We start from the raw sequence: 56,735 nt of genomic DNA, 5'->3' as shown, positions 1-56,735 counted from the left end.
GGCGGCTTCGGACATGTCTGTGATCCCATGGCGCCGGAGCGCGGTTTCCTCATCGCCAAGGTTCAGGCCCCCGAAGGGACCGGCCTTGATCAAGATCAAGATAACTTATCAACGATCACAAATGAAAGCCCGATCGGGTGGGCGGGCCGGTCATCGAGCGGGTCTATGCTGTGGATAGATTAATTCGATTAGGTCTATGTCGGAAAGCGCCCATAGTGGCGATTGAGCAAGGCTGGGCCTCGACGCCCGGACACCCTTCGACTCATAGGGAGATGACCAGATGACGCTTGCCACCAGCAAGACCCTGCAGAACCTGAAGGACGCCTTCGCCGGCGAAAGCCAGGCCAACCGCCGCTACCTCTACTTCGCCCAGAAGGCCGACATCGAAGGCTATAACGACGTGGCCGCGGTGTTCCGCTCCACCGCCGAGGGGGAGACCGGCCACGCCCACGGTCACCTTGAATTCATGGAAGGCGTGGGCGACCCCGCCACCGGCCTGCCCATCGGCGGCACCGAGCTGAACCTCAAGGCCTCCATCGCCGGCGAGACCCACGAGTACACCGACATGTATCCGGGCATGGCGCGGACCGCCCGCGACGAAGGCTTCGACGAGATCGCCGACTGGTTCGAGACCCTGGCCAAGGCCGAGAAGTCCCACGCCGGCCGTTTCCAGCGGGCGCTCGAGACCCTGGGTTAGAGACGTCGGGACTGGGTCGCGGTTTCGCCCATCTTTCCGTAATCCCGGACGGCCGATAGGCCGATCCGGGACCCAGGGCCCCAGCCCGCCGCCCCTGGGTCCCGGCTCTCCGCTACGCTGCGGCCGGGATGACGTGAACGGTTGAGAACGGAGCGTGACCCCCAAGGGGAGAATGACTCCCATGTCTGGAGGTCCCAGGTGGACGAGAGCCCGAAAACCACCGCGCGGGAGGGGAGCCTCGATGCGCCGTTCCGCCATCCCATCGCCTGGCGCGACGAGGCCTATTACGACCTGGCCGCCGTCGAGGCGGAGATGGAGCGGCAGTTCGACGTCTGTCACACCTGCCGACGCTGCTTCAATCTGTGCGACAGCTTCCCACGCCTGTTCGACATGATCGACGAGGCGCCCACCGGCGAACTCGATAGCGTGGCCAAGGCCGACTACGCCAAGGTCGATGAGGCCTGCACGCTTTGCGACATGTGCTTCCTGACCAAGTGCCCCTATGTGCCGCCGCACGAATTCGACATCGATATCCCGCACCTGATCCTGCGCTACCGGGCGGCCAAACGCCGCGCGGGGCAGAAGGACTTCGTCCGCGACCAGCTGGGCCAGACTGATCGCAACGGCAGGCTCGCCAAGCCGCTGGCGGGGCTCGCCAACTGGGCGACGGCGCGAAAGAACACGCCGCTGCGCGGGCTGCTGGACGCCATCGCGCAGATCGACGCCGAGGCCGAACTGCCCAAGTATCACGCCAAGACGGCCACCGACCGGCTGAAGGCGCCCGTGCCGGCCAACCCCCAGGGCCCGGCCTTCGGCCTGCGCAAGGCGGTGATCTACGCCACCTGTTTCGTGGACTACAACCAGCCCGATACGGCGGTGGCCGCGGCCCGCGTGCTGGCGCTGCAGGGGGTGGAAACGAGGCTGATCTATCCCGAATGCTGCGGCATGCCGCAGCTGGAGGCCGGCGACCTGACCGAGGTGGCCGGGCGCGCCCAGCGGATCGCCCTGGCCTTCACCCCCTGGATCGCCGACGGCTACGACGTGGTGGCCCTGACCGCCTCCTGCGGCCTGATGATGAAGTTCGAATGGCCGTTGATGCATCCCGGCGACCACGCGGTGGGGCGGCTGGCGGCGGCCACGCGGGACATCAGCGAATACCTCCTCGACATCGCCCGCACCGAGGGGCTCGCGCCGGGGCTCTCGACCGTCGAGGGCGGGATCACCGTGCACCACGCCTGCCACGCGCGGGCGCAGAACATGGGCCAGAAGTCGGCCGACCTGCTGCGCCTGATCCCGGGCGCCAAGGTCGACGTGGTGGAGCGCTGCTCGGGCCACGGCGGCACCTTCGGGATCATGAAGGCGACGCGGCCCGCGGCCCTGAAGGTGGGCAAGCCCACCACCCGCCAGGTGGCGCAGAAGGCCAACGCCGAGCTCTGTTCCGACTGCCCGCTGGCCTGCAAGCACATCGGCCAGATGCTGATCGCCGAGACCGGCGACGCCGCCCAGCCACGACAGTCGCACCCCATCGAAATCTTCGCCCGCGCCTACGGGCTCTAGGAAACCGCCATGCCGCTGAGTGAGCGCCGGATCGTCAAGGCCGACCTGCTTCCCGACGCCGAATTCGCCAAGGTGCGGGGGGAACGGCGCAAGGCCCTGCTGCCCACCAAGCGCCTGCGCCGCATCGACCTTGGGCCGATCTGCTCGTTCTATTTCGAGAGCTTCGAGACCATGCTGTTCCAGGTCCAGGAGATGCTGCTGATCGAGAAGGGCGGCGAGGCCCAGCTGGCCGACGAGCTGGCGGCCTACAACCCGCTGATCCCACAGGGCTCGGAACTGGTGGCCACGGTGATGTTCGAGATCGAGGACGAGGTCCGCCGCGCCGCGACCTTGGCGAGGCTGGGCGGGGTGGAGGACCACTTCTTTGTCCAGGTCGGCGAGGACCGGATGGCCGGCGTTCCCGAGGGCGATATCGAGCGGACCCGGGAGGACGGCAAGACCTCGTCGGTCCACTTCCTGCGGTTCGCCTTGAAGCCGGAACACCTGGCCCAGTTCCGTGACCCGGCGGTGAGCGTGGCCATCGGCTGCGCCCACGAGAGCTACGGACACCTGGCCCTGCTGAGCCCCGCGACGCGCGCGGAGCTGGCCCGGGACTTTGCTAGCTAGAGTCTTTGCTTGTCGCGTTACGGGCGCCGAAACCGGCGTCCACTTTCGGCTGTCACGCTCCGAGCAGCAGCATCGCCAGGACCCAGCCCAGCACCACGGCAGTCTCGGCGACGATCAGCAGGACCGGCTTCCAGCCGACATAGGCCAGCTCCTTGAGGGAGGTCTTGGCGCCCAGGGCGGCGATGGCGGTGACCAGGCACCAGCGTGACGCCTCGCCGGTCTGGTCCATGAGGCTGGCGGTCGCGACGCCCGAGGAATTGACCGCCACCAGGGCCACGAAGCCCAGCAGGAACATCGGGACCAGCGGCGGGCGCTTGCCCGAGGGGCCGGCGGCCATCTTGGACCGGAACACCAGGGCCACCACCACGATGACCGGCAGCAACAGGGCGACGCGGAACAGCTTGACGATGGTGGCGGTGTCGCCGGTCTCCTTGGAGACGCCGTAGCCGGCCCCCACCACCTGGGCCACGTCGTGGATGGTGGCCCCCAGGAAGACCCCGGCCTGCGTGTGGGTCAGGCCCACGGCCGCGGCGATCAGCGGGTAGAGCACCATGGCCACGGTGGAGAGCGTCGTGACCCCCACCACGGTCAGGGTGGTGTCCCGCTCCCGGGTCGGCGAGGGCGGCAGGACCGACGACAGGGCCAGCGCCGCCGAGGCGCCGCAGATGGCGACAGCGCCGCCGGTGAGGATGCCGAAGTCGGGCTTGAGTTTGAAGGCGCGCGAGAGGCCCCAGCCGGCCAGGATGGTGAGGACCACGCCGCCCGTGGCGATCACCAGCACCTCGCCGCCCAGGGAGTTGATCTGGTCGATGGTGATCCGCGCGCCCAGCAGGGCGACGCCCAGGCGCAGGACCGTGCGGCCCATGAAGTCGATGCCGGGACGGCAGCGAGGGTCCTGGCCGACGAAATTCACCGCCATGCCCAGCAGCAGCGCAAACAGCATGACCGGCGCGCCGTAGTGGTCGGAGAGCCACGAGGCGGCGAGCGCCACCACGACGGCGATCAGGCCGCCGGGCAGTATCCGCTGGCCCGCGCGGTAGAGCCGCAGATAGGCCGGCGTGCCGGCCGGGGCCGGGGCCAGAACCGGGACCCCCTCGAGGGAATCGAAGGACGCGAAGGCGAACTCGTGTTGCTCGGGCTCCCCCACCCGTGGGTCGCCCTGAGGGGTCACGGCAGCAGGGGCCCGTGGTTCAGCCGTGGCAGGACGTGGCGCGCGAAGAGGTCGGCCTCGGCGGCGTGGGGGTAGCCTGAGAGGATGAAGGCGTCGATGCCCATGGCCTGGTAGGCCTGCAGCTTGGCCAGCACCTGGTCGGGATCGCCGACGATGGCCGCGCCGCAGCCCGAGCGAGCCCGGCCGATGCCGGTCCACAGGTTGGCCTCGGCGTAGCCGTCGTCCGAGGCGTTCTCGCGTAGTTCGGCTTGGCGGCGCACGCCCACCGACTGGCTGTCAAGGGACTTGGCGCGGATGGCGTCGCCGACCGGCGCGTCCAGGTGCGACAGCAGGCGGTCGGCGGCGGCGCGGGCCTGCGCTTCGGTCTCGCGGACCACCACGTGGACGCGGTAGCCGAACTTCAGCTTACGGCCGTGTTTGGTGGCGCGCGCGGTCATGTCGGCGAGGATCTCCTTCACCGCCTCCTGCTTGTCGGGCCACATCAGATAGACGTCGCAGCCCTTGGCGGCCGCCTCCCGAGCGTCCTCCGACAGGCCGCCGAAATAGAACTGCGGCGACTTGCCCGAGACCGTGCGGATGCGCGGCGGCTCCACCTTCAGCTTGTAGAACTCGCCATCGAAGTCGAGCGCCTCGCCGTTCAGCAGGGTGCGCAGGATGTGCATGGTCTCGACGGTGCGCTGGTAGCGCGGGGCGCTCGGCAGGGTCTCGCCGGGCATGTCGCTGGAGATGATGTTGACCGTCAGGCGGCCGCTCAGCATCTGGTCGATAGTGGCCAGCTGCCGGGCCAACTGCGGCGGCCACATCTCACCGCAGCGGATGGCGGCCAGCAGGCGCATGCGCTGCAGCAAGGGCGCGATCCCGGCCGCGAAGGCCAGGGTGTCGATCCCCAGGCCGTAGCCGGAGGGCAGCAGGATGTTGTCGAAGCCGCCCTTCTCCGCCGTCAGGGCGATGTTGCGGCAATGCTCCCAGCTGGACGCCAGGGCCGGGTCCGGCACGCCCAGGAATTCGTAGTCGTCATCGCAGAGCGCCGAGAACCAGGAGACTTCGCAAGGGGCCTGGGTCACGGCAGGGGAGCTCCTCTGGCGGCGGTGAGAACGGCGTACCACTCGGGACGGGTCAGCTGGACCGCGAGGGCCTTGGCGGCCTCGGCGATCCGCTCGGGCTGTTGCGAACCGATGATGGGGATGGGTCCCGCAGGGTGAGCCAGCAGCCAGGCATAGGCCGCGACCGTGCGGGAGACGCCGTGGGCCGCCGCCAGCCTGTCCAGCTCGGCGCGGACCGCCAGGACGCGCTCGTCCGTCGACGGACCATCCGCCAGGCGGCCCTGGGCCAGGGGCGACCAGGCCATGACGCCCATGCCGGTTTCCAGCGCCTGATCCAGGGTCCCGTCATAGAGCGGGCCCACCAACAGGGGAGAGAACTCGATCTGCACGCAGGCGATGGGGAAGGCCAGGTGCGCCTGCAGGGCGGAAACCTGGGCGGCGGTGTGGTTGGAGAGGCCGACCTCGCCGATCTTGCCGGCGCTGCGCAGGCGGGTCAGCACCTGGGCGACCTGCGCCGGGTGGGCCAGGTGGTCGGGGCGGTGGATCTGATAGAGGTCGATCTTGTCGATCCCCATCCGCGAGAGCGAGGCCTCGACCGCGCTCTCCAGGTAGGCGGCGCTGGAGTCGTAGGGCGTGCCCATGACGATGCCGCCCTTGCTGGCCAGCACGACCTGGTCGCGGATCTGCGGCGCGTCCTTCAGCACCTGTCCGAACAGGGCCTCGGCGGCGCCGAAGGGCTCGTCATTGTCCGGGCCGTAGATGTCGGCGGTGTCGAGAAAGGTCAGCCCCGCGGCGAGCGCGGCCTCGACCCGGGCGCGGGCGGCCTTCACGTCGGAGCCCTTGAAGCGCCACATCCCCCAGGCCATGGGCGACACCGCGAGCGAGCTCTTGCCGAGGGACAATTTGGTCATGGGTCTGGATGCCGCCTGCGGATAGAAAAATATGCTCAATAGCTGCGAAGTTCAGCAGTGATCGGCGACGGGCGGAACTGCAAGTTCTCCCGCGCCGAAAATCAAACAGCTCGACGCCGCCAGGCCTTCTCCACCAAGATCTTCGCGACCGTCGCGGCCGCCTGTCACCTTAACCGATCAGGCTCTAGGCGCTGAGCTTGAACACCGTCGTCGACTTCCAGATCACGCCCGGACGCAGCAGGGTCGGGACGAAGTTCGGGTGGTTCGGGGCGTCCGGGAAACGCTGGGTCTCGAGCGCGACACCGCCAAAGCCGGTGAAGACCTGCAGGCCAGGTTCGGTCGTGTCGATCTGCAAGGTGCGCCCCACGCCTGGGTGATGCAGTCTCGCGGCCGGCGCCAGGGCTCCGCGCCCCTTCGGACGCAGGACGAAGTTGTGGTCCAGGTCCACGGTCAGCAGCCGCGGCTCGCGGAAATCGAAGTCCGTGCCGGCCACCGGCGCGATTTCCCCGGTGGGGAGCAGGGCCTCGTCGACCGGCGTGTAGGCCTCGGCGAAGACCTGGAATTCGTGGTCCCGCGTATGGCGTCCGTCGAGGCCGCTCAGGTTCCAGTAGCTGTGGTTGGTGAGGTTGATCACCGTCGGGGCGGTGGTGGTGGCCTGGAAGTCCAGGCGCAGCTCATTGCCGCGGGTCAGTTCGTAGGCGACCTGCACCGCCAGCTCGCCGGGAAAGCCCTGGTCGCCGTCGGGGCTGACCAGGTTGAGGGTCAGCCGCGCCCCGACCCGGGTCTCCTGGGCCTTGGCGGTCCACAGCCGCTTGTCGAAGCCTTCGACACCCCCATGCAGGCTGTTCTCCCCCTCGTTGCGGGTGACCTGGTAGTCGCGCCCGTCGATGGAGAACCAGCCCTTGGCGATGCGATTGGCGTAGCGGCCGATCAGGGCGCCGAAGTAGCGGGGGCTGTCGAAGTAGCGCTCCAGCTCGTCATAGCCGAGCACGACGTCGTCCAGCTCTCCGTCGCGGTCCAGGGCGCGAAGCGACTGAACCGTGCCGCCATAGGTGAGGATGCACACCGACATGCCATGCACATTGGTGAGGGTGTAGGCCTCCACCGGCCGTCCGTCCGGCGCCCGCCCGAAGGGCCTCATGGTGATGGGGGCGTTCATGTCAGGTCCCGCAGACGCGCCGCGGCCTCCTCGGGCGTCAGGTCGCGTTGGGGCATGGCCAGCATCTCGTAGCCCACCATGAACTTGCGCACCGAGGCCGACCGCAGCAGCGGCGGATAGAAGTGGGCGTGCAGGGTGACGTGTGGGTGCGCGCCGCCGTCCGTGGGCCGCTGGTGGAACCCCATGGTGTAGGGGAAGGAGACCTCGAACAGCCGGTCATAGGCCCGGGTCAAGCGCGAGAGAATGTCGGCAAGACCGGCGCGCTCAGTGGACGTCAGTTCATCCATGCCGGTGACCGACCGGCGCGGCAGCACCAGGGCCTCGAAGGGCCAGGCCGCCCAGAAAGGGACCAGGGCGACAAAGGTCTCGTTGGCGCAGATGATCCGCTCGGCGGCCGCCAGTTCGCGCCTGAGATAGGACGCCAGCAGGGTTTCACCATGGGCCGCGAACCACTCACGCTGGCGGTCTCCCTCGCGGACCTGCTCATTGGGAACGTGCTGCTGGGCCCAGATCTGGCCATGGGGGTGCGGGTTGCTGGCCCCCATCATCTCGCCCCGGTTCTCGAAAATGGTCACCGCCCCGATGTCGGCCCGCGCGGCCAGTTCGGTGAACTGGGCGGTCCAGGTCTCGACCACGGGTTCGATCTCGCCCGGGCTCATGCCGGCCAGGGTGAGGCTGTGGTCAGGGGTGTAGCAGATGACCCGGCAGAGGCCGGCCTCCGGCTCGCGCACCAGGAGGGGGTCGTCGGACCCGCCTTCCACCTGACCCGGCAGCAGGGCCGGATAGTCGTTGTCGAAGACGTAGACCCCCTCGTAGTCCGGATTGCGAACGCCGCCGGCCCGCATAACCCCGGCGCAGAGGTAACAGGCCGGGTCGTGGACCACGCGCTCGGGGACCGCGGCCTCGCTGGCCGCGCCTTGCCAGGGCCGGCTGACCCGCTGGGGCGAGACCAGGACCCAGTCGCCGGTGAGCAGGTTGAGGCGGCGTTCGGGACGGCTCATGCGAAGACCTCCGACGCACCCGCGACCGCGCGGCAGGCGAAGGCGTCGGGCGTCGCGCTGATCAACGCGCCATAGGCCGCGACGATGCTGGCCTGAACGGCCTCGGCCGCGGCGCTGTCCACCAGGGCGATGACGCAGCCGCCGAAACCGCCACCCATCAGTCGCGCGCCATGCACCCCGGGGGTGGCCTGGGCGATGGCGGCCAGTTGATCGACCACAGGCAGGCTGACCTCCATGTCGTCGCGCAAGGACGCGTGGGACTGGTTCATCAGTGCGCCCAGGGCGGCCAGGTCGCCGGCGGTCATGGCGCTCACCGCCCGACCGACGCGGGCGTTTTCGGTCACCACGTGGCGGCAGCGCTTGGCGGCGGCGCCGCTGAGCCTCTGCAGGGCGGCGGGCAGGTCGGCCTCGGCCACATCCCGCAGGGTCGGAACGCCCAGGGTGCGGGCGGCCGCCTCGCAATCCTCGCGTCGCTGCTTGTACTCGCCGGCCACCAGCTGGTGATCGACCATGGAGTTCACCAGCAGGAAGCTCGCCCCGTCCGGCAGGGGAACCGGCGTGGCCTGCAGGGAGCGGCAGTCCAACATCAGGGCCCCACCCTCGACGCCGTTGGCGCTGGCGAAGCTGTCCATGATCCCGCAAGGCATGCCCACGAACCGGTTCTCCGAGGCCCGGGCCCAAGTGGCCACCTGGGCGCCGTCGGCCTGGATTGCGGAGAGCGCCAACAGGGCGCGGGTGACCGCCACCTGCAGGGCCGCCGACGAACTGACACCGGCGCCGACCGGGACGTCCGAGGCGATCATCATGTCCGCGCCCGCGATCGGCAGGCCCGCCTCCAGCAGAATCTTGGCGGGGCCGGCCACATAGTCGGTCCAGTCGCCGCATGGGGCGAGACGGTCGAGCCTGGCCTCCATCTCCCGCCCCAGGGTCTGGGAGACCACGCGCAACAGCCCGAGGTCGTTGGGCGCGGCCGCCACCACGCACCAGCGGTCGATGGCGGCGGGCAGGACGAAGCCTTCGGAGTAGTCGGTGTGCTCGCCGATGATGTTGATACGGCCGGGCGCGCGAAACAGGCGCGGCTCGGCCCCGAAGCGGACCCGGAAATCGGCGGCGAGGGCGGCGAGGGTCACGGCGCGATCCGCGTCAGGCGGAAGACCGCGATCTCTCCAGCGCGCAGCACCGGCAGGGGTATGCCCGTCCGCGCCAGCATGTCGCCGCTGGCGACGAGGGTGTCACCCTTCACGAGAGGAATGCGCCGCTTCATCACGGCGAAGGGCCGCTCGGGCGGGTTGATCATGACGATCTCGAATTCCGCCTGGGGCTCCAGGCCGATCACGCGGAGGGGCGCCAGAGCCGCGGCCCTGGAGGTCTCCACCTGGGCGGCGGAGACCAGGACACTCCTCGCTCCCAGATTGGCGAAAGCAAGGCAGTCGGGATGCTCCAGGCGCAGGGTGCGCCCGGCGTGCAGGTCGTCGCGCAGGGTCTTGTGCAGGGCGATGGCCGCAGCCAGCTGGTCGCGCTCAACCTGGCTGAAGGCCCGCAGGTCGGCCTCGATCCCCATGTGGCCGCCCAGGGCGGTCATGGCGCGAAGGTCCAGGCTGGCGGTGCGCGCGGTGGTGTGGCTGGCGGCGGCGCCCACGTGAGATCCCATGACCTCGGGCGGGAAGAAGATCGAGAAGCCGCGCTGGATGACCTGGCGCTCGATGGGATCGTTGCAGTCCGAGGTCCAGATGCGGTCGGTGCGCCGCAGGATCTCATAGTCGGCCCGGCCGCCGCCCGATGAGCAGCTCTCGATCTCGACGACCGGGTGGGGGGCGCGCAGACGGTCCATCAGGGCGTAGACGGCCAGGGTCTGATTGTGGACCGCCGCCCGCCCGCCGCTGAGCGCGTGGGTCAGGTCGCGGTTCATGTCCCACTTCAGATAACCGATGGCGTTGCGGCTCAGCAGGGCGTCGAGCTGTCGGTAGATGTTGTCGGCCACCTCGGGCCGGGTGAGGTCCAGTACGTACTGCCCCCGCCCCAGGGGCTGGTCGCGGCCGGGGTCGCCGAGGATCCAGTCGGGATGGGCGCGCAGCAGGTCGGAGTCGGCGTTGGCCATTTCCGGCTCGACCCACAGACCAAACTCCATCCCCAGGCCGCGGACGTGGTCGATGAGCGGCGTCAGGCCGTCGGGATACTTGGCGGGATCGACGGTCCAGTCGCCCAGGCCCGAGCGGTCGTCGGGGCGGCCCTTGAACCAGCCGTCGTCCAGGACATAGCGTTCGGCCCCGGCCTCCGCGGCCAGGTCGGCCAGGCCCTTCAGGGTGGCCAGGTCGTGGTCGAAATAGATCGCCTCCCAGCCATTGTAGTGCACCGGCCTTGTCTTGCCCCTCAGGCGGCCACCGAGGATCACGTCGCGGACGAAGGGATGCAGCCGGTCGGAGATTCCGTTCAGCCCGCTCTCCGAGCGCGCCATGTAGAGGGCCGGGCTCTGGTAGCTCTCGCCCCGCCCCAGGATCACCTCGCCGGGGTGCAGCAGTTCGCCGGCCTGGACCTGGATGCGGCCGTCCCTCAGACGCTCGGCGAAGATGCGGTGGTCACCGCTCCAGGCCAGGTGCAGGGCGAAGGCCTCGCCGCGGGTCTCGCTGAAATGGGGCTCCCCCACCACCGCGAAGGGCGGGGCGTAGTGGGAGGTGCGGCCAGTGCGGTTCTCCTTGGCGATCAGGCCGGTGGAGAGGATCTGGCGAACCGGCGCGAACTCGCGGGTCCAGCGGCCGTCGAACAGCAGCAGGTCGTTGTGGGGACTGTCGAGGGCGCCCGCCGCCAGCCAGTCGAGGGTCAGGGGCTCGGGGCCGGTGTTGCGCAAGGTGGTCCGGCTGGTGAGCACGCCGGTGGCGGCCTCCAGGCTGAGGCTCAGGGTCAGCTCGATCCCGGCGGCCGCGTCCTCCAAGACCAGGGTCGCGGCGCCGGAGGTGAGATCGGCGTCGCGCAGGGTCATCTGGCTGACCACCTGCGCGCCATTGCGGTGCGCCAGCAGGCCGGGGTGACCGGTGAACCCCTGCCCGGCCTCCGGCAGCCAGCTCAGCCGCTCTCCACCGTCCAGCATGCCGTGCGGAATGGCGCGGATGGCGAGCCGGGCCAGCGCCGGGATGGGATCGGCGGGGCCCAGGTCAGGGCCCCAATAGACCAGGCGCGGCGCCCCGGCCTCGGTGGTGAGGAACACCAGGCTCTCAGCCCCGCCGTCCAGCCGGAAACCCTGGGCCATCACGCGGCCGCCTTCGGAGTCATGACCAGCCAGGGGGTCGGGCGGATGCGCCATTCCCACACCGCGATCAGGTGGTCGAGGTGCCCCTGGGCGGCCAGCCAGGCCGGCAGGGGCACGCTCTTGCCCTGCTGGTCCAGGCGCTGGATGTCGTGGGTGGCGGAAAAGCGCGCCTGGATCCGCTGCAGGACGCCCTGCCTGTAGACGTCATGGGTCTCCACGATGAGGCTCATCCTCGCCAGGGCGGGCGAGAGGTCGGGGCGCAGCAGGTCGTCCTCGGCGCCTTCCACGTCCATCATCACCAGGGTTCTGCGGTCGGCGAACTCCTCGAAGCCCTCCGGGGTGAAGGTCTCGCGGACCACCACCCGCTCGGCGACGCCGTTCTTGGCCGCCAGGTCGGCGCAGGCGCGCCGGGCCTTCTCCACGATGTCATAGGCGTAGACGGTGACCCCGGGCATCAAGCGGGCCAGGCCCACGGCGTAGTAGCCCTCCGCGCAGCCCACATCGACGATGCAGTCGAACCCCTCGCCGGCGAACCGGGCGATGGCCGGGTGCAGTTCCGACTCGTAGGAGCCCAGCAGGCGGGGGGCGAGGGCGCCTTCGGTGGCTTCGCCCACATAGTCCATGCCCGCGAAGGGGCCGCTGAGGATCTTGGCGCCTTCCCGCCGAAGCAGGGCGTCGGCGATCAGCCGCGAGCGCCAGATCGCCAGGACCCGCAGCACCGTGCCGAGTTCAGGCTCGGTCGCCAGGGGCGGATCGCGCGTCACCCGCGCCTTGATCCAGGCGGCCACGGTTTCGAGGTTGTTCATCGGCCGACCATAGCCGCCCGCCCGGGGGACAGGCCAGACGCTCAATGCACGCTCAGGGGCGCAGACCTGCGATGGCGGCCAGGGCCTCGATGTCGAAGGCCTGCCCCAGGGCCAGGGCCAGCTCGTCCAGGGCCGCGTCCACCGCCGCGCCGTGGTCGCCGCCCTGGGACGCCGCGCCCAGTTGCGCCAGCAGGGCGGCGCGCGCCTCGCCCGTATTGAACAGGCCGTGGACATAGGCGCCGGCGATGGCCCCGTCGGCGGAGACCGCGCCGCCGGGCGCGCCGTCATCCCCCACCAGGAACGGCCGGGCGAGGCCGGGTCCGGAGGTGCGGCCCAGGTGGATCTCGTAGCCCTCGAACCGCGCGCCGCCGGTGAGGCGGCCGGCCGTGGGCGCCAGCACCTTGTCGCCCGCCAGCACGGTCTCGATGTCCAGCAGGCCAAGGCCCGGGGCGCTGCCCGCGGGGCCCTCCAGCCCGAGGGGATCAGCCACGGCGCGGCCCAGCATCTGGAAGCCGCCGCAGATGCCCAGCACCCGGCCGCCGCGCCGGACGTGGGCGGCGAGGTCGATGTCCCAGCCCTGGGCGCGCAGGAAGGCGAGGTCAGCCAGGGTGGACTTGGTCCCCGGCAGAATCACCAGGTCGGCGTCGCCCGGCAGGGCGGTCCCGGGGGGCACGAACACCAGGTCCACCTGCGGCTCGGCGCGCAGGGGGTCGAGGTCGTCGAAATTGGCGATCCGCGACAGCAGGGGCACGGCGATCTTCGTCTTCGCGCCCGTGCTCGGATCGAAGACCAGGGCGTCCTCGGCGGGCAGGCGGCGGGCGGCCGCCAGCCAGGGCGCCATGCCGTAGTCGCGCCAGCCGGTGCGGGCCACGATCTCCGCGCGGCCTGCGTCGAACAGGGCGGGGTCGCCGCGGAACTTGTTGATCAGAAAGCCTTTGATCATCGCGGCGTCGTCAGGATCGAGCACCGCGTGGGCGCCGACCAGGGCGGCGATCACATGGCCCCGGTCGATGTCGCCCACCAGGACGACGGGCACGCCGGCGGCCCGGGCGAAGCCCATATTGGCGATGTCGCCGGCCCGCAGGTTGGTCTCGGCGGGGCTGCCCGCGCCCTCCACCAGCACCAGGTCGTGGGCGGCCTCCAGGCGGGCGAAGCTGTCCAGCACCACCTCCAGCCACGCCCCCTTCCGGGCCTGGTAGGCGGCGGCTTCGAAGGTCCCGACCGCCTTGCCCCGGACCACCACCTGGGCCCCGGTGTCGCTCTGGGGCTTGAGCAGGACGGGGTTCATGTCGACGGTGGGCGGGACCCGGCAGGCCAGGGCCTGGAGGGCCTGGGCGCGGCCGATCTCGCCGCCGTCGGCGGTGACCGCGGCGTTGTTGGACATGTTCTGCGGCTTGAAGGGGGCGACCCTCAGGCCGCGGTTGGCGAACAGCCGGCAAAGGCCGGCGACCAGCACCGACTTGCCCACATCGGACCCGCAGCCCTGGATCATCAGCGCGGCCATGGGACCCTCCAGAGGAGCCGCGGCGGAGGCCCTCCCCCGCCGCAAACCCTTATGGCGTCAGAACTTGGCGCGCACGCCCACCGTCGCGGCGCGGCCCAGGGTTCCGTAGTTCCGCACCGTCTCGTAGCTGTCGTCGAGGACGTTATCGATCCGGCCATAGACCTCGAAGGTGTCGTTGATCGGGTAGGACGCCCGCAAGTCCAGCAGGGTGTGGGGCTGCAGGACATAGCTGTTGGCCGCGTTGTCGAAGCTGGCCCCGACGTGGCGTATGTCGGCCGTCGCGGAGAGACCAGAGCGCCATCGCCAGGTCGCCGCCAGGTTGGCCTGGTGCTCGGGCCGGCGGGCCAGCTGCTTGCCCCGGTTGGCGCCCGCCGAGCGGTTCTCGGTGTGGGTCCAGCTGTAGTTGGCGTCGAGGCTGAAGGCGCCCCGTTCGACCGCCGCGGTGAGCTCAACCCCTTGCGCAGCCGTCTTTGCGGTGTTGTCGTAATAGCCGAACCGCGCCACCCCGCCCGGGTTGCAGACCGCCGCCAGCGACCCGAAGGCGCAGGAGACGAAGTCGATCTGGTTCTCGGTGTCGCGCCAGAAGCCGGTGGCCGCCACCACCAGCCAACCGTCGCCCACCGCGTGCTCGACGCCCAGGTCCCAGCCGTCCGCCTGCTCGGCCGCCAGCCCCAGGTTCCCGTAGGCGCTGTAGAGCTGATAGAGGGTCGGGGCCTTGAATCCTTGGCCGAAACTGGCGCGCAGAATGGTTGCCTCGCCAATAGACCAGGCGCCGGCCACCTGCCCGAGCGTGTGGTCGCCGAAGGTGTCGTGGCTGTCGCGCCGCAGGCCGACACTGACCGACAGGTGATCGCTGAGGTCCCCACGAACCTGAGCATAGAGGCTGTCGATCCCCACCTCCGCCCGGGCCGCCACCGGCGACGGCGCAAAGGCCGAGGGCGCGCGGCTGCGGAAGCTGGCCTGCTCCCGCTCCGCCCCGAAGGTGGCGATCCAGGCCGGCGTAATCTCCAGGCTCCCCTGGTACTCCCAGCGCCGATTGCGGCCGGTGGAGTCGAAGGTAACCGGTGTCACCGCCTGGGCCGGGTCATAGTTCAGGCTGTCGGAGTTGGTGTAGCCGAAGGCCAGGCGGTTCTTCAGCCGGCCGTCCAGCAGGGCGAGGTTCAGGCCGCCATAGGCCACCAGCTCCTCGATCTGCGCATACTGGCCGGTGTCGGCGAAGGCGTAGGCCGGGGCCGGGAAGCCGTCGAAGTCATTGCGGTTCTTCGTATAGACCGCCCGCAGGTCCAGGGAGAGGTCGTTCGAAACGATCACCCGGGCCCGCCCGCTCACCGCGGCCTGGCGATAGCCGTCGTCCTCCGCCCCCCCGGCATAGGCCGAGACGCCGCCGGTCTCATAGCGGCTAGCCGACAGCCGCCAGACCAGGTGGTCGCTGCGCCCCGCCACCGCGCCGCGCAGATAGCTGGTCTCCTGCGTGCCCGCCTCGGCCTGCAGCCCGCCCTCGAAGGCCCCCGCCGGCTCGGCGGTGACGAGGTTGATCACCCCGCCGATGGCCTGGCCGCCCCACAGGGTCGACTGGGCGCCGCGCAGGATCTCGATGCGCGCCACGTCGCCGGTCAGCAGATTGGCGAAGTTGTAGCCGCCGCCGGGCGCCGACGGGTCGTTGATCTTCACCCCGTCCACCACGGCCACGGTCTGGTCGCCCTCCGCCCCGCGGATGCGCAGGGTGGTGATGCCGCCCGGCCCGCCATTGCGCGACATGGCCACGCCCACGGTGCGCGAGACCAGGTCGGAGACCAGCAACTGCTGGCGCGCGGCGATGTCGGCCGCGGTCAGGACGGTGACCGACTGCCCCACCCTGGCCGGGTCCTGCGGCCCGCGGGCGGCGGTGACGATCAGCTCAGCTAGCGGGTTGGCCGCCTCCGGCCCGGCCGCGTCGGGGGTGGGGGTCACAGAGACACGCGCCGTGTCGTCGGCGAGCGCCGCGCTTGAGCTGAACAGAGCCACGGCAAGCGCGGCGGCGGAGGTCGATTGGAGATAGGTCTTCATGGGTCTTGCCCCTTCATCTGACGACGAACCGCCGCTCAGCGACAGGACGTCAGGACGCCGGGGTGGGCGTCAGGGCGCACGATCGCCGGGCCGCGGCCCAACAAACGTCGCCTCTCGGGACAATCCCCGTTCGCTCGGCGCACCCCGGCCGGTCGAAGGACGACTGCGTCAGGCAGGTCTCCTGGCTCACGGGTCAGCACCCTTTGCGCGCCGCCTTCCCAGACCCCGAAGGACCCAGTGGCTGATGGCGCGCGGGCTCGCCGCTTACAGTTGCGGGGGCAGCCCGGGTTTTCCACCCGAGTTCCCTTTTCATCTCCTCTCGGAGAACCTGTCGCAACGGTGGGTTTAGGGCGAAGCTGGGGGCGGGGTCAATGTGGGGGGTGGGTGCGAAGGCACCCTCGCCACCTGCCACTGCGCCGCCGTCTGACTCACCTGTGAGGCCGCGCCCGTCGAGGTGACCGCGTGCACCTGCACCATCTGCCGGCGGCATGGGGCGCCGTGAGCCTAGCAGGTGCGGGTCGGCCCAGCCCTCTGAGCGCGGACCGTTTTTCAACCTGTGAGATTTCGGCAGGACGCAGCGTCGGGGGTCTTGTACTGATCAGACGTGCGCTTCGCGCTCGAGGAGGGTGGCGATGACAATTCACACAAAGGCGATGGCCGCCCAGCTCCTCAAGGCGCCGAGCGGGGTCGCGGGCTTAGACGAGATCACCTTTGGCGGTTTGCCGGCGGGGCGTCCGACCCTGATCGCCGGGGCGGCTGGGTGCGGCAAGACGCTGTTCGCCCTGACCTTCCTGGTCAAGGGCGCCACCGAGCACGGCGAGCCCGGCGTCCTGATGAGCTTTGAGGAGCGGGCCCAGGACCTGGTGGAGAACGTCAGTTCGCTGGGCTACGACCTGCCGGGGCTGATAGCCGAGAACCGGCTGATCATCGACTATGTGCGGGTCGAGCGCAGCGAGATCGAGCAGAGCGGCGAGTACGACCTGGAAGCCCTGTTCATCCGGCTGGGCCACGCCATCGACAAGATCGGCGCCAAGCGGGTGGTGCTGGACACGCTGGAGGCCCTGTTCTCGGGCCTTGGCGATGGCCCCGTCCTGCGGGCCGAGTTGCGGCGGCTGTTCCAGTGGCTGAAGGATCGCGGCGTGACCGCGATGATCACCGCCGAGCGCGGCGCCGAGGGCCAGTTGACCCGGCACGGCCTGGAGGAGTACGTCTCCGACTGCGTGATCGCCCTGGACAACCGGGTCGAGGAGCAGATCACCACCCGGCGTCTGCGGGTGATGAAATACCGGGGCTCGGCCCACGGCACCAATGAGTACCCGTTCCTGATCGACCAGGGCGGCATCAGTGTCCTGCCGGTGACCTCGGCGGGGCTGTCGCACTCGATCTCCGACGAGGTGGTGTCCAGCGGGATCGGCGGGATCGACGCCATGTTGGGCATCGGCGGCTTCTATCGCGGCTCCAGCGTGCTGCTGTCTGGTCCGTCAGGCACCGGCAAGACCACCTTCGGATCGCAATTCGTCAACGCCGCCTGCGTGGCGGGCCAGAAGGCGATCTACTTCTCCTTCGAGGAGTCCCCCGAGCAGATCGTGCGCAACATGCAGTCGGTCGGCCTGGACCTGGGGGCGCATGTGGCCAGCGGCCTGCTGCGGTTTGAGTCGGCCCGGCCCAGCCTGTTCGGGCTGGAGATGCACCTGGTGCTGATGATCCGCCAGATCGAGGCGTTCAACCCCGCCGTCGTGGTGGTGGACCCGATCTCCGCCTTCCGGGGCTCGGAGAGTGAAATCCACGCCACCCTGTTGCGGCTGGTGGACTACCTGAAGGTCAAGGGGATCACCGGAGTCTTCAACAACCTGATCAGCGCCGACCATCATGACCGCAACGACCAGAGTCTGTCATCCCTGATGGACGTCTGGATCGGCCTGCACGATCTGCAGGCCAACGGCGAACGCAACCGCGGTCTGTTCGTGCTCAAGGCCCGGGGCATGAGCCACTCCAACCAGATCCGCGAATATCTGCTGGGGAGCGGCGGGGTGACCCTGATCGAGCCCTATATCGGGCCGCACGGCGTGATGACCGGCAGCGCCCGCATCGTGCAGGAGGCGCAGGAAGAGGCCGCGGCTCTGGAGCGCCTGGACGAGGTCAACCGCCGTCACCGGGAGTTCGTCCAGAAGCGCAACGCCGCCGAGCGGCAGATCGCCGAGACCCGGGAGGCGCTGGAGCGGGAAGAGGCCGAACTGCTCGCCCTGGAGACCGTCGATGAGCGCAAGGAGGAGGCGCTTACCGCGAGCCGCTTCGCCGCCGCGACCCGCCGGGGGTCATCGCTGTGACCACCTTGCCCGAGCCTCCCCCCGCCGCCGAACCAGAGGCAAGTTCCAAGCACGTCCTGAGGCTCTACGTCACCGGCTCGACGCCGCGCTCGACCCGGGCGATCGACAACCTGCGCCGGGTGCTCGAGAGCGAGCTTCCCGACAGCTACGATCTGGAGGTGATCGACGTCTACGAGCATCCGGAGGCGGCGGCGGAGCACCAGATTCTCGCGGCGCCGACGTTGATTAAGGTGTTTCCTGAGCCGGTGCGGCGGATCATCGGCGACCTCTCCGATACCGAGCGCGTGCTGCGCGGCCTGGACCTGAGGGCACGAGACGGACGCGCCGATGGTGGAAAATAGCCTGACCTCCGAACGCCCGACGCTGTCGCAGGCGCGCGAGATTTCCGAGCTCCGGGACCAGCTGGCCGAGGCCCTGGAGACCCTGGAGGCGATCCGCAATGGGGAGGTGGACGCCGTCGTCGTGGGCGGTCCCGACAATCGCCAAGTCTATACGCTAGAGTCCGCCGATCGCTCCTACCGCCAGCTCATCGAGCAGATGACCGACGGGGCGCTGATGATCAGCCAGGAGGGCGACGTGCTCTATGGCAACCGGGCCCTGGCCGACATGATGGGTGCGCCCGCCAGCCGCCTGACCGGCGCCCAGTTCGCCACCTTCGTGACGCCCGACTCCTCGGCCGATTTCCGGCGCCTGCTGAAAAACGGCGGCAAGGCCGAGCTGGTTCTGACCCGCGCCGACCGGGCGGAGACCTTCGTGGCGCAGCTGTCCCTCACCAGGACCGACTCCGGCGACGGCGCGTTCCTGTGCGGGGTGCTCACCGACCTCACCTCCACCTACAGCCAGGCCCGGGAAATCGCCGAGGCCAAGTCGGCCCTGGCCGTGGAGGCCGCTCACCGGGAGAGCGACGAGCGCTACCGGCTGATCCTGGAGGGCGCCAGCGACTACGCCATCATGGCCACCGACCTGGATGAACGGGTGACGATCTGGAACGCCGGCGCCCGGCAGATCCTGGGATGGGACGCGACAGAGCTCATCGGTCGGCGCTTCCCGGCCATCTGGACCCCAGAGGACAGGGCTGCGGGCGCCGACGATCACGAACGGGCCCATTGCCTGGCGAGCGGGCGGTCGGAGGTGGAGCGTTGGCATCTGCGCAAGGATGGCGCGCCCTTCTGGGCCCACACCCTGATGATGCCGCTCCGCAAGGATGACGGCCGGCTGATCGGCTTCCTCAAAATTCTTCGCGACCGGACCGAGCAGCGCGCGGCGGACGAGAGGCAGAACCTGCTGGTCAACGAACTCAACCACCGGGTCAAGAACACCCTGGCCACGGTCCAGTCCATCGCCACCCAGACGCTGCGCTCCGCACCCTCCGTGGAGCAGGGCCGCGCCGCTTTGGAGGAGCGGTTGCTGGCGCTCTCGAGAGCCCACGATGTTTTGACGCGCGAGAGCTGGGAAGGGGCGGAACTCAGCGAAATCGTGGCCTTGGCGGTCTCCCCCTACCTCGGCGCGGACCCCGCCCGGATCGTCACGGGCGGCCCCAGCATTCGCTTGGCGCCGCGGATGGCCCTGGCGATCGCCATGGCCCTGCAGGAGCTGGCGACCAATGCCGCCAAGTACGGCGCCTTGTCGCTGCAGGCGGGCCGGCTAACCATCCAATGGACTCAGGACGCCGACGTTATCCGGCTGCGGTGGGAAGAGATCGGCGGACCCCTAGTTGTTCCGCCTCTAAGCCGCAGCTTCGGCTCGCGCCTCATTGAACGCAGCCTCTCTGCCGAGCTGGGGGGCGAGGCGGCGATCACCTTCGCACCGACGGGGGTCATTTGCCTGATCACCGCCAGGTTGGCGACGGCGGGCAAGGGCCCAAGCGGGACCTTGGCCTGGTCTCCGAAGGGATATGTTCCGGTGGATCTCGACTGAAGCTCTCCCGGGAAGATTGGGTGACGAAAATTCGGTGACAGTGCATTAAATTGAAATCGGCGGCGGCTCTCTGCCCCTCAGGGCGTTAGCCCAATGAATGCACCTGTCACCGTACTCCTGACTGCATCCCTCAGCCGAGCGGCGCCGTACCGACGGAGGCGTTGGAGGCGCAAGGCGATGGCGGTTGAGGTGACGGTTTGGTACGACGGCGACTGTCCGTTGTGCCGCAACGAGATCGCGGTGCTGCGCGCCCTGGACGGGGGCGGCAAGGTCGCCTTCGTCGACCTGTCGATCGGCGAGCCCTGCCCTATCGACCGCGCGGCCATGAAGCTGCGGTTCCACGCCCAGGCGCCGGGCGGGCCGCTGCTGTCGGGCGCCGAGGCCTTCGCCGCCATGTGGCGCGCCGTGCCGCCGCTGCGGCCCCTGGGGGAGATGGCGCGGTCGCCGCGGGTGCTGGCGCGGCTGGAGCGTCTCTATCTCGGCTTCCTGAAGATCCGGCCCTGGCTGCAGGCCCTGCTGGGTGGCCCCCGCCGACCCGACCACGGCGACCGACGCCGCGACCGGGCGCGCACGTGACGCGGCGCGTCGCGGTGATCGGGGCGGGCCTGGCGGGCCTGGCCTGCGCCACGGTCCTGGCCCGCGCCGGCCATGCGGTCACGGTGCTCGACAAGGGCCGCGGACCGGGCGGGCGGATGTCGGCGCGGCGGGTGGAGACGCCCCTGGGCCAGGTGACTTTCGACCATGGCGCGCAGTATTTCACCGCCCGGGACCCGGGATTTCAGGCCCAGGTGCGGGCCTGGGCCCTGGCCGGGGTCTGCGCGCCCTGGCCGGCGGCCGGCGAGGGGGCGTGGGTCGGGACCCCGGCGATGAACGCGCCGATCCGCGCCCTGGCGCAGCCCCTGGACGTGGTGTGGGGCCGCCGGGTGGAGGCGATGGTCCAGGGCGAGGCGGGCTGGACCCTGATCGCCGACGGGGCGCCGCCGCTGGAGGCCGATGTGGTGATCCTGGCCACGCCCGCCGAGCAGGCGGCGGTGCTGCTGGACGCCCACGACGCGGCGGGCGCGAGCCTGGCCCGGGCGACCCCGGCCCAGCCCTGCTGGACGGTGATGGCGGCCTTTTCCGAACCGCTGCCGGTGGCGGCCGACATTTTCCGCAGCCCGGGGACGATCGGCTGGGCGGCGCGCAACAGCGCCAAGCCGGGGCGCGGCGGCCCGGAGGCCTGGGTGATCCAGGCCAGCCGCGACTGGTCGGCGGCCCATCTGGAGCTGCCGGCCGAGGCGGTGGCCGATCGGCTGGCGGGCGCCTTCGCCGACCTGGCGGGGGTCGACTGGCCCGCGCCCCTGTCTCTCGCCGCCCACCGCTGGCGCTACGCCCGCTCCGGGGCGGCCGGGAGCGAGGCCCTGTGGTCGCCGGAAACCGGCCTGGGGGTTTGCGGCGACTGGCTGGTCGGGCCGCGGGTGGAGTGCGCCTGGCTGTCGGGCCTGGCCCTGGCCCGCGCAATCGCGGCCGCGCCCGCGCCGGCGCCTGTCTGATCGCAGGCCGCTGCGCTTGGCCGGGATGACGAGAGGGGTTAGGCTAGCGCCAACGAGATCAAGGGAGAGCCAGATGTTCACGGACATGCGCCAGGGGACCCAGGAGCACTGGAAGGTGATCGGCGGGGAGCACCGGGTTCACCAGCAGACCACCGCGCCCATGCAGATCATGGACACCCTGCGCCGGCTGGAGCCGATGGAGCTGGGGTTCGCCGCCAACCAGCTGACCCACAGCCTGATGGCCGGGACCCTGGCGCGCCGCGACGGGGCCAGCGACGAGGAGGTCGTGGCCGCCCTGTGCCACGACATCGGCAAGGTGCTGTCGATCCCCAACCACGGGCCGATCGCGGCTGAGATGCTGAAGCCCTATGTGAACGACGACATCTACAAGGCCATCTACTGGCACCAGGATTTCCAGGGCGCCTATTATTACGAGTTCCTGGGCAAGCCGGGGAACCTGCGCGAGAGCTTCCGCGAGGAGAGCTGGTTTTCCATGGCCGAGAAGCTGGTGGACCGCTGGGACGCGCCGGCCTTCGACCCCGGCTTCGACGTCGACAGCCTGGAGAGCTTCGAGGACGTGGTGGTGAAGGTGTTTTCGTCGCCGAAGCGGTAGGGGCGACGAGGCGGTGAAGCCGGAGACCTTCGCGTACGTGGCGATGGCGTTCGTGATGGCCTACGTCGCCCTCCACAGTTACCGCGAGATGCAGGCCGGGCGCTGCTTTTCGGGCCGCAGCTGGAAAGAATGCCGGCCGGCGGCCGCCTCGCCGCTGCGCCCCTAGCTGAACGTCCCCACATAGGCCTCGCGCAGCAGGTTCTTCTGCACCTTGCCCATGGCGTTGCGGGGCAGATCCTCGACGAAGAAGATGCGTTTGGGCGCCTTGAAGGCGGCCAGCCGTTCGCGCAGCTTGGCGATCATGGCGGCCTCGTCGCCGGAGCCGATGACCACCGCGGCGACGGCCTCGCCAAAGTCGGGGTGGGGCAGGCCGATGACGGCGCTCTCGGTGACGCCGGGGAGCTCGTCGAGGATCAGCTCGATCTCCTTGGGGTAGACGTTGTAGCCGCCGCTGATGATCAGGTCCTTGGCGCGGCCGGAGATCCAGACGCGGCCGTCCGCGTCCTGGCGGCCCACGTCGCCGGTCTTGAACCAGCCGTCGGCGGTGAAGTCCTGCGCGGTCTTCTCGGGCATGCGCCAGTAGCCGCAGAAGACGCTGGGGCCCTTGATCTCGATAACGCCGGTGGGGTCGGGGCCGGCGATGCGCAGGGCCACGCCCGGCAGGGGATAGCCGACGCTGCCGGCGACGCGGTCGCCCACCAGGGGGTTGGTGGTGATGATCACCGCCTCGCTCATGCCGTAGCGCTCCAGGATGCGCGTGCCGGTGCGCTGTTCGAACTCGGCGAAGGTCGATTCCAGCAGCGGGGCGGAGCCGGAGATGAACAGGCGCATGTGGGCGGCGGCGGCCTGGGTGAAGCCGGGATTGGCCAGCAGGCGGGTGTAGAAGGTGGGCACCCCCATCATCACCGTGGAGCGCGCCAGGCCCGCCAGCACCGGGGCGTCCTCGTACTTGGCCAGCCAGACCATGGGGGCGCGCGCCAGGAAGGCGCAGTGCAGGGCCACGAACAGGCCGTGCACGTGGAAGATCGGCAGGGCGTGCAGCAGGACGTCGTCGCCGGTGAAGCCCCAGGCCTGCGTCAGCGCCGTGGCGTTGGCGTAGAGCGCCCCGTGGGTCAGCATGGCGCCCTTGGACCGCCCCGTGGTGCCGCTGGTGTAGATGATGGCCGCCAGGTCGTCGTCGGTGCGCCGGACGGTGGTTTCGAGCGGCGCGTGGCCGGCGGCCTCGGCGGCGAGCGCCACGGCGTCCTGAACAAACAGGGCCGGCTCGGCGTCGGTGAGGAAGTACTCCACCTCGCTGGCGGTGTAGGCGGTGTTGAGCGGCAGGAAGACGGCGCCGGCCTTCAGCGTCGCCAGGTAGAGCATGACCGCCTCAGGCGTCTTGTCGGTCTGCACCGCCACGCGGTCGCCGGGGACGACGCCCCTCGAGATCAGCAGGGCGGCCAGGCGGCCGGCGCCCGCGTCCAGCTCGCCGTAGGTGATCTGCGCGCCGTCCGGGAGCAGGAAGCAGGGACGGTCGGAGGCGGTGATGAGGCGGTCGTAGAGGTTCATGGGTCGCAGCCTACCGCGACGCGGGCGGCCCCGTTAAGGTGCTCAAATGATCCTAGGCATAATCCAGGCGCGGATGAGCTCGAGCCGGCTGCCCGGCAAGGTGCTGGCCGATGTGGCGGGCATGCCGATGCTGGGCCGCCAGGTGGAGCGGCTGCGGCGCTCGAGGCGGATGGACGAACTGGTGCTGGCCACCAGCGACCAGGCCAGCGACGACGCGGTGGCCGACTACGCCGCGCGGCTGGACCTCACCGTGGTGCGCGGCGACCTCGACGACGTGCTGGGGCGGTTCGGGCGGGCGCTCGACGCCTTCCCCGAGGCGGCCACGGTGGTGCGGATGACCGCTGATTGTCCGCTCACGGACTGGCGGGTGCTGGACGCGGTGATCGCGCACCATGCGGCGACCCGCGCCGACTATGCCAGCAACACCCCGGAGGTGCGCACCTATCCCCACGGCCTCGACATCGAGGTGATGACGGCGGCGACGTTACGCACCGCGCTCTTCGAGGCGACCGACCCCTATGACCGCGAGCACGTGACACCGTTCCTGTACCGCAATCCGAAGCGGTTCCGGATCGAGTTCCTGTCCCAGACCCCCTCCCTGGCCCACCTGCGCTGGACGGTGGACCATCCGGAAGACCTGGACTTCGTGCGCCATGTCTACGGGACGCTGCACGCCGCCAACCCGGATTTCGGCATGGCGGAGATCGCGGCGCTGGAGTGGAACAGTTCTAAGGCGGTCTGATCGCGCGTCAGTAGGCCTTGAAGCTGTCCAGCCCCAGCAGTTCGGGAAGGCTGGCGATATCCTTGGCGCGGCGGACCTCGGCCAGCAAAGGGGCGAGCACGTTGTCGGAGTAGTCGTACTGTCCGTAGTCTTCGGGAAAGGCCTCCAGCATGGCGCAGGCGCGCGCCTTGACCTCGTCGAGCGACAGCGGTTCCAGCGCGTCCAACTCATGCTCGATGCGCGATTGCAGCTTGGCGAATAGGAGGATCGACAGCAGGCTCTTCAGCAACGACTCCGCTCTGCCAACCCGGGTGACAGAGCGGACAATCCAGCCGCGTCCGTTCGCATCGACGAGTTCCATTCCGAGCTGCATGTTGTCCTCGAGCGTCTTCGGCCCGCACGAGGTGAGGGTATCCCCTTGCTAGCGGCTCTCAGACCCTTAACAGCGGCGCCGACCGGCAGAACGTCTCCGACCGCCATCAAGCCGTTGAAAGCCGCGCCGCCGTAGTTCCCGTCCTGAAGGTCGGCGACCGCCTCCCAGGCAGGCCCGACCACCGGAATGAACGACTGAGCCAGGTTTGGGCGGGGAATATCCGGGCCGTCCTGGAAATCGTTAAATGCGGCTTGGGCCACATCAAGAGGCGAACGAAAGCCACCATCTTCCGCCTCCCGCTTCGCTCTTAGCTTGGCCATCTCTTGGTCGTACAAATCGCCGGCAGGATCCGGCACGGTGCGCGATTGGCCGCGTGGCGCTAGGGCCATCTTTTTCTCCGTGAATGGGAATGGAGGTCACACGCGTCCCCTCCCTCAACGGGCGGAGGCTCTGCCTCTAACGACGCGCAGGGACAGGATTCAAAGCGCATTCTTGCTGCAGCCATTGTCCGCCTAGGCGGGTGGCGAGGCGCAGTGATTTCGCACCGGCGAACGTCTCACGGTGGGGTTGCTCTGTCAAGAACAAATAGGGAACAAATTCTCTGACCTAGGAAGCCACTGTTCGAGCGGCAGGCTCAGATCACAAACCCCCGCGCCCGCAGGCGCGCGACGCTGGCCGGGCGGGCCTTGGCCCAGTCGGCAGCCAGCAGGCCCAGGCCCACCACGTCGTGGGCCGTCCCGCCCTTCCAGACGTGGCTGCGGTAGAGGGCCTCGCGCTGGAAACCGAAGGACTCGTGCATCTTCCAGACCGCCTCGTTCTCCAGCAGCACCTCGCAGCAGAGCTTGTTGAGCTTGAGGTCGCCGAAGACGTGGTCGAGGACGAAGACCTCGACGAAGGCGCCGACGCCCTTGCCGCGCACCGCCGGGCTGGCGAGGTAGTAGGCCCAGGCGGCCTTGCGGTGGGCGGTGGAGATGTCGGCCAGGTTGGCCAGGCCCACCGGCTCGCCGTCCAGTTCGATGATCCAGTAGCGGCGGGTGGGGTCGCCGGCGATCCCGGCGAACCAGCGGTCGTGCTCGGGGCGGCTGATCTCGTGGTCGGAATACATCCAGCGCGCCACCTCGGGCAGGTTGCGCCAGGCCAGCAGGCGGTCGCTGTCGTCGGGGGTCAGGTCGCGCAGGCGGACGGTCATGGCGTCTCCGAGGATCGGCGCCTAAGATCGCGCAAAACGCCGGGGGAGCAAACCATGGTTGCGGGCCATATCGAGCGCGTGCAGCGCGACGGCTACACCATCGTCGAGAACGCCATTCCGGCCGACCTGGTGGAGGCGCTGAACGACACCCTGCTGCGGCTGGAACGCGAGCTGGACGCCAAGCCGGCGATGAACGGTTTCGAGGGCCACCGCACGGTGCGGATCTACAACCTGCTGGTCCATGATCCGGTGTTCGCCGAGGTCCCGGTCCACCCCGCCGTCCTGCCCATCGTCGAAGGCGTGCTGGACGAGGGCTGCCTGATTTCCTCGCTCTCCTCCATCGCCATCGACCCGGGCGAGCGCGCCCAGCCGATCCACGCCGACGACCAGGTGATCCCGCTGGCCAAGCCGCACGCGCCGCTGGTCTGCAACTCCATGTGGGCGCTCACCGACTTCACGGAGGCCAACGGTGCGACGCGGCTGGTTCCGGGCAGCCATCTGAGACCGAACCCGGACTATGGCGGGTCCTACGACACCATCGCCGCCGAGATGCCCAGGGGCTCGGTGCTGATCTGGGACGGGGCCCTGTGGCACGGCGGCGGCGCCAACCAGACCGACACGCGGCGCACCGGGATCGCCATGAACTACTGCGCGGGCTTCGTGCGCCAGCAGGAGAACCAGCAGCTGGGCATTCCGCCGGAGAGGGTGCGGGGGTTCGCGCCGCGGCTGCAGGAGCTGGTGGGCTACGGGGTCTATCGCGGCCTGATCGGTCACATCGACAAGCAGAGCCCGGCGCAGCGGCTGACGGGGGGTGGGAGCTTCAAGTCGATCTGGGACCGTACGTGATGGCCCTTCGACATCTGGCGGTCGCCGGCGTCGCGGTGGGCCTGCTGGCGGGCTGCGGCGCGCCCCGGCTGCCAAAGATGACCGCCGACCAAAACTGCCACATCGGCGTCTACCGGATGGCCGACGGCCGGCTGCTGGACATCGGACCGGCCGAAGGCTCCGACCTGCGCTGGCGGCTGCAGGACGGACAGGTCGGCCGGCTGCACGCCGACCGGGCCTGGGCGGCCACCGTGGGCTGGACCGACCGTCCCGACACCACCACCGTGCGCTGGGGCGATCGTTGCGATGACGTCACTCTTGTCACGCCCCAAGGATCAGTCGCAGGACGGCGGGTGGCGCTGGAGGTTCGCGAGACCAGCTTCATGAGCGGCGACCAGACCCTGTTTGGCCGGCTGGTCCTGCCGCCCGGCGATCAGCCGGTCCCGATCATCGTCCAGGTCCACGGGTCGGAAAAGACCGCCGCCAGCCTCTATAACCCCATCCAGCGCTTGTTCCCGGCCCAGGGCGTCGGCGTCTTCGTCTATGACAAGCGCGGCACGGGACGCTCCACGGGCGCCTACACCCAGGACTTCCAGGTATTGGGCCGGGACGCCGCCGCCGCCGCCATGGCCGCGCGGCGCCTGGCGGGGGCCCGCGCTGGCCGCGTCGGGTTCGAGGGGGGCAGCCAGGGCGGCTGGGTCGCCCCCATTGCGGCGAACCTGACCCCGGTGGATTTTGTGATCGTCGGCTATGGCCTGGCCGACACCGCCTTCGCAGAGAACCGCGACGAGGCCTTGCAGGACATCGCGTCCCACGGCCCCGGCGCCCGCGCCGGGGCTCTGGAGGTCATCACCGCGACGGAGGGTGTGATGGGCTCGAACTTCACGTCGGGCTTCGAGCGGCTTGAGGCGGCCAAGGCCCGATACGGAAAGCAGCCCTGGTTCAAGGACCTGAAGGGCGAGTTCACCGGCGACCTTGCGAAATATCCAAGCTGGATCCTGCGTATCGTCGGCCCGACCTTCAACCAGCAGACCCCCTGGACCTATGACCCCCTGCCGACCCTTCGGCGGCTGGAGGCCCCGACGCTCTGGGTGCTGGCCGGCGAGGACACCGCAGCCCCGGTGGCCGAGACACGGCGCCGGCTGCTGGCGCTACAGGCCCAGGGCCGTCCGATCACCGTGCTGGAGTTCCCGAAAACCGAGCATGGCATGTTCACCTTCGAGACGGACGCCAAGGGTGAGCGGCGCAAGGTCCGCTATGCCGAGGGCTATTTCCAGACCAGCCTTGACTGGGCCCGGACCGGCGCCCTGGCCGGCCCCTACGGCGACGCAGTGCTGCTGACGCCCGGGCCTAGCGCAGGCTCGCGTTCAGCCGCTCCAGAACCTTCGAGCCCGGGATCAGCTGGGCGTCGGTGAGCTGGTTGAGGGGGGTCTCCACGGTCTCCAGGCCCTCGTGCAGGTCCTGCGCCCTGGGATCAACATAGAGCAGGCCGGTGACCACCTCGCCCTGCGCCTGGCGGCCGGCCAGATAGGCCATGGCCGAGATGCGGTCGGTGGGGTCGTAGTGTTCGGCCAGCTTGTGCAGGTTAAGGACGGAGCCGTCGTGCTGGGTCACCAGGGTGTTGGTCCCGGGCTCGTAGTCGACATGGATCGCCTCGCGCGACACCACGAAATCGAGCGTGTTCACCGCCTCGTTGTGATCGCGGACATAGTCGAAGCTTTTCGTGGAGCCCGCATGATTGTTGAACTGAATACAGGGGCTGATGCAGTCGATGAAGGCCGAGCCCTGGTGGCTCAGCGCCGCCTTGATCAGAGGCACCAGCTGGGCCTTGTCGCCGGAGAAGGAGCGGGCGACGAAGGTGGCGCCCAGCTGCAGGGCGACGCTCACCAGGTCGATGGCGCTGTCGTGGTTGACCACGCCCTTCTTGGACTTTGAACCCTTGTCGGAGGTGGCGGAGAACTGGCCCTTGGTGAGGCCATAGACCCCGTTGTTCTCGACGATATAGGTCATGTTCACCCCGCGCCGGATGGCGTGGGCGAACTGGCCAAAGCCGATGGAGGCGCTGTCGCCGTCCCCGGAGACCCCCAGATAGATCAGGTCGCGATTGGCCAGGTTGGCGCCGGTCAGCACCGAGGGCATGCGGCCGTGCACGGTGTTGAAGCCGTGCGAGGCGCCCAGGAAATAGTCCGGGGTCTTGGACGAGCAGCCGATCCCCGACAGCTTGGCCACGCGGTGCGGCGGCAGGTCGAGTTCGTAGGCCGCCTGGATGATGGCCGCCGAGATCGAGTCGTGGCCGCTGCCGGCGCACAGCGTCGAGACCGAACCCTCGTAGTCGCGGCGCGTCTTGCCGAGGGCGTTCTCCACCAGGCGCGGGTGATGCAACTGGGGCTTGGTGATGTAGGTCATTCGGCGGCCTCCGGAACCTGGCGGCGTTCCGGCGTCGGCGCGGCGGGGCTAAGCTGGCCGGCGATTTCTCCGGCGATGAAACGGGCGGTGATGGGGGTGCCGTCATAGTGCAGCACCGCGGTGAGCTTGGCCGGATCGACCCCGCCCTCGTTCATGATCAAGGTGCGCAGCTGGCCGTCGCGGTTCTGCTCCACCACGAAGACCTCGTCTTGGGCGGCGATGAACTCGAAGACCTCATCGGCGAAGGGGAAGCCGCGCACGCGCAGGGCGTTCACGAAGCGGCCCTGGGCTTCCATCACCTGCAACGCCTCGTCCATGGCCGCGCCGGTGGAGCCGTAATAGATCACGCCGGTGCGGGTCGGACGCGAGGCGTCGCGGCGGACCGGCGCCGGCACCAGGCCCTTGGCGGTCTCGAACTTGCGCAGCAGGCGCTGGACGTTGTCGACATAGACGCCGCCCTCCTCGCTGTAGCGGGCATAGGGATTGCGCGAGGTGCCGCGGGTGAAATAGCCGCCCTTGGTGGGATGGGTCCCCGGATAGGTGCGGAACGGGATGCCGTCGCCATCGACGTCGAGATAGCGGCCGAAGTCGCGGCCGGCCTCCAGCTCGTCATGGGTCATGACCTTGCCGCGATCCAGGGTGCGGCTGTCGTCCCAGGCGAAGGGGACGGTCAGCCACTCGTTCATGCCGATGTCGAGGTCGAGCATGACGAAGATGGTGGTCTGCAGGCGGTCGGAGAGATCGAAGGCCAGAGCCCCCATCTCGAAGCATTCCCCCGGATCCTGCGGCAGCAGCAGGACATGCTTGGTGTCCCCGTGGCTGGCATAGGCGGCCGAGAGGATGTCCGACTGCTGGGTGCGGGTGGGCATGCCGGTGGACGGGCCGCCGCGCTGCACGTCGAAGATCACCGCCGGGATTTCGGCGAAGTAGGACAGGCCGACGAACTCCTGCATCAGGGAGATGCCCGGGCCCGAGGTGGCGGTGAAGGCGCGCGCGCCATTCCAGCCGGCGCCCACCACCATGCCGATGGAGGCGATCTCGTCCTCGGCCTGGACGATGGCGTAGCGGGCCTTCCCGGTCGCAGGATCGGTCCGGTAGTCGCCGCAGAACTCGGTGAAGGCCTCGGCGAGCGAGGTCGAGGGCGTGATGGGATACCAGGCGCAGACCGTGGCCCCGCCGTAGACGGCGCCCAGGCCGGCGGCCATGTTGCCCTCGACATAGATGCGGTCGCCCACCTTGTCGGCGCGCCGCGCCCGAAGGCCGAGCGGCGCGAGGTTGGCCTTCACATAGTCGGCGCCCATGTGCAGGGCCGCGACATTGGCGGCGATCAGCCGCTCCTTGCCGGCGAACTGCTCGGCCAGCAGTTGCTCGATGACCCCGATCTCGATGTCCAGCAGGGCCGCCAGGGCGCCCACATAGATGGTGTTCTTGAACAGCTGGCGTTCGCGCGGGACCGAATAGGCCTCGTTGCACATCGCGGTCAGGGGGACGCCGACAACCGTGATGTCCTGGCGGAATTTCGACGGCGGCAGGGGCTTGGTCGAGTCGTAGAACAGGTAGCCGCCGGGCTCGATCTCGGCCAGGTCCCGGTCCCAGGTCTGGGGGTTCATCGCCACCATCATGTCGACCCCGCCGCGGCGGCCCTGGTGGCCGGCCTCGGTGACGCGGACCTCATACCAGGTGGGCAGGCCCTGGATGTTGGAGGGGAAGATGTTGCGGGCCGCCACCGGCACGCCCATCCGCAGGAAGGACTTGGCGAACATCGCGTTGGCGCTGGCCGAGCCCGAGCCGTTGACGTTGGCGAACTTGACGACGAAGTCGTTGACGGCCTCTAGCGGGCGCATGGTTTTTCCCCCGCATGGGTCATCTCGAGTGTGAACTGCTGCATGTCCCAGGCGCCGGTGGGACAGCGCTCGGCGCAGAGACCGCAGTGCAGGCAGACATCCTCGTCCTTGACCATCACCCGCCCGGTCTTCAGCTCGCCGGAGACGTAGAGGTCCTGGGTCAGGTTCAAGGCCGGGGCGCTGAGCCGCATCCGCAGGTCGCCCTCCTCGCCATTGGCGGTGAAGGTGATGGCGTCCACCGGGCAGATGTCGACGCAGGCGTCGCACTCGATGCAGATCGGCTCGGCGAACACGGTCTGGACGTCGCAGTTCAGGCAGCGCTGGGCCTCGGCGAGACCGAGCTGCAGGTCAAAGCCCAGCTCCACCTCCAGCTTCACATTGCGCAGGGCCTCGTCCTTGGCCCGCAGGGGCACGCGGTGGCGCAGGTCGTTGGAGACGTCGTTGTCGTAGCTCCACTCGTGGATGCCCATTTTCTGGCTGACCATCGAGGTTCCAGGCGCCGGCCGGTCGCGGACGTCCTGGTCCTGGCAGAACCGGTCGATGGAGATGGCCGCGTCGTGGCCCTGGGCCACGGCCCAGATGATGTTCTTGGGTCCGAAGGCCGAGTCGCCGCCGAAGAACACCCGAGGCAGGGTGGACTGGAAGGTGACCTCGTCGACCCGGGGCATGCCCCATTCGTCGAACTCCAGGCCAAGGTCGCGCTCGATCCAGGGGAAGGCGTTCTCCTGGCCCACCGCCACCAGGACGTCGTCGCATTCGAAGTGCTGGTCCGGCTCGCCCGACGGGACCAGCTTGCGGCGGCCACGCTCGTCGAACTGGGCCACCACCTTCTCGAACAGCACGCCGGTGAGGCGGCCGTTCTCATGGGTGAATTCCTTGGGGACCAGGAAGTTGAGGATCGGGATGTCCTCGTGGATGGCGTCTTCCTTCTCCCAGGGGGAGGCCTTCATCTCGTCGAAGCCGGAGCGGACGATGACCTTGACGTCCTCGCCGCCCAGCCGGCGCGAGGTGCGGCAGCAGTCCATGGCGGTGTTGCCGCCCCCCAGGACGATGACCCGCTTGCCGATCCTGTCCACATGCTCGAAGGCGACGCTGGAGAGCCAGTCGATGCCGATGTGGATATTGGCGGCGGCCTCCTGGCGGCCAGGCAGGTCCAGGTCCCGGCCGCGCGGCGCGCCGGTGCCGACGAAGACCGCGTGATACTCCTCCTCCAGCAGGTCCTTGAGGCTGTCGACCCGTTGGCCCAGCCGCATGTCGAGACCCAGGCCGGTGATGTAGCCCACCTCCTCGTCGATCACCTCCTCCGGCAGGCGGAAGCGGGGGATCTGGCGGCGAATCATGCCCCCGGCCTTGGCGTCGCCGTCGAAGACCACGACGTGATAGCCGAGCGGGGCGAGGTCGCGGGCCACGGTCAGGGCGGCGGGTCCGGCGCCCACCAGGGCCACCCGCTTGCCGTTACGCGGCGCGACGGTGGGCAGGAAGGCGGAGATGTCGGACTTGTTGTCGGCGGCGACCCGCTTGAGCCGGCAGATGGCGACGGGCTCATCCTCGACCCGGCCGCGGCGGCAGGCGGGCTCGCAGGGGCGGTCGCAGGTGCGGCCCAGGACGCCTGGGAACACGTTGGAACGCCAGTTGACCATGTAGGCGTCGGAGTAGCGGCCGTCGGCGATCAAGCGAATGTATTCAGGGACTGGAGTGTGGGCCGGACAGGCCCACTGGCAATCGACAACCTTATGAAAGTAGTCAGGCCCCTCGGTAATGGTGCGCTGCAAAACAAATTCCTTCCCGCGACGCTCTACTCTCGCGGTTGCGAAACGCCCTCCTGCTTTCAGGACTGCGTCCGCCGACCCCGACGCGGCGTGGGTTTCATCTAAATACCGTTCCACGCTCAGGCCAATACGCTTTCTGATCATCGATCACTGAAAAGCCCGCGGACCGGGGTCGCGCACCGGCAGGTCAACAGTGCGTGAGAGTCAGGCCGATCGGCGAAGTGTCGCTTTTCTTAACGAGAGATGAACGGCATCCTGCTCTTCCCGCGACAGGCGAGCGCTAACCTTGGAGAAGCGTCCGATGCCGAACGAAATGGACCTGCTGCCCGACGCGATCATCTCGCCCTTCGAGGACGAGGTGTCCTACGATGACTCCCTGGACGCCGACGTGGCGATCAACGACCGCCGCGCCCGGGCCGAGAACGCCGAGGCCCTGAGGCTGGCGCGGGCTCTCTAGACCCCGCTCATCCCGGCGAAGGCCGGGACCCAGATTCATCTAAAGCGTGGCGGTATGTCGCTGCTCCTTTGAGCGCGTCCTGACATTGATGTGGGCTTCACCTGGGTCCCGGCCTTCGCCGGGATGAGCGGGGTTGGGAGCTTGGCGCGAAGGCGCCATGATCCCCGCCTGCACGGGGCGCGCCATGGGTTATCGTCAGGTCGTCGGCACGACCACCTGGACCTTTCCGGACCTGAAGGACCTGCTGGCCAAGGCCTCGCCGCTGCGGTCGGGGGACGCCCTGGCGGGACTGGCGGCGTCCTGCGCCCAGGAGAACGTGGCGGCCAAGCTGGCCCTCGCCGAGGTTCCGCTGAAGACCCTGCTGGACCAGCCGCTCATCCCCTACGAGACCGACGAGGTCACGCGGCTGATCTGCGACAGCCATGACGCGCAGGCCTTCGGCCCCATCGGCGGCCTGACGGTCGGGGCGTTCCGCGATTTCCTGCTGTCCGAGACCACCACGCCGGCGGTGCTCGCCCGCCTGGCGCCGGCCATCACCCCGGAGATGGCGGCGGCGGTCAGCAAGCTGATGCGCAATCAGGACCTGATCCTGGTCGCCTCGAATTGCCGGGTGACGACGAGGTTCCGCAACACCATCGGCCTGGCCGGGACCCTGGCCGTGCGCCTGCAGCCCAACCATCCCACCGACGACCCGGCCGGGATCACCGCCAGCGTGCTGGACGGCCTGATGTACGGCTGCGGCGACGCGGTGATCGGGATCAATCCGGCCTCCGACAGCCTGGCCGCCACCGGGGAGTTGCTGCGGCTGCTGGACGGCCTGATCGGGCGGTTCGAGATCCCCACCCAGGCCTGCGTCCTGGCCCACGTCACCACCAGCCTTGAGCTGATAGAGCGCGGCGCGCCGGTGGATCTGGTCTTCCAGTCAGTGGCCGGCACGCAGGCCGCCAACGCCAGCTTCGGCGTGAACCTCGCCCTGCTGAAGGAGGGGCGCGAGGCGGCCCTGTCCCTGAAGCGCGGCACGGTGGGCGACAACGTCATGTACTTCGAGACCGGCCAGGGTTCGGCCCTGTCGGCGGGCGCCCACCACGGCGTGGACCAGCAGACCCTGGAGGCGCGGGCCTACGCCGTCGCCCGCGCCTTCGATCCGCTGCTGGTCAATACGGTCGTCGGCTTCATCGGGCCGGAGTACCTCTACGACGGCAAGCAGATCATCCGGGCGGGGCTGGAGGACCACTTCTGCGGCAAGCTGATGGGCGCGCCCCTGGGCTGCGACGTCTGCTACACCAACCACGCGCAGGCCGATCAGGACGACATCGACACCCTGCTGACCCTGCTGGCCACCGCGGGCGTCACCTTCGTGATGGGGGTGCCGGGGGGCGACGACGTGATGCTGAACTACCAGTCCACCTCCTTCCACGACGCGCTCTATATCCGTGAGCTGCTGGGCCTTGGGCGGGCGCCGGAGTTCGAGGCCTGGCTGGAGGGCATGAAGATCACCGGCGGCGACGGGCGACTGCTACCGCGCACGCCCACCCACCGCCTGCTGATGGGGGTCTGATGGGCGAGCCCCCTGCCCGCGATCCCTGGACCCAACTCACCGGCCTGACCGCCGCACGGATCGCGCTGGGCCGCGCAGGCCCCGCCCTGCCGACCCGCGAGGTGCTGGCCCTGGCCCTGGCGCACGCCCAGGCCCGGGACGCGGTGCACGCCCCTTTCGACGCCGACGCCGTCGCCCGCGGCCTGGAGGCGCTTGGCCACGCCACGGTCCAGGTGGCCAGCGCCGCGCCGGACCGGGCGACCTATCTGCGTCGGCCAGACCTTGGGCGGAGGCTGTCGGGCGCCGGTCGGGAGACGCTCGAGCGCAGCGGAGCGCGTGGATCCGAACTGGTGCTGGTGGTGGCTGACGGGCTTTCCAGCGCCGCCGCCAACGCCCACGCCGTTCCCCTGGTGGCCGCCCTGGCCCCCTATGTCGATCGCGCGGGATGGAGTCTCGGGCCCGTGGTCATTGCGACCCAGGCCCGGGTGGCCCTGGGCGACGAGATCGGCGAACGCCTGGGCGCCGGCATGGTGGCCCTGCTGGTGGGCGAACGGCCCGGCCTGTCGAGCCCCGACAGCCTGGGGATCTACCTGACCCACGCGCCCCACGTGGGCCGCACCGACGCGGAGCGCAACTGCATCTCCAACATCCGCCCTGAGGGCCTTTCCTATGAGGAGGCGGCCTTCAAGCTGGCCTGGCACATCGCCGAGGCGCGGCGCCTTGGCCTGACCGGTGTCGGGCTGAAGGACGAAAGCGACCTCGTGAGCCTCACCCTAGAGAGCCGGGTCCCACTGCCACCGGCTTGATCAGGCCGCTGCCCTGCGGCGAATTTTCGCGGCGGCTTTCCCCTTTGTTCATTCTCGGCGTAACAGAGTTAATCCTTGGAAGACTTGAAGGGGGGCAGAGGCTTGGAGCCGCGCAGCGACCTCGACAGCCGGCTGGCGCGTATCGCGCGGGCGACCTCCAGCGGCACGGTCCTGCTGGACACCGCGGGCCGCATCGAGTGGATCAACGAGGGCTTCACCACCATCACCGGCTATTCTCTCAACGAATGCCGGGGCCTGACGCCCTGCGCCCTGCTGGAATCCCCCCACACCAATCCTGAGACCCTGGCCCGCCTGCGCGGCTACATCGCCGGGGGCGAGGGTTTCCGCCTCCAGGTCCAGCTGCAGGCCAAGGACCAGCGCCAGTTCTGGATCGACCTGGACGTACGCCCGACCTACGACGCCGCGGGCGCCCATGACGGCTTTGTCTCGGTCCAGACCGAGGTCACCTCAGCCAAGCGGTTCGAGGCGCGGTTGAAGGCCACCTCGACCTCCCTGCGCTCGGCTGGCCACCTCGCCCGCCTCGGCGGCTGGGAGGTCGACCTGCGCAACGGAACGGTGCGCTGGGGCCGTGAGGTGCAGGAAATGCTCGGGCGCTCGGAGCGGGTTGAGAGCTTCGCCAGGATCCTGGAGATCTACCCGGAACGCGAGCGCGACCGGGTCCGGGCCTATACCCGCCAGGCCATGCAGACCGGCGAGCGCGTCGAGTTCGAGAGCCCCATGATCACCCCCGGCGGCGAGGACCTCTGGTTCCGCATCGTCGGCGAGCCGGAGATGGCCGACGGCAAGTGCGTGGCCCTCCATGGCGCCATGCAGGACATCACCGCCCAGCGGCGGTCCCATGCCGAACTGCTGGAGTCCGAGCGCTTCGGCCGTGGCGTGATCGACGGCGTGGCGGCCATGCTCACCGTCATCGACGAGACCGGCGCCATCGTCGCGGCCAACCAGGCCTTCCGGGCCCGGGGCGCGGAGCTCGCCAAGAGCGACACCTATCACCTGGGCCGCAACCTCTTCGACGTGGTGTCAAAGCTGCCCGGCAACCACGGCAAGGCCTTGGTGAAGGGCCTGCGCGCCATCCTCACCGGCAAGACCAAGTCCTTCATCCGCGCCTACCAGGCCGGCAGCGGCGAGTGGTTCCGGATGACCGCGGCGCGCTTCGCCGGCGAGGGTCCCGTTCGCTGCGTGGTGATCACCCAGTCCATCCAGGACCTGAAGGAGTCTGAGGACCGGCTGCGCGACCTGAACGTCACCCTCGAGCGGGCGCGCGACGACGCCAACGCCGCCAACGAGGCCAAGTCCGCCTTCCTGGCCACCATGAGCCACGAGATCCGCACGCCGCTGAACGGGGTGCTGGGGATGGCCCAGGCCATGGCCCGCGACGACCTTCCGAAAATCCAGCGCGAGCGACTGACGGTGATCCGCCAGGCCGGCGAGACGCTGCTGGCCCTGCTGAACGACCTGCTGGACCTTTCGCGCATCGAGGCCGGCCGGCTGGAGCTGGAGGCCTCCATGGTGGACGTCGAACAGTTGGTGGAAGGCGCGCATGCCACCTTCACCACCCTGGCCACCGAGAAGGACGTCAGCTTCGCGGTCTCCGTGGCGCCGGAGGCGCGCGGCGTCTGGGCCGGCGACCCGACGCGGGTGCGCCAGATCGTCTACAATCTGGTCTCCAACGCCGTGAAGTTCACCGACCGGGGCGAGGTCCGCGTGGATGTCTCGGTCGCGGCGCCGCACCTGGTGTTCAAGGTCACCGACACCGGCCCCGGCATCGCCGCCGACCGGCTGGGCGCCCTGTTCCAGAAGTTCGTCCAGGAGGACGCCTCCACCACCCGGCGGTTCGGCGGTTCGGGCCTTGGCCTGGCCATCTGCCGGGAGCTCGCCACCCTGATGGGCGGCGAGATCGAGGCCGCCAGCGTCCTGGGCCAGGGATCGGTCTTCACGGTGCGCCTGCCGCTGACCCGCATCGGCGACGCCGACGGCCAGGCGGTGCGCGATGACGCCTTCGAGGCCCCGCCCCTGCGCGACGGCTCGGCGCTTCGCATCCTGGCGGCCGAGGACAATCCGATGAACCAGCTGGTGCTGCGCACCCTGCTGGCCCAGGTCGGCGTCGAGGTGACCTGCGTCGACAATGGCGAGCTGGCCGTGGCGGCGGCGGCCACCGGTGACTGGGACGCGATCCTGATGGACGTGCAGATGCCGGTGATGGACGGCCCCACCGCCACCCGCCTGATCCGCGAGTCGGAGCGCAACGAGAACCATCGCCGCACGCCGATCATCGCCCTGACCGCCAACGCCATGGCCCACCATGCGGCCGAGTACACGGCCGCCGGCATGGACGTCCTGGTGCCCAAGCCGCTGGAGCTGGAGCGCCTGCTGATCGCCATCCAGACCGTGCTCGACGAAGCCGACGCCGAACAGCTCGACGTCGTCAGCTGCGCGTGAGCTAGCGCCGCCGCGCATTCGCGTCCTATGCTCCGCCCCATTGAAACCAAAGACATTGGGAGCGGCGACATGGAACAGCGGCGATTGGGAACCAGCGGCCTGAAGGTCAGCGCCATCGGTCTGGGCTGCAACAATTTCGGGATGCGGATCAGCGCGCAGGAGACCCAGACCGTCGTCGACGCGGCGCTGGATAACGGCATCACCTTCTTCGACACCGCCGACGTCTATGGCGGCACGAAGTCCGAGGAATTCCTGGGCGCGGCCCTGAAGGGCAAACGCGACAAGGCGGTGGTGGCAACCAAGTTCGCCATGGGCGAGAACGCCGGCGGCTCGCGCCGCTATGTGGTCAGCGCCGTTGAGGCCAGCCTCAAGCGCCTGGGCACCGACCGCATCGACCTCTACCAGATGCACCGCCCCGATCCCGACACCCCCATCGACGAGACCCTGCGGGCGCTGGACGACCTGGTTCGCGACGGCAAGGTTCTCTACCTGGGCAATTCCAACTTCGCCGGCTGGCAGATCGCCGACGCACATTGGAGATCACAAACGAGTGGGCTGGAAAGATTCGTCTCGGCCCAGAACAACTACAGCCTGCTGGAGCGCAACGTGGAGCGCGAGGTGCTGCCGGCCTGCGAGAAGTTCGGCCTGGGCTTCCTGCCGTTCTTCCCGCTGGCCTCAGGCCTGCTGTCGGGCAAGTACAGCCGTGGCGAGGCGCCGCCCGAGGGCACCCGCCTGGCCGCCTGGGGTCCGCGCGGCGCCGCGGCCCTGAGCGACAAGAACTTCGACCAGATCGAGAAGCTTGACGCCTGGGCCCGGGATAACGGCCACACGATCCTGGAACTGGCCTTCGCCTGGATCCTGGGTCACCCGGTGGTCAGCTCGGTGATCGCCGGCGCCACGCGGGCCGACCAGATCGTCGCCAACGCCAAGGCCGGCGACTGGAAGCTGACCCCGGAACAGGTGGCCGAAGTCACCAAGCTGGTCAGCAAGGACTGACGGAAGCGCCCAAGAAAAACCCTCCCCCTGGGGAGGGGGAGGGCCTTACTGACGAACCGCGGTGGAGGACGCTGCGGGTCGAATTGGGGTCTAGAATTCTTCCCAGCTGTCGTCGGCCGGACGCTGGGCCACCTGGGAGGTGGCGCGCATCTGCGGGCGCGGGGCGTGGGAAGCGGCCGGCGCCTGACGGCGGGCGCCCTGGGGGGGTTGAGCCACGGCGCTCGTCTTGAAGCGGGCCACCAGGCGGTTCAGCTCCTGAGCTTCCTGCGCCAGGCTGTGGCTGGCCGCGGTGGACTGCTCCACCATGGCCGCGTTCTGCTGGGTCACCTGGTCCATCTGGTTGACGGCGGCGTTGACCTGGTTGAGGCCGGTGGCCTGTTCCTGGGACGAGGCCGCGATCTCCGACACCAGGCCCGAGATTTCGCTGACCTTGTTGACGATGCCGGCCAGCGCCGTGCCGGTCTCGCCCACCAGGCGCACGCCGCTTTCCACCTGACGGGTGGAGGCGGCGATCAGGGTCTTGATCTCCTTGGCCGCTTCCGCCGAGCGCTGGGCGAGCGCCCGCACTTCGGAGGCCACGACGGCGAAGCCGCGGCCGGCGTCGCCAGCGCGGGCGGCTTCAACGCCCGCGTTCAGGGCCAGCAGGTTGGTCTGGAAAGCGATCTCATCGATCACCCCGATGATCTGGCTGATCTGCTTGGAGGAGGACGCGATCTCGCCCATGGCGCCGACCGCCTCGTTGACCACCACGCCCGAGCGTTCGGCGTCGCCGCGGGCGGCGTTGACCACATCGTTGGCCTGCTCGGCGCCAGCGGCGGACTTCTTCACCGTGACGGTGATCTCGTCCAGGGCGGCGGCGGTCTCTTCCAGGCTGGCGGCCTGTTGTTCTGTGCGGCGCGACAGGTCGTCGGCGGCGTTGCTGATTTCGCCGGCGCCGTTCCGCATGCTGGACGCATTGGCGGCGATAACCAGCATGGCTTCCTCCAGCCCGCTCATAGCGCGGTTGAAGTCGTCCTTCAGCTTCACATAGGCGATAGGGAAGTCGTCGGGCAGGCGGTGCATCAGGTCGCCGTCGGACAGACGCGACAGGCCTTCGGCCACCGACTCCACCACGTGCGCCTGTTCGGCGGCGAGCGCGGCGCGCTCGGCCTCGGCGCGCTGGCGTTCCTGGGCGCTCTGGGCCTCAAGGCGGACCTTCTCGGCCTCGGCGGTGGTCAGGGCCAGGCCGTTCTCCTTGAACACCTGGACGGCGCGGGCCATGGCGCCGATCTCGTCGCGGCGCTCCTTGCCCGACACGTGGGTGGTCAGGTCGCCGGAGGCGAGCTGGTCCATCGCCTGGGTCATGCCGGCGATGGGACCCGCGATCTCCTTGCGCGAAATATAGATGGCCAGAGCGCCCAGCAGCAGGGCGCCCGTGCCGCCCGCGCCCACCAGCCACCAGAAGACGGCCTGCTTGTCCTTCGCCGCGTCCACGGCGGCCTGGTCGATGTCTTTCATCTGCTGCCGGATGAGCAGGGCGATGGCGGCGTCGACCTTGTCGTACACCGGGGTCATCTTGTCCTGCAGGGTGCTCTCGCAGTCGAACAGCAGGTGGATGAGGCGTTGCTCGCTCAGTTCCTTGTTGAGAGCGATATAGGTCTCGAGGTTCTCGGTGATCGTGTTGTAGGGCGCGACGTGCTCACCCTCGATGAGGGGCTTCATGTCCTTCAGCGCGGCGCGCACCTCGGCGATCTGAGCGTCGAATTCCTTCTGCAGCTCCGGCAGCTGGGCGTCGTCGGTCTCCACCACCGTCTCGTAGGCGATCTGGTGCATGCGGGCGAAGGCACCATCGACCCTGGCGGCCAAGCGCGTGCCCCTCACCGGATCATTCACCAGGAACTGGGTGGCCTGCGCCATCTGATTGGCCTTGATCACCGCGAAGGCGGTCATGCCGGCCGTGAGGCTGAGCAGCATGGCCACGATCACCAGGATCTTGGCGGAAATCCGCAGATTGGAAATAAAACTCATGAAATCAGCCCTCGGCCGGACGCACGCCGGAATTTAGAATTCTGGTTAATCGCAGTTGGTTACAAATCGATGGACACCCGCAGGGCGAGAACGACGGCGGCCTCGGCGTCGCGGTCGCCGCCGGGGTGGACGACGTACTGCAGGCTGGGCTGCAGGCTGAGCCGCGGGGCGACCTTGTCGGCGTAGGTCAGCTCCAGGGTTGACTCCGACGACGCCGCGGAGAGCCCGCCGCCCGCCAGGATCTGCTGGAACTTGTCGGAGAGGCCGCCATAGGCGACCCCGAGGGACAGGGCCGAATCCGGCCGTCCGCCGAAGACCTGTCTCATCAGCAGGCCCGCCTGGGCCCCGCCCTTGAAGGGGGTGGTGTCGCCGTCCGAGACGCCGACGCGGAGAAAGCCCGCCACCGCGCGGACCTCGCCCTGCGCCCCCCGGAGGGGGTGGTCCACCAGCAGGTAGGTGCCGGCCGCCGTGCGCTGCGCAGGAAGGCCCGCGGCGTCGAGATCGACGAGGTCGTTCTGGTTCCTGCTGTAGCGCCAGAGCCCCACGGCCACCTTGCCGCGCCCGGTCCAGCCCGCCTCGGCCGCCAGCAGGACGCCGTCGTCGAAGTCGGTGTTGACGCCGCCAGGGTCCCCGAGGACGCCGGCCTTGGCGTTGATCGCCGCGGCCTGGATGTAGCTGGTGTCGGAGGGCGCGATGCGGACCCGCAGGCCCAGCGCCGTGGAGGGGAAGATCGACGGGCCGTTGGGGCCGGTGGCGGCCAGTTCCGAGCCGATGCCGAAGGGGGGCGCGATCAGCAGGCCCGCCGCGTCGGTGGTGTAGAATTCGCTGTTGAGATCATAGAGGCCTGCCCGCACAGAGGCCCGGCCGAAGTCCTGCTGCAGCCAGGCCTCGTAGACCTTGCCCCGTGGACGGGTGACCTCGATGTTGCTGATCCCCTGCAGGGTCCCCGCCAGGTCGTTGGGGGCGCCGCCGGAATTGTTCAGCAGCGAGAGGTGGGCGGTGGCGCCGGCCCATCCAATGGCCTTGTCGAGGTCGAGGTCGCCCTCGATCATCAGGTTGTCCAGGAACCGGCCGGCCTGAGACGCGCCGCCCGAGACCGGACCCGCGACATCGGCGGTATAGGTGGCCGCGAGGGCCCAGGCGCTGTCCTGGGCGAAGGCCGGCTGGCTGAGCAGGGCCGCCCCAACGGCAAGGCCCAGGAACGCGAGGCGTCGCCCCTCCATGGTCGTCACGGTCATTGGTGGTCCCACGCGAACCCGCTCTCGAGGCGGGCGTCATGGGCCAGGTTCGGCGAGGCTCCTTAAGATCAAGCTTAAGCAGACGCGCGCGATTGTCGCAGGCCGCATATCGCGTTCAGCGAAGGGGCTAGCCGTCCAGCTTGTCGGGCTTGAGGTTCATCAGCCCGCGCCGCTCCAGCTCGCCCAGCAGCTGGTCGACCTGGCTGCGCAACTCCAGCATGCCTTCGGGGCTGAGGATCAGGAAGCCGGACTTCACCACCTCGGTGACGCCGAGATTGTTGGAGACATTGGCCGCCAGGGCCACCCGGAACACACCAGACTGGAAGCCCAGGCCCGCCACCTTGTCGGCGAAGATCATTGGCAGGTCGAAATCGGGAAGGCCGGGGGGACTGGACATGGCGGCAAGCTGCCATGATTCCCCACTCGCCACCCTGGCAAGCCGGGCCAAGGCGCGCTTAGATAAGGCCCTCAGGGAGACCAGCATGGCCAAGTTTCAGGTGACACCGCTCACCCCCACCATCGGCGCCGTCGTGGGCGGGATCGACCTGTCGCAGCGGCTGGACGAGGAACAGCTCGCCGAGGTCCGCGCCGCCCTCCTGGCCCACCAGGTGATCTTCTTCGAGGACCAGCACATCACGCCGGTTCAACATCGCGACTTCGCAGCGAGATTTGGCGCGCTGCATACCCACCCCCTCTATCCCGGCGTGCCCGAGGCGCCTGAGCTGTTCATCCTGGACAACCACAAGGACAACCCCACCGACAACGACAGCTGGCACACCGACGTCACCTTCATCCAGACCCCGCCCATGGCCTCGATCCTCTACGCCAAGCACCTGCCCCCCAGCGGCGGCGACACCATCTGGTCCAACATGAAGGCGGCCTATGAGGCCTTGTCGCCCACTTTTCGCGAGTTCCTGTCGGGCCTCGACGCGGTGCACGACTTCGCCCGCGGCTTCCCGCAGCAGGGGATCGTGGCGGCGGGCGCCGGCGCCGAGAAGCACGCCAAGGCGCTGGCCGAGAACCCGCCCGTCCTGCACCCGGTGGTGCGGACCCATCCCGAGACCGGCGAGGACGGCCTGTTCATCAACTACGGCTTCACCGACCGCATCAAGGGCCTGCGCCGCAAGGAGAGCGACGCCATCCTGAACATGCTGTTCGAGCACATCCAGAAGCCAGAGTTCCTGGTCCGCTGGCGCTGGAAGGACAACGCCATCGCCTTCTGGGACAACCGGGTCACCCAGCACTACGCCGTCAACGACTACCTGCCCCACCGCCGGATCATGAACCGCGCCACCGTGCTGGGGGATCGGCCCTATCACCGCTCGCGCGCGCCCGCCGGGGTGAAGGCGGCCGCCGAGTGAGCGAGCCCGCGACCTATCCCGACACCGGCGTGCTGGCGGTGCTGGCGCGCCTGGGGTTCGGCCTGACCCTGCTGGCCATCTTCCTGGCCTCGATCGCGCCCGGCTGGCTGACCCCCAAACTGCTGGGGTCCCACTATCTGGAGCACTTCGCGGCCTTCTATGTCGCGGCCTGCGCCGGCCTGGCCGCCATGCCCCGCACGCCGATCCGCAGGATCGCCATGGGCTATCTGGCCTTCGCCCTGATCCTGTCGGTGATCCACTATGCCCGCCATGGCGTCCCGGAGGCCGCGATTCGCAACTGGGTCGCCGACGCCGGCGGCGTGATGGCCGCCTTCTCGCCGGTGGTGGTGGACCGGTTCCGCCGGCTGTTCGCGCCCCGCCCGTCATAGATCGGTCCAAGTCCCGAGGCACGACGTCCCGACATCGGGGACCACTTTTGGAGATCACATGCCGCCCGGCCAGGACGACAACCCGTTCGGCACGCCCCGCGGCGCCTGGGGCCGGCAGCCGCCAACCACCTTCGGCATCAGCACGCCGGTCAAGCGCGCGCCCCGGCCGACCAACCAGATCCGCGTCCCGACGCCCTCCCTGGCACCCCGCACCATCCTGACCGGGGGCCTGGTGTCTCAGCCGCGGCCCGCGACCGTCGCGCCGCCGCCAGCGCCCGCGATCGCTCCGGAGCCCGCGCCCGCGCCCGCGCCCGCGCCCGAGATGGCGGCGGAACGCCACGATCGGCCCCTGGCGACCGGCTCCGTGCTGGCTCGCGCCAGCGCCGCGCCCAAGGCCCGGGCCGGCGGCCTGCACTTCCCGCCGGTCGCCGGGATCGGACTGGTGATCGCCGCGATCGTGGTGGTCGGCATGCTGCTGTTCCCCCGGGATCCGCCCGCGCCGGAACCGGCCGCTGTCGTCGCCCCGGAGACCCCCGCCCCGGCTCAGCCCACACCGGTTAGGCCCGCCCCCGCAGCCTTGGCGGAGCCCGTGGCCCCGCCTCAGGTGGTCGCCGCACCCCCGACGCCGCCGGCTCGTAGGGCAACGGCCGCGCCGCGCCGACCCGTGGTGGAGGCTGAGACGCCAACCCCGATCACCCCGCCGCCCCTGGCCGCGCCGCCGATCGTCCTGGCGCCCGCGCCGCCGGCCCCGGCCGCGGCGGTTCCGCCGCCGACCGATCCGGACGTCCCGATGGTCACCCGCCTGCCGCAATAGGCAGGGTCAGGGCGCGATGACCCTTAAGGTCTCGGGGTCGAAGATCTGAATCTCGCTGCCCACGTCGGCATAGACCACGAGGTCGGGGTGGCTGGGCATGACCTTGAAATAGCGGTTCCCGGCCGCTGAGACCCCCATGGGCCCGCAGGGCGGATCGCCAGGCTCCACCGCCAGGCTGGCCTCCCAGGAGGCCTTGGCCGCGCCGGTGGGCTCGAGCACGAAGCGGCCCTTGTCCTTGTCGTCATAGCCCTGGGCCGGAGCGAAGGCGCAGGTCGCCGTGTGGGGGCCGGGCGAGGCGGCGCGGATCGCGGGCAGGATCGCTTCCAGGGGCGCGTCCGCCGGCTTGGCGAAGGTGCGCACCACGGGACGCCGCTCGGTCGGCGGGCCGTCATAGACCAGCTGGAAGCCCGGCAGGCTGTCATCGGCCTCGATATGTTGACCGCCCTGCTCCGGCCCGCAGGCGAAGGCCTGGATGGCCAGCTTGGCGCCCTTTACCTCCTGCCAGGCGCAGGCCGCGAACTCCGGGGCCGAACGCAGGGCCGAGACCACCGCGGTCGGCGGCGCGGCCGGGGACTTGGCCGCGGGCTGCGTGCAGGCGCCCATCAGGGCGAGCCCCCCGACGGCGGCCAGTTTTGTCCAGCGAATGCGCATGACGTCCCTTGCTGCTGAGGCCCGGCCCTCGCCAGCGACCGAACGCCACATGCTGCGCTTTCAGCTCGCAGATGTCGCCTGGCTTTACGGTTCCGAAAGCTGGGACGCATGGAGTGAAGGATCGACGTCGCCACCCCAATAGTGCGCGGCCCGCGGGAGTACAGGGACCTATTGTATGCGTAACCTTCTACAGCGGCAGCCGATGTTGTGGGCGGCGCTGGAGGCCAGCCAGGACTGCGTCAAACTGATCGGCCTCGATGGCAGGATCAACTACGTGAACGCTGGCGGCTGCCGGCTGATGGAGCTTGAGTCTCCCGACGATATTGTCGGCGAAGTGTGGGCCGAGATGTGGCCGGAGCCTTCGCGGGCCCAGGTGCGGGCGGCGGTGGCGAACGGCGCCGCCCAGCGCTCCGACCGATTCTGCGCGCCGTGCGACACCGCTCGAGGCCAGCGCAAACATTGGGACGTGGTGGTCACGCCGCTGGTCGATGAACGGGGCGAACTGGAGGTTCTCCTCGTCACCTCGCGAGATGTCTCGGACCTCCAGAGCGCGCGCGCGGAAGCCGAGGAGAAGCGCGCCGCCTTGACCAAGACCACAGCGGCTCTGCGCGCGGTGGGGCGGGTCGCAAAGATCGGCGGCTGGGAGATTTCCCTCGAAAGCCAGCTTGTCGACTGGTCGCAGGAGATCTGGGACATTCTGGGTGGAACACCAAGACCCATCCAGCTCGATGAGGCGTTGGGCATCTATCCGGAGGCGGAACAGCCCCGAGTCCGGGACCTCCTCGCCCATGCCGCGGCCACCGGCGAGCGCATCACCTTCACCAGCGAAGTGACCAAGTTCGATGGCGTGAGGGCGTGGGTCCGTGTGTTTGGCGAGCCGGTGTTCGTCGAGGGCGTGTGCACCGCCATCCGCGGCGCGGCGCAGGACATCACCGAGGCGCATGAAGCGCGGCGGGACCTGGCGCGCGCCGAACGACGCCTGCGGATGGCGGTCGAGATGACGGAAATCCTGGTCTATGAGGTCGATTTTCAGGAACGCAGCGTCCTTTCGGACGGCCCCGAGGCGACCTTTTTCGAGCGTGGGCTCACCTATGAGCAGATGTGGAGAGATCCGTTCAGCAGCGTTGATCCCCGGGACCGGGACCGGGCGACTCAGACCTGGGCCGACGCCCAGCACACCGGCGTCCCTTACCGGGCCGAGTACCGGGTCGCCCGCGCCGACGGCAAGGACGTCTGGGCCTTCTCCACCTGCCGCCTGGAACGCGATGAGTCCGGGCGGCCGCTCCGCCTGGTCGGCGCTCTGCAGAACATCACCGAGCGCAAGCTGGCCGAGCAGGAAATGCTGCGCGCCCGGACCCTGGCGGACGCGGCGAACACCGCCAAGAGCGCGTTCCTGGCCAATGTCAGCCACGAGATCCGCACACCGCTGAACGGCATCCTTGGCATGACCCAGGTCATGGGCCGCGACGAGCTGTCGCCGGAAAACCGCGCCCACCTGGAGATCATCCGCCGGTCAGGTGAAACCCTGATGGCGACGCTCAACGACGTGCTCGACTTCTCGAAGATCGAGGCGGGAAAGATGATCCTCGAGGAGGTGGAGTTCGACCTGCGGGAAGCGGTCGAGGCGGCCTGCAAGCCCTTCGAATTGCTGGCCGTGCAGAAGAATCTGGAGTTCCGGCTGTTCTTCGATCCGGCCGCCGAGGGGGTGTGGCAGGGCGATGCGCTGCGGCTGCGGCAGGTGATGGGAAACCTGGTGTCCAACGCGGTGAAATTCACCGAGCGCGGGGGCGTGGTGGTGCAGGTGGCCAGGGTGGCCGATGGCGTCGCCATCAGTGTGACCGACTCGGGCATCGGAATTCCCACGGAACAGCAGGCTGAGCTGTTCACCAAGTTCTCGCAGGCCGACGCCTCGGTCACGCGCCGGTTCGGGGGCACGGGCCTTGGCCTGGCGATCAGCCGGGACCTCTTGGACCTCATGGGCGGCGACCTGTCCCTGGAGAGCCAACCCGGCCAGGGGACCAGCGTCTCGCTCCGCCTGCCGCTCACCTTGGTTGGCGCCCCCGCCTTCAGCGCCACCGTGTTGGCGGAGCAGCCGCAGGAACTTGAGGCGGCGGTGCGCATCCTCGCGGCCGAGGACAACCCCACCAATCGGTTGGTGCTTCAGGCGCTGCTAGAGCCCCTGGGGGCGGAGTTGATCCAGGTGGCCAGCGGCGAGGAGGCCGTGGCGGCCTGTGAGGGCGACAGCTTCGACGTCGTCCTGATGGACATCCAGATGCCGGGCATTGGCGGCGTGGAGGCGGTGCGCCAGATCCGCCGCCGCGAGCGGGAGACCGGGTGCGCGCGAATTCCCATTGTCGCCCTGACCGCCAACGTCATGACCCATCAGGTCGCCGACTATCGCGCCGCGGGCATGGACGACTACGTCGCCAAGCCGATCAATTTCGAGCGCCTCTACGCAGCCCTCATGCAGGCTCTCGCCCCGGCGTCGGAACCTGCGGCCGATACCTGCGAGCCCGCGCAACCGCGGGCAGCGCCGTCATAGCGCCGTGAGGCCAAGCCTCGCCGGAGATCGGATTGCGTTACGCAATCGGTTGCAGCCCAGATCGACTGATTTTATATTGCAATTGGTTTGGGAGGACGCATGAACGCCTCACGCTCTGGCTGCCCGATCAACCTGACCCTCGAGACCCTGGGGGATCGCTGGAGCCTGATCGTCATCCGCGACCTGATGTTCGGCGACCGCCGTCACTTCCGCGAGCTTCTGACCCGCTCTGAAGAGGGAATCGCCTCCAACATCCTGGCCGACCGGCTGGCGCGCCTGGAGAAGGCCGGCCTGGTGTCCCGCCGCGACGATCCCAGCCACAAGCAGAAGGTCATCTACAGCCTGACCGAGGCCTCCATCGCCCTGGTGCCCTTGCTGGCCCACATGGGCGGCTGGGGCCTGCGCCACACGCCGGCGTCAAAGGAGCTTTCCGTCCGCGCGCAGATCCTCGAGGACGGAGGCCCCAAGCTTTGGTCGGAGTTCATGGAGGAGCTGGGCCACCTCCACCTGGGCGCGCCGGCGCCCAGTGAGTCGGTCTTCGCCAGGCTACAGTCAGCCTACGAGGCCGCCGTTGCTGAGGCGTGAACCAGCGGTCAGAGCGAATTTGCCACCGCCTAGGATGGCCCGCCCACGAAGGCTGTCGCGTCATACACAGTGGCAGAAGGGGAAGAATTTGGCGCGCCCGGAACGACTCAATCGCCACGCCTAAAGGGGGCGTCCTAAGTTCTTGATCCAACTAAAAGTTATTATCTAACAGCACCTTCTTCACTTGCATGCTTCGTTTGGCGTTGTAAATCCGGTTGAATTGAAGCGTCAGTGGAGTGCATAGATGGGCAGGAAACGGTCAGCGGGTAATGAGCGCCTTGGCCAATATGTCCAGAGACGGGGAAGCGGCCTCTTCGAACTGAGGTTTCCCATTCCTGCTGATGTGCAGCACGCTTTCCGCGACAAGGACAATCGTCCCCGCACCGCAATCATCCGCTCTCTCGCCACCGCGGACATCAACTTAGCCAACGCAAAGGCAGACGCCCTTAAAACCAAGCTGCGTGATGACATCCGCCGCGTCCGCGAGGTTGGCTCCTCAGACACGCTGGGGGATTTTTTGCGGTGGCTGCATGACTACGATCTCGCTTCCTTCAAGCATGAACAACAATACGACGGCGACCGCCGCCGTAGAGAGCGGTTTAGCAGCCCACCTGGACGGACGACGCTCCAGTCCTGGGAAAGCGTGAACCGCAACGCACAGGGAGCTGCGCTGACCTCTGAAGATGCGGAGGAACGTCGCGCTGCTGCGGGCTGGGCGGCTGATGAATTCTTCGAGCGACAAGGCCGACGTCCTGATCGCTCGTCACCCGAATATTCCGAGGTCCTGGAAGAGTGCGCCCGCGTGCTGGTTGACGGCGTTCTCGCCAAAGAAGCCTTAGCCAAAGGCTTTCCAGCGCCAGAACCGCTATCTCACACGTTGTCCAAAGCACTTAGTAAGTCGCTGGAATTGGCCAACGCGCTTTCCGACCAAGGACGACTGCCACTCGCGGAATATTTTAACACCGTGTACGCGCCTATCGAAACGCGACAGAGCGGACCTCCGAAGGGTGAGAGGAACATCCCAGGAAAACGACACTCGGTGCGGCTCTTTACGGAGCTTGTGGGCAGCAGACCAATCTGCACCATCGCAAAGGGTCATCTCTACGAGTTTCTCGACCTGCTTTCCGAGTTTCCGGATAGCCGCCCCTTGTCTGGGCCGGTGAAGAAACTCCCCGCTTCGTCCATCCTGTCGATGGTTCGCGCAGGTGAGATCAAGCTTGGGCCGATGAGCAGCAAGACCGCGAATAAGCACGTAAATAATGTGACTTCGATCCTCCAGTTTGCCGAACGGCGGCGCCACGTAGAGAGCGTAGATACCCGCGGCGTCAAAGCGCGAGTCGAAGAGGGAGACGACGGCACCGGTCGGTCTTTCACGACGGCTGAGCTAAATCGGCTATTTGCACTGCCGCTCTTTTCGGGATGTGCGGGCGAACAGGTTGAGGGAGGTCTCTTCAAGTTCGGACCAGTTCTCATCAGAGATGATCGCTTCTGGATACCCCTTGTGCTCCTCTTCACGGGAGCGCGGTCGTCTGAAGTGGTGGGACTGTTGACCAGCGAGGTTGTGATCGATCACGACGTGCCCCACTTCCTCATTCAGCCAAACCACGTCAGGCCACGCCTCAAGAACCGCCACTCGCGCCGTATGGTGCCGGTTCACTCCCGCCTAGTCGAATTCGGGTTCCTAGATTTCGTACGGAAAAGAATTGAGGCGAAGGACGAACGCCTTTTTCCAATGGCTGAACAAACCTCCTATCGAGACGGGGCCACAGGTGCCGCAGTTGCCCGGTCGCTGTCAGCCAGCCTGATTATGCGCCAATTCAATCGCACGATACTGGAGCACGCTCAGGCCCGTGCGGACGGCGGATCAATCAAGTGCTTCCGAAATACATTCGAGCAGGAGTCGACCTCCAAGATTGCCTCAGACGAGGTCCGTCAACGACTCACGGGTCGTAAGGTGATAAGTACGGCTCGAATTTATACTGACAATATTCCGCGAGACGAGGCTCAACGAGCTGCCCAGCTCATAAGCTTAAAAAGCGACATCGAGTGCATCTCGTATAGTGCGGTATCGTTGGATCACCTCGCTGTGCGAAATACGTTGACTTAGGCGCGCCTACGAATTTGCGGTAGAGAAGTAGATAACGCGCTAATCTAACATCAACCTAGTTCCTCGGTTGGGGGTCCTGGAACAGTGGCATCCCCATCAACTCTTTGTCCTTTTGAGATCCGTAGTTCCGGACCGCAGAGCGGAACGCACGGTCGAGTTCATTATCGAAATCAACTTTCAGTCTAGAGATTGGATTGTTAGTCCAGAATGGGCCGAGGTTTCTACGCCCCGCCTCATTGCACAATTTGTTCACCTCTTGCTCGCACCAGTCGAAGAAGATTTTAGCGATCTCCTTCCTCTTTCTGAACTTTTCTACGGGCCTATGCTCTGAATAGACCGTCTTCATTGCGGTCTTAACCTGCGCCCATACCGGGTCATCATAAATGAATGTGTCGAATATGACCGTCTCCAGAAAGACCATCCGGCTCACGAGGTCACGCGCTATATATCCACAGAGTCGAGTCGGAACCAAGACACTGTCTAGTGTGTAGTCTTGATGTGATCGTGAGAAGCAGACACGCGCTCGAATTAGATCGTGGATAACCTTATTTGTTATTCTCTGACTAAATCCCATTTTCTCAAGCGACGACACTATCTCACCGGCTTCAAGACCCTGGAACGTTTTGGTTGACGCAGCAGAGACCAACGCATTCATTATGTAGATGCGAAGAAACTGACTTTCAGATCGTCCGGTTTTCGCATCGAACGGGTTAATCAGCGGCGAGAACTCGTCTCGATAAATTGACTGGTTCCCGAACATAATCGCGCGAATTGCTTCATGTACGGGGAAAACGTAGCGCCCGCGCCTTTGAAATACGAGATACGACTTGTATGAGGTCGAGTAGCCAAACTGCAAAAACTGCTTCGTCATCTGCAATGCCAACCGGACGTCTCCGGTTGCCGCGACCTCTATTAACTGACCAACCTCTGTTCCCAGCACGCTTGCGCTTAGCATCTCCACTACTCGAGACGCATCGGTAACCTCGACCTTCGCTCCGCCTTCGGTTGTCAGCTCGAACTTCTTCCCCCGCAAAAGATGTTCTGCAATAGCAAACCTCTTGGACAAAACTGACTGGATATGCGGAGGATCGATATAAATCGCATCGAATGTGAAGGCATCAAATACCGCTGATGACTTGTTTTTTACATACGTTGCATCCCGCATAGCTAAAACGAGATTTAAACCACTCTCCCGCGCAATCGCGACGGCCTCCAAGAAGATACTCTCTTGCGTTTCTGAGCTTTCAATCTGATCGACGTTATCTATCACCAGGAATATGGGAGTTTTCTTGGAAGAGTGAGTAAGGATGCGCTTACAATACGGCGCTTTTTCCTCATACTCCTTCATGATTATCGCAGCGATCTTTTCGTCTATTGCCGCTTGATTACCCTTCATTATAGCTAAGGGGCCTCGGGTGAGAGCGCTAATCTCGGCTTCATACGCGCCTTTTATTGACGCATCGAAGTCGCCAAGCGTCGGATTTTGACCAATATATTCAAATATGCTGTCATATATGAAGCTTCTCGGCGCAACTGCGCGAGAATATGATCTAAAGTCTATGTATAGCCAATGCGACTTAGGTTTAGTTATTTGCTGTTGAAAGAATTCCTTCCCACTCACCTTCTCAACATAGCGCAAGAAGGTAGTTTTCCCAGCGCCCACTAGGCCGAGAGTCAAAAGCGCTACCGGCTGGCTTCTTACCCTCGTGGTAAGCACATGCTCAGACGCCGCTCTGACACCTGTACGCCCGACCGGGCGCATCGGCCGTGTGTTTACCACCTGCTCACGCCGGAGCACCGCCATCTTCACGCGATCATCGAACCGCATTCGATCTGCAGTTTCTACATACGCTTTTTCGAGGAGTTCAGAATTTTCAGCAACTAACTCTTCGGAAAACGAAGTAACAATCTCATCTTCAATGCTGGAGAACATGGTCGTTCGGGCAATTTTTGAAAATGAATGATCGTAAATTCTATTGAGACGGCGATTTTCGGTCTGATTACTGTCACCCCCCAAAAGTCCCTGCTCCAGAGACCCGTCGATCACTTCGTCTCTTGCAAGTAGAGAGAAGAAGTCTTCAAAATCTGTATCTAACGCCTCTTCCGCGTCAGAAAAAATGACGGCATGGGTGTCCTCAAACGTGACTAAGTCTCTCCGATTTATTGGAAATATTATCCACGCGTCACCATTTGTTACTGCACAGAAGCCCACACCTAATTTTCGACCATAGTCTCGGGCCTGATGGATGGCCTTCTTAATATCGCCTTTGACCCAAGAGCCTTTCAGCGGAGCCCGCCGAGCCTGCGGAAGTTTGGAAAAGTCAATCTGGGCTCGCTTAGCCTCGATTAGCAGCGAGGTTTGGGCTGTTGTGATCAGATAATCGAGAAAGAAGTCGGCACCATCCTCAGATACCCGTTCCTCAAGCGTGAAGTCCGTCTTATCCCATCCTAATATTGAGGTCAGGATGTCGTCGATTACCTTGAACCGGGTGTCTGCCTCGTTTCCACCCGACGTTCGGATGTCGCTCAGGCGGTCTGCAATCTGGCGCGGCGTTACCACTGAGGTACTCCCTAGGGACTTCGCTATCGTGGCGGATTTAGTGCGAGTCTGCCATATGCAAAGCCTGCCTGATAACTGCCTCTCGCTCGACGCGAAGTGTGTATGAGCATGCCCTACTGTCACATGGGTATACCCCGGCGAGGCGTCTCACCGGCCCCACGTCGCCGTCTCAATAGGGTTGGCTTCCTCTTTTCGGGACACTAGACTCTGAGGGTCTAGAACCAAACGAGGCAATCGGGACATGTCGGTGGTGGGCTACGCACGCGTCAGCAGCGCGGGGCAATCGTTAGAGGTGCAGCAGGACCAGCTAAGGGCTGCGGGCTGTGAGAAGGTCTTCTCGGAGAAGCGCACCGGCACCACGACGGAGGGCCGGGACCAACTGGAACTCGCCCTGGGCTACGTCCGCGAGGGAGACGTCTTCGTGGTCACTCGCCTGGACCGGCTGGCGCGCTCCCTGGTCGATCTGCGGAAGACGGTGGATTTCCTGACAGCCAAGGGCGTGGGGTTCCGGTGCCTTCAGCAGCACATCGACACTACCTCGTCTGAGGGTCGGCTGATGCTGAACATCCTCGCCAGCTTCGCCGAGTTCGAGACCGACATCCGGAAAGAGCGACAGAGAGATGGAATTGAGAAAGCGAAAACCGCTGGCGTCTATCGCGGTCGACCTCAGTCCATTGATGCCGCCCGAATTGCGGAGCTGGAGGCTCAAGGGTTGGGAGCATCGGCGATTGCTAAGCAGCTAGGGATCGGGAGGGCCAGCGTCTACCGAGTGAAGAGCAGTCTGGGCCGTCCCGCATCAGAACAAAGCCGGTAGAGACGGGAAATTCCGGTCCGCAAGATTATTGCGGGTTTTGGACAACGTGAGAACACCCCGCGAACGCCAGATGAACCGCGCCGCCATCCAGTAGATGGTGAGCCAAGCCCGATGCGCGACCAACTGCTGCTCTCACCTCAGGTTTGCTGATGACAAGTCCCGGCAGATCGGCTAGGATGTAGGTAATTGAGACAGCCTTCAGGACCTAATTGGTCCCTTACCGGGTGACCGGCCTGTCTCTCGCACTATCGACGACACTTCCCCTATGAAAATTGGACTCCCTTCTTCGCGGGGCATCTCCTGATGCTGTCCGCTAGAGTCGCTGCCGCCCGCGCAAAATTGGCCCACACCCGCTCTTCCATGACCACCGAACTCATTGAGGCGTACGCCCAGATGTACTTGGACGCTGGTGCCAGCCACGAGTTGACCATCTCTCTTGGAGTTCATCCAAAGAAGTTCGACCCGGAAACCGAGTTCCTTCCTCAAATGCGCCGCGTCGTACGCGAGATCGCCCACATGCTCCGCGGCATCCCGAAGCGGAGAATGCTGAAGCTTCCCCTATGCGACGCACCCTGGATGGCAGGTTTCTACGAAGCCACGGATGCTGCTGGCATTCTGTTTCCCCATTGGCACGGGGTGATCGCACTGCACGATCACGAGGAGTCGAGACTCCGCGCCATCCTAGTCAACAGTGTGGGGAAGGATATGACGCCTGGCGCAGCCCCCTATGGCCGCACGACGCGCCCCATCATCACGACACTCAAGGCGAAGCCGACATTCCACTTGGCGCCGCTTGAGTCCCCTGACCGCTGGATCGCTTACTCAGCGAAGAAGGTTTGGGACTCCAACCCAGTTCACTGGGTCACCGGTGACTTCCTCCCGTCAACCTAGGTCGCAGAACACATCCGTACCTCAGCTCCAATCCTAGAAACCTAGAACGCTAAAACCCCAAAACTCTAGAACACTTGAACTCTGTAACCTGATGGGATCGCAAAGGCCCGGAAGGTAATCCCCTCGAATGAGCCGAACCGCCTCGCATGCGAGGGCAGGTGGACGAGGGGTCTGTGGTGGTGGATTTTCCATAGCCCTGAAGAACAGGGGAGCCCCCGACAGGGCGGCCCCTGTGCCGCTACAGCGCGGCTTAAGCCCAGCAGCATGTCGCACCCTGCAGAACGCGGGGGTGAGGTCGTTCGACCAGGACTCGCTCACCGATCAGGAGCGGAACAATGGCGGTTCGGGCGTGCACTCCGGACCGCCAGTTTAGGTTATGCCTGAAAACAAACTTACATACCCAACACAATAAATAGTACGAGCTGCTTGTATATAACAATGCCTACAACAACCGACTATTCCCAAGAGACGATAGAGTCCACGTGTCGTATAGTCATATGGTCATCAACGAATGACTGCCTCTACATAACTGGGCCAGCCTTAGAGCTGGCCCTCTTTTGTGGAGCCTAAACATGGAAATCACCCAACACTGCCCCGAGAAACCGATGCAGCGCGAACACATCCTGCTTCATTGGAAAGACGCCGGGATGCTTCTGAAGGTCACCAAAGCCCTCTTTAGGTGCAGTGGCCACCGCTCCGGTGCGTACCTTGTGATCGACACCAGACCGGTCGCTCACCTCCTCCATAGCTGCACGCTAGGAGGCCTCCTGGAGCGCTCCGGAGCGGTCCTTTACATAGGTTCAGCAACCACCCTGCAGCCTCGCCTACTAGACCTGCTGAGGGGCATTTCTGGGGTGCCATTCGCCCATGGTTTTGGTGTGACCTTCGCCGGTCTGGCCCCACCCGTCCCTCAGGACGAGCTGGCGATCCTGCTCATCTCCCACGACCCAGGATACTGCCTGGAGGATCGCCTTCTCACCGAGTATCGGAAAATCCACGGGGCCTGGCCTGTAGGTAACAGCCGACCCGCCCGACAGACCTCGCGACATGGAGATCGCACCTGGGTGAGCGTGACCCGCAACATTGCTCTCGAACCGGTGGTGACCTTCGATCCTGCTTCGACCAGGTGGAGCTTCGAACCAAAGTCGTAGACTTTGCCGCTCAGTGCGAATGGGGGTCCTATGTGTTGAGCCTCGGAAGAAAGCGCCTGTCCCTTATAGTGTAAGGCATTCATGGAGGCGCAGTTTGGGACGCGAAACCGCACCAAAACGTTCCCAATTTGCCCCTGAAAAAGTCTGCGATCTTGGTCGTCGGCGCCCGCTCCCGGGACGACCTGATGCAAATGGCGTCTTACGCGGGGGGAGTGGACCTTTTCTCGGGGTATAAGTGAGACGATAGGGGGGCGGGTATTTCCTGTTCGGTCCCGCCCTCCAGTGTCTTTGCGAAACCGGCGTCGTCGTACTTCCTTATACCTCGTCCGCCCGCTGGCGCGGCCAGAGGGGCTGGGTCGCTCACTCGATGCGTGAGAGCAGATCATTGCCGGGAAGCAGACCTCGGTGACGTCTGAGAAGGGTGGAGGCTGTGTGAAAACACCGAAGCAGCTTAGATTTCTGTCCATCAGCTTCGGGGGCCGGGATGAAACGGTTTGTCGAGGGGGATGACCGGCGTCAGGGCACGCTGCTCCCGGAATATCTTGAGGACTACGTCTCCG

Annotated in this window: 49 protein-coding genes, 1 pseudogene and 1 riboswitch (1 of these 51 running past the window's edge); of the genes and pseudogenes, 27 read left to right on the top strand and 23 right to left on the bottom strand. The window is 67.3% G+C overall.

The window, feature by feature from the left end; all coding sequences use genetic code 11:
• On the bottom strand, positions 1–15 hold the 5' end (the start) of the coding sequence (locus tag Q8N10_RS17355; protein WP_304777249.1) for an NAD(P)/FAD-dependent oxidoreductase. 1,485 nt of this gene lie to the left of the window's left edge; only the first 15 of its 1,500 coding nucleotides appear in the window; the start codon lies at positions 13–15; its stop codon lies off the left edge, out of view.
• Between the two features lie 265 nt (positions 16–280).
• On the opposite strand from Q8N10_RS17355, the gene Q8N10_RS17350 reads away from it, so the two are divergent.
• Positions 281–697 carry a rubrerythrin family protein gene (locus tag Q8N10_RS17350; RefSeq protein ID WP_304698448.1) on the top strand — a complete coding sequence of 139 codons (417 nt, stop codon included), beginning with the start codon at positions 281–283 and terminating at the stop codon, positions 695–697.
• Here Q8N10_RS17350 and Q8N10_RS21080 read toward each other — a convergent pair.
• Positions 694–828, bottom strand: a pseudogene (locus tag Q8N10_RS21080) (hypothetical protein); the annotation flags it as partial. The gene Q8N10_RS17350 and the pseudogene Q8N10_RS21080 sit on opposite strands and share 4 nt — an antisense overlap.
• 67 nt (positions 829–895) lie before the next feature.
• On the opposite strand from Q8N10_RS21080, the gene Q8N10_RS17345 reads away from it, so the two are divergent.
• Positions 896–2,254: a heterodisulfide reductase-related iron-sulfur binding cluster gene (locus tag Q8N10_RS17345; protein ID WP_304777248.1), complete on the top strand. Its 1,359-nt coding sequence runs from the start codon at positions 896–898 to the stop codon at positions 2,252–2,254.
• Positions 2,255–2,263: 9 nt separating this feature from the next.
• Positions 2,264–2,860: a DUF3501 family protein gene (locus tag Q8N10_RS17340; protein WP_304777247.1), complete on the top strand. Its 597-nt coding sequence runs from the start codon at positions 2,264–2,266 to the stop codon at positions 2,858–2,860.
• A 52-nt stretch (positions 2,861–2,912) separates the two neighbouring features.
• On the opposite strand, the gene Q8N10_RS17335 is transcribed toward Q8N10_RS17340, so the two are convergent.
• The 10 genes from Q8N10_RS17335 to Q8N10_RS17290 form a co-directional block, all read right to left on the bottom strand.
• Positions 2,913–4,031 (bottom strand): YeiH family protein, encoded by a 1,119-nt coding sequence (locus Q8N10_RS17335; protein ID WP_304777246.1) that lies wholly within the window; start codon positions 4,029–4,031, stop codon positions 2,913–2,915.
• Positions 4,028–5,095: an LLM class flavin-dependent oxidoreductase gene (locus Q8N10_RS17330; protein ID WP_304777245.1), complete on the bottom strand. Its 1,068-nt coding sequence runs from the start codon at positions 5,093–5,095 to the stop codon at positions 4,028–4,030. The genes Q8N10_RS17335 and Q8N10_RS17330 overlap by 4 nt, the downstream gene beginning before the upstream one ends.
• A complete protein-coding gene (locus Q8N10_RS17325; RefSeq protein ID WP_304777244.1) occupies positions 5,092–5,985 on the bottom strand; it encodes an aldo/keto reductase family oxidoreductase in 894 nt (297 codons plus the stop codon). The genes Q8N10_RS17330 and Q8N10_RS17325 overlap by 4 nt, the downstream gene beginning before the upstream one ends.
• A gap of 184 nt (positions 5,986–6,169) precedes the next feature.
• Positions 6,170–7,144: an aldose epimerase family protein gene (locus tag Q8N10_RS17320; RefSeq protein ID WP_304777243.1), complete on the bottom strand. Its 975-nt coding sequence runs from the start codon at positions 7,142–7,144 to the stop codon at positions 6,170–6,172.
• Positions 7,141–8,145: a UDP-glucose--hexose-1-phosphate uridylyltransferase gene (locus Q8N10_RS17315; RefSeq protein WP_304777242.1), complete on the bottom strand. Its 1,005-nt coding sequence runs from the start codon at positions 8,143–8,145 to the stop codon at positions 7,141–7,143. Before Q8N10_RS17315 ends, Q8N10_RS17320 begins: the two co-directional genes overlap by 4 nt.
• Positions 8,142–9,275, bottom strand: coding sequence for a galactokinase (gene galK / locus Q8N10_RS17310; RefSeq protein ID WP_304777241.1), 1,134 nt, complete (start codon positions 9,273–9,275; stop codon positions 8,142–8,144). The genes Q8N10_RS17315 and galK overlap by 4 nt, the downstream gene beginning before the upstream one ends.
• Positions 9,272–11,389 carry an alpha-galactosidase gene (locus Q8N10_RS17305; RefSeq protein WP_304777240.1) on the bottom strand — a complete coding sequence of 706 codons (2,118 nt, stop codon included), beginning with the start codon at positions 11,387–11,389 and terminating at the stop codon, positions 9,272–9,274. The genes galK and Q8N10_RS17305 overlap by 4 nt, the downstream gene beginning before the upstream one ends.
• A complete protein-coding gene (locus Q8N10_RS17300) occupies positions 11,389–12,240 on the bottom strand; it encodes a class I SAM-dependent methyltransferase (RefSeq protein ID WP_305663962.1) in 852 nt (283 codons plus the stop codon). The genes Q8N10_RS17305 and Q8N10_RS17300 overlap by 1 nt, the downstream gene beginning before the upstream one ends.
• A gap of 7 nt (positions 12,241–12,247) precedes the next feature.
• Positions 12,248–13,699, bottom strand: coding sequence for a cobyric acid synthase (locus Q8N10_RS17295; RefSeq protein WP_304777238.1), 1,452 nt, complete (start codon positions 13,697–13,699; stop codon positions 12,248–12,250).
• Between the two features lie 57 nt (positions 13,700–13,756).
• A complete protein-coding gene (locus Q8N10_RS17290) occupies positions 13,757–15,745 on the bottom strand; it encodes a TonB-dependent siderophore receptor (RefSeq protein ID WP_304777237.1) in 1,989 nt (662 codons plus the stop codon).
• A 153-nt stretch (positions 15,746–15,898) separates the two neighbouring features.
• Positions 15,899–16,092, bottom strand: a riboswitch (cobalamin riboswitch).
• A 285-nt stretch (positions 16,093–16,377) separates the two neighbouring features.
• Here Q8N10_RS17290 and kaiC point away from each other — a divergent pair.
• The 7 genes from kaiC to Q8N10_RS17255 all read left to right on the top strand — a co-directional run bounded on the left by kaiC (position 16,378) and on the right by Q8N10_RS17255 (position 22,300).
• Complete coding sequence (gene kaiC, locus Q8N10_RS17285) at positions 16,378–18,072, top strand: circadian clock protein KaiC (RefSeq protein ID WP_304777236.1); 1,695 nt, start codon at positions 16,378–16,380, stop codon at positions 18,070–18,072.
• A 5-nt stretch (positions 18,073–18,077) separates the two neighbouring features.
• Positions 18,078–18,413 (top strand): circadian clock KaiB family protein, encoded by a 336-nt coding sequence (locus Q8N10_RS17280; RefSeq protein WP_304777235.1) that lies wholly within the window; start codon positions 18,078–18,080, stop codon positions 18,411–18,413.
• Positions 18,400–19,989: a sensor histidine kinase gene (locus Q8N10_RS17275; protein WP_304777234.1), complete on the top strand. Its 1,590-nt coding sequence runs from the start codon at positions 18,400–18,402 to the stop codon at positions 19,987–19,989. The genes Q8N10_RS17280 and Q8N10_RS17275 overlap by 14 nt, the downstream gene beginning before the upstream one ends.
• A 177-nt stretch (positions 19,990–20,166) precedes the next feature.
• Positions 20,167–20,565, top strand: a complete 399-nt coding sequence (locus Q8N10_RS17270) for a thiol-disulfide oxidoreductase DCC family protein (protein ID WP_304777233.1) — start codon at positions 20,167–20,169, stop codon at positions 20,563–20,565.
• A complete protein-coding gene (locus tag Q8N10_RS17265; protein ID WP_304777232.1) occupies positions 20,562–21,521 on the top strand; it encodes an NAD(P)/FAD-dependent oxidoreductase in 960 nt (319 codons plus the stop codon). The genes Q8N10_RS17270 and Q8N10_RS17265 overlap by 4 nt, the downstream gene beginning before the upstream one ends.
• Positions 21,522–21,594: 73 nt before the next feature.
• Entirely contained in the window at positions 21,595–22,134 is a 540-nt protein-coding gene (locus Q8N10_RS17260; protein WP_304777231.1) for an HD domain-containing protein, read from the top strand.
• Positions 22,135–22,147: 13 nt separating this feature from the next.
• Positions 22,148–22,300: a hypothetical protein gene (locus Q8N10_RS17255; protein WP_304777230.1), complete on the top strand. Its 153-nt coding sequence runs from the start codon at positions 22,148–22,150 to the stop codon at positions 22,298–22,300.
• On the opposite strand, the gene Q8N10_RS17250 is transcribed toward Q8N10_RS17255, so the two are convergent.
• Positions 22,297–23,682 carry an AMP-binding protein gene (locus Q8N10_RS17250; RefSeq protein ID WP_304777229.1) on the bottom strand — a complete coding sequence of 462 codons (1,386 nt, stop codon included), beginning with the start codon at positions 23,680–23,682 and terminating at the stop codon, positions 22,297–22,299. The genes Q8N10_RS17255 and Q8N10_RS17250 overlap by 4 nt on opposite strands.
• Positions 23,683–23,728: 46 nt before the next feature.
• Between Q8N10_RS17250 and Q8N10_RS17245 the strand changes: the two genes are divergently transcribed.
• Entirely contained in the window at positions 23,729–24,424 is a 696-nt protein-coding gene (locus tag Q8N10_RS17245; RefSeq protein WP_304777228.1) for a glycosyltransferase family protein, read from the top strand.
• A gap of 7 nt (positions 24,425–24,431) precedes the next feature.
• On the opposite strand, the gene Q8N10_RS17240 is transcribed toward Q8N10_RS17245, so the two are convergent.
• Together Q8N10_RS17240 and pseH are read right to left on the bottom strand one after the other, a co-directional pair.
• Complete coding sequence (locus Q8N10_RS17240) at positions 24,432–24,776, bottom strand: hypothetical protein (protein WP_304777227.1); 345 nt, start codon at positions 24,774–24,776, stop codon at positions 24,432–24,434.
• A gap of 634 nt (positions 24,777–25,410) precedes the next feature.
• Positions 25,411–25,965, bottom strand: coding sequence for a UDP-4-amino-4,6-dideoxy-N-acetyl-beta-L-altrosamine N-acetyltransferase (gene pseH / locus Q8N10_RS17235; protein ID WP_304777226.1), 555 nt, complete (start codon positions 25,963–25,965; stop codon positions 25,411–25,413).
• Positions 25,966–26,019: 54 nt separating this feature from the next.
• Between pseH and Q8N10_RS17230 the strand changes: the two genes are divergently transcribed.
• Positions 26,020–26,811: a phytanoyl-CoA dioxygenase family protein gene (locus Q8N10_RS17230; protein WP_304777225.1), complete on the top strand. Its 792-nt coding sequence runs from the start codon at positions 26,020–26,022 to the stop codon at positions 26,809–26,811.
• Positions 26,811–28,205 (top strand): S9 family peptidase, encoded by a 1,395-nt coding sequence (locus Q8N10_RS17225; protein ID WP_304777224.1) that lies wholly within the window; start codon positions 26,811–26,813, stop codon positions 28,203–28,205. Before Q8N10_RS17230 ends, Q8N10_RS17225 begins: the two co-directional genes overlap by 1 nt.
• Here Q8N10_RS17225 and Q8N10_RS17220 read toward each other — a convergent pair.
• Genes Q8N10_RS17220 through Q8N10_RS17210 form a run of 3 tightly spaced genes read right to left on the bottom strand, consistent with a single transcriptional unit; the run spans position 28,141 to position 32,812 of the window.
• Positions 28,141–29,196, bottom strand: coding sequence for a 2-oxoacid:ferredoxin oxidoreductase subunit beta (locus Q8N10_RS17220; RefSeq protein WP_305663961.1), 1,056 nt, complete (start codon positions 29,194–29,196; stop codon positions 28,141–28,143). The two genes, Q8N10_RS17225 and Q8N10_RS17220, sit on opposite strands and share 65 nt — an antisense overlap.
• The gene (locus Q8N10_RS17215) at positions 29,193–31,040 is read right to left on the bottom strand and encodes a 2-oxoacid:acceptor oxidoreductase subunit alpha (RefSeq protein ID WP_304777222.1); all 1,848 of its coding nucleotides are present in this window, start codon (positions 31,038–31,040) and stop codon (positions 29,193–29,195) included. Before Q8N10_RS17215 ends, Q8N10_RS17220 begins: the two co-directional genes overlap by 4 nt.
• The gene (locus tag Q8N10_RS17210; protein ID WP_304777221.1) at positions 31,028–32,812 is read right to left on the bottom strand and encodes an FAD-dependent oxidoreductase; all 1,785 of its coding nucleotides are present in this window, start codon (positions 32,810–32,812) and stop codon (positions 31,028–31,030) included. Before Q8N10_RS17210 ends, Q8N10_RS17215 begins: the two co-directional genes overlap by 13 nt.
• Before the next feature lie 298 nt (positions 32,813–33,110).
• On the opposite strand from Q8N10_RS17210, the gene Q8N10_RS17205 reads away from it, so the two are divergent.
• From Q8N10_RS17205 to Q8N10_RS17185, 5 genes are all read left to right on the top strand, one after another.
• Complete coding sequence (locus Q8N10_RS17205; protein WP_304777220.1) at positions 33,111–33,266, top strand: hypothetical protein; 156 nt, start codon at positions 33,111–33,113, stop codon at positions 33,264–33,266.
• A gap of 157 nt (positions 33,267–33,423) precedes the next feature.
• Positions 33,424–34,824: an ethanolamine ammonia-lyase subunit EutB gene (locus tag Q8N10_RS17200; protein ID WP_304777219.1), complete on the top strand. Its 1,401-nt coding sequence runs from the start codon at positions 33,424–33,426 to the stop codon at positions 34,822–34,824.
• Positions 34,824–35,609, top strand: a complete 786-nt coding sequence (gene eutC, locus Q8N10_RS17195; protein WP_304777218.1) for an ethanolamine ammonia-lyase subunit EutC — start codon at positions 34,824–34,826, stop codon at positions 35,607–35,609. The genes Q8N10_RS17200 and eutC overlap by 1 nt, the downstream gene beginning before the upstream one ends.
• A gap of 102 nt (positions 35,610–35,711) precedes the next feature.
• The gene (locus Q8N10_RS17190) at positions 35,712–38,069 is read left to right on the top strand and encodes a PAS domain-containing hybrid sensor histidine kinase/response regulator (protein ID WP_304777217.1); all 2,358 of its coding nucleotides are present in this window, start codon (positions 35,712–35,714) and stop codon (positions 38,067–38,069) included.
• A 69-nt stretch (positions 38,070–38,138) separates the two neighbouring features.
• On the top strand, positions 38,139–39,065 hold the full coding sequence (locus Q8N10_RS17185) for an aldo/keto reductase (protein ID WP_304777216.1): 927 nt from the start codon (positions 38,139–38,141) through the stop codon (positions 39,063–39,065).
• Positions 39,066–39,155: 90 nt separating this feature from the next.
• Here the strand turns inward: Q8N10_RS17185 and Q8N10_RS17180 are convergent, their stop codons facing one another.
• From Q8N10_RS17180 to Q8N10_RS17170, 3 genes are all read right to left on the bottom strand, one after another.
• Positions 39,156–41,072: a methyl-accepting chemotaxis protein gene (locus tag Q8N10_RS17180; RefSeq protein WP_304777215.1), complete on the bottom strand. Its 1,917-nt coding sequence runs from the start codon at positions 41,070–41,072 to the stop codon at positions 39,156–39,158.
• A gap of 59 nt (positions 41,073–41,131) precedes the next feature.
• Positions 41,132–42,310 carry a carbohydrate porin gene (locus Q8N10_RS17175; RefSeq protein WP_304777214.1) on the bottom strand — a complete coding sequence of 393 codons (1,179 nt, stop codon included), beginning with the start codon at positions 42,308–42,310 and terminating at the stop codon, positions 41,132–41,134.
• Between the two features lie 127 nt (positions 42,311–42,437).
• Positions 42,438–42,707 (bottom strand): hypothetical protein, encoded by a 270-nt coding sequence (locus tag Q8N10_RS17170; protein WP_304777213.1) that lies wholly within the window; start codon positions 42,705–42,707, stop codon positions 42,438–42,440.
• 85 nt (positions 42,708–42,792) lie between these two features.
• On the opposite strand from Q8N10_RS17170, the gene tauD reads away from it, so the two are divergent.
• From tauD to Q8N10_RS17155, 3 genes are read left to right on the top strand one after another with little or no spacing between them, the layout of a single operon-like run.
• Positions 42,793–43,671, top strand: a complete 879-nt coding sequence (gene tauD, locus Q8N10_RS17165) for a taurine dioxygenase (protein WP_304777212.1) — start codon at positions 42,793–42,795, stop codon at positions 43,669–43,671.
• Positions 43,668–44,060: a hypothetical protein gene (locus Q8N10_RS17160; RefSeq protein WP_304777211.1), complete on the top strand. Its 393-nt coding sequence runs from the start codon at positions 43,668–43,670 to the stop codon at positions 44,058–44,060. The genes tauD and Q8N10_RS17160 overlap by 4 nt, the downstream gene beginning before the upstream one ends.
• A 58-nt stretch (positions 44,061–44,118) precedes the next feature.
• On the top strand, positions 44,119–44,874 hold the full coding sequence (locus tag Q8N10_RS17155; RefSeq protein ID WP_304777210.1) for a hypothetical protein: 756 nt from the start codon (positions 44,119–44,121) through the stop codon (positions 44,872–44,874).
• Positions 44,875–44,880: 6 nt separating this feature from the next.
• On the opposite strand, the gene Q8N10_RS17150 is transcribed toward Q8N10_RS17155, so the two are convergent.
• Positions 44,881–45,525 carry a hypothetical protein gene (locus Q8N10_RS17150; protein ID WP_304777209.1) on the bottom strand — a complete coding sequence of 215 codons (645 nt, stop codon included), beginning with the start codon at positions 45,523–45,525 and terminating at the stop codon, positions 44,881–44,883.
• A 175-nt stretch (positions 45,526–45,700) separates the two neighbouring features.
• On the opposite strand from Q8N10_RS17150, the gene Q8N10_RS17145 reads away from it, so the two are divergent.
• The 3 genes from Q8N10_RS17145 (at position 45,701) to Q8N10_RS17135 (ending at position 50,759) form a co-directional block, all read left to right on the top strand.
• A complete protein-coding gene (locus Q8N10_RS17145; RefSeq protein WP_304777208.1) occupies positions 45,701–48,067 on the top strand; it encodes an ATP-binding protein in 2,367 nt (788 codons plus the stop codon).
• Between the two features lie 99 nt (positions 48,068–48,166).
• On the top strand, positions 48,167–48,652 hold the full coding sequence (locus Q8N10_RS17140; protein ID WP_304777207.1) for a helix-turn-helix domain-containing protein: 486 nt from the start codon (positions 48,167–48,169) through the stop codon (positions 48,650–48,652).
• Positions 48,653–48,896: 244 nt separating this feature from the next.
• Complete coding sequence (locus Q8N10_RS17135; RefSeq protein ID WP_304777206.1) at positions 48,897–50,759, top strand: DUF6538 domain-containing protein; 1,863 nt, start codon at positions 48,897–48,899, stop codon at positions 50,757–50,759.
• A gap of 55 nt (positions 50,760–50,814) precedes the next feature.
• Here Q8N10_RS17135 and Q8N10_RS17130 read toward each other — a convergent pair whose 3' ends face one another.
• Positions 50,815–53,319 (bottom strand): hypothetical protein, encoded by a 2,505-nt coding sequence (locus tag Q8N10_RS17130; RefSeq protein ID WP_304777205.1) that lies wholly within the window; start codon positions 53,317–53,319, stop codon positions 50,815–50,817.
• A gap of 241 nt (positions 53,320–53,560) precedes the next feature.
• On the opposite strand from Q8N10_RS17130, the gene Q8N10_RS17125 reads away from it, so the two are divergent.
• From Q8N10_RS17125 to Q8N10_RS17115, 3 genes are all read left to right on the top strand, one after another.
• A complete protein-coding gene (locus Q8N10_RS17125) occupies positions 53,561–54,133 on the top strand; it encodes a recombinase family protein (RefSeq protein WP_304777204.1) in 573 nt (190 codons plus the stop codon).
• 360 nt (positions 54,134–54,493) lie between these two features.
• Positions 54,494–55,024 carry a hypothetical protein gene (locus Q8N10_RS17120; RefSeq protein ID WP_304777203.1) on the top strand — a complete coding sequence of 177 codons (531 nt, stop codon included), beginning with the start codon at positions 54,494–54,496 and terminating at the stop codon, positions 55,022–55,024.
• A 572-nt stretch (positions 55,025–55,596) separates the two neighbouring features.
• Positions 55,597–56,175 (top strand): hypothetical protein, encoded by a 579-nt coding sequence (locus Q8N10_RS17115; RefSeq protein WP_304777202.1) that lies wholly within the window; start codon positions 55,597–55,599, stop codon positions 56,173–56,175.
• Positions 56,176–56,735: the final 560 nt, after the last annotated feature.

The organism is Phenylobacterium sp. (assembly GCF_030693625.1).
Lineage (GTDB): Bacteria > Pseudomonadota > Alphaproteobacteria > Caulobacterales > Caulobacteraceae > Phenylobacterium > Phenylobacterium ferrooxidans.
This window is presented reverse-complemented; position numbering and strand designations above follow the sequence as displayed.

What these genes read in the sequence shown, in the direction of transcription:
- Q8N10_RS17350 (WP_304698448.1), top strand. Translation starts at nt 281, where the DNA reads ATGACGCTTGCCACCAGCAAGACCCTGCAGAACCTGAAGGACGCCTTC.
- Q8N10_RS17340 (WP_304777247.1), top strand. Translation starts at nt 2,264, where the DNA reads ATGCCGCTGAGTGAGCGCCGGATCGTCAAGGCCGACCTGCTTCCCGAC.
- Q8N10_RS17325 (WP_304777244.1), bottom strand. Translation starts at nt 5,985, where the DNA reads ATGACCAAATTGTCCCTCGGCAAGAGCTCGCTCGCGGTGTCGCCCATG.
- Q8N10_RS17320 (WP_304777243.1), bottom strand. Translation starts at nt 7,144, where the DNA reads ATGAACGCCCCCATCACCATGAGGCCCTTCGGGCGGGCGCCGGACGGA.
- Q8N10_RS17315 (WP_304777242.1), bottom strand. Translation starts at nt 8,145, where the DNA reads ATGAGCCGTCCCGAACGCCGCCTCAACCTGCTCACCGGCGACTGGGTC.
- Q8N10_RS17305 (WP_304777240.1), bottom strand. Translation starts at nt 11,389, where the DNA reads ATGGCCCAGGGTTTCCGGCTGGACGGCGGGGCTGAGAGCCTGGTGTTC.
- Q8N10_RS17295 (WP_304777238.1), bottom strand. Translation starts at nt 13,699, where the DNA reads ATGGCCGCGCTGATGATCCAGGGCTGCGGGTCCGATGTGGGCAAGTCG.
- Q8N10_RS17290 (WP_304777237.1), bottom strand. Translation starts at nt 15,745, where the DNA reads ATGAAGACCTATCTCCAATCGACCTCCGCCGCCGCGCTTGCCGTGGCT.
- kaiC (WP_304777236.1), top strand. Translation starts at nt 16,378, where the DNA reads ATGACAATTCACACAAAGGCGATGGCCGCCCAGCTCCTCAAGGCGCCG.
- Q8N10_RS17275 (WP_304777234.1), top strand. Translation starts at nt 18,400, where the DNA reads ATGGTGGAAAATAGCCTGACCTCCGAACGCCCGACGCTGTCGCAGGCG.
- Q8N10_RS17270 (WP_304777233.1), top strand. Translation starts at nt 20,167, where the DNA reads ATGGCGGTTGAGGTGACGGTTTGGTACGACGGCGACTGTCCGTTGTGC.
- Q8N10_RS17260 (WP_304777231.1), top strand. Translation starts at nt 21,595, where the DNA reads ATGTTCACGGACATGCGCCAGGGGACCCAGGAGCACTGGAAGGTGATC.
- Q8N10_RS17250 (WP_304777229.1), bottom strand. Translation starts at nt 23,682, where the DNA reads ATGAACCTCTACGACCGCCTCATCACCGCCTCCGACCGTCCCTGCTTC.
- Q8N10_RS17245 (WP_304777228.1), top strand. Translation starts at nt 23,729, where the DNA reads ATGATCCTAGGCATAATCCAGGCGCGGATGAGCTCGAGCCGGCTGCCC.
- Q8N10_RS17240 (WP_304777227.1), bottom strand. Translation starts at nt 24,776, where the DNA reads ATGCAGCTCGGAATGGAACTCGTCGATGCGAACGGACGCGGCTGGATT.
- pseH (WP_304777226.1), bottom strand. Translation starts at nt 25,965, where the DNA reads ATGACCGTCCGCCTGCGCGACCTGACCCCCGACGACAGCGACCGCCTG.
- Q8N10_RS17230 (WP_304777225.1), top strand. Translation starts at nt 26,020, where the DNA reads ATGGTTGCGGGCCATATCGAGCGCGTGCAGCGCGACGGCTACACCATC.
- Q8N10_RS17225 (WP_304777224.1), top strand. Translation starts at nt 26,811, where the DNA reads ATGGCCCTTCGACATCTGGCGGTCGCCGGCGTCGCGGTGGGCCTGCTG.
- Q8N10_RS17220 (WP_305663961.1), bottom strand. Translation starts at nt 29,196, where the DNA reads ATGACCTACATCACCAAGCCCCAGTTGCATCACCCGCGCCTGGTGGAG.
- Q8N10_RS17215 (WP_304777222.1), bottom strand. Translation starts at nt 31,040, where the DNA reads ATGCGCCCGCTAGAGGCCGTCAACGACTTCGTCGTCAAGTTCGCCAAC.
- Q8N10_RS17205 (WP_304777220.1), top strand. Translation starts at nt 33,111, where the DNA reads ATGCCGAACGAAATGGACCTGCTGCCCGACGCGATCATCTCGCCCTTC.
- Q8N10_RS17200 (WP_304777219.1), top strand. Translation starts at nt 33,424, where the DNA reads ATGATCCCCGCCTGCACGGGGCGCGCCATGGGTTATCGTCAGGTCGTC.
- eutC (WP_304777218.1), top strand. Translation starts at nt 34,824, where the DNA reads ATGGGCGAGCCCCCTGCCCGCGATCCCTGGACCCAACTCACCGGCCTG.
- Q8N10_RS17185 (WP_304777216.1), top strand. Translation starts at nt 38,139, where the DNA reads ATGGAACAGCGGCGATTGGGAACCAGCGGCCTGAAGGTCAGCGCCATC.
- Q8N10_RS17180 (WP_304777215.1), bottom strand. Translation starts at nt 41,072, where the DNA reads ATGAGTTTTATTTCCAATCTGCGGATTTCCGCCAAGATCCTGGTGATC.
- Q8N10_RS17175 (WP_304777214.1), bottom strand. Translation starts at nt 42,310, where the DNA reads ATGACCGTGACGACCATGGAGGGGCGACGCCTCGCGTTCCTGGGCCTT.
- Q8N10_RS17170 (WP_304777213.1), bottom strand. Translation starts at nt 42,707, where the DNA reads ATGTCCAGTCCCCCCGGCCTTCCCGATTTCGACCTGCCAATGATCTTC.
- tauD (WP_304777212.1), top strand. Translation starts at nt 42,793, where the DNA reads ATGGCCAAGTTTCAGGTGACACCGCTCACCCCCACCATCGGCGCCGTC.
- Q8N10_RS17155 (WP_304777210.1), top strand. Translation starts at nt 44,119, where the DNA reads ATGCCGCCCGGCCAGGACGACAACCCGTTCGGCACGCCCCGCGGCGCC.
- Q8N10_RS17150 (WP_304777209.1), bottom strand. Translation starts at nt 45,525, where the DNA reads ATGCGCATTCGCTGGACAAAACTGGCCGCCGTCGGGGGGCTCGCCCTG.
- Q8N10_RS17145 (WP_304777208.1), top strand. Translation starts at nt 45,701, where the DNA reads ATGCGTAACCTTCTACAGCGGCAGCCGATGTTGTGGGCGGCGCTGGAG.
- Q8N10_RS17140 (WP_304777207.1), top strand. Translation starts at nt 48,167, where the DNA reads ATGAACGCCTCACGCTCTGGCTGCCCGATCAACCTGACCCTCGAGACC.
- Q8N10_RS17135 (WP_304777206.1), top strand. Translation starts at nt 48,897, where the DNA reads ATGGGCAGGAAACGGTCAGCGGGTAATGAGCGCCTTGGCCAATATGTC.
- Q8N10_RS17125 (WP_304777204.1), top strand. Translation starts at nt 53,561, where the DNA reads ATGTCGGTGGTGGGCTACGCACGCGTCAGCAGCGCGGGGCAATCGTTA.
- Q8N10_RS17120 (WP_304777203.1), top strand. Translation starts at nt 54,494, where the DNA reads ATGACCACCGAACTCATTGAGGCGTACGCCCAGATGTACTTGGACGCT.
- Q8N10_RS17115 (WP_304777202.1), top strand. Translation starts at nt 55,597, where the DNA reads ATGGAAATCACCCAACACTGCCCCGAGAAACCGATGCAGCGCGAACAC.